Raw genomic sequence first — 56979 nt, 5'->3', positions numbered from 1 at the left:
CTGGTCGCCGCCGGAGTCAGCAAGGGGACCCGGGTGGGGCTCATCATGCCGAACTGTGCCGAGTGGGTGCGGATCGCGGTGGCGCTGACCCGGATCGGCGCCGTGCTGGTTCCACTGAGCACACTGCTGCAACCACCGGAACTGGCCGCGCAACTGCGCACGGCCTCCGTGCAGGTCCTCATCGCCGTCGACGAGTTCCGCGGGCACCGGTACCTCGACGCGGTGGCCCCCGAACGCTCGAATCTTCCCGCGCTGCGTCAGGTGTGGCGGGCCGACCGGCTCCCCGTCGGCGGGAACAGCAGCGCGGCCGACGCGATGACCGCCGCCGTGACGCCGAGCGACACGCTCGCGATCATGTTCACCTCCGGAAGCAGCGGCCCTCCCAAGGGCGTCACCCATTCCCACGGCAACGCGCTGGGCGCGGTGCGGGCCGGCCTCGACGCTCGCTGTATCGACGCCGACACGCGCCTGTACCTTCCGATGCCGTTCTTCTGGGTCGGCGGCCTCGGCAGCGGCGTTCTGTCGGCGCTGCTCGCCGGCGCCACCCTGGTCACCGAACAGATACCCCGCCCGGAGACGACCCTGCGTCTGCTGGAGCGCGAACGGGTCACGCTGTTTCGCGGCTGGCCCGACCAGGCCGAAGCCTTGGCGCGCGAATCCGCCTCCGTCGGTGCCGATCTGTCGTCGCTGCGGGTCGGCAGCCTGGAGGCCCTCTTGCCCGGCGACCTGCGCTCACCACCCGGCGCACGGGCGAAGCTGTTCGGGATGACGGAATCCTTCGGGCCGTACTGCGGTTATCGCGCGGACACCGACATGCCGCGGTCGGCGTGGGGTAGTTGCGGGAAGCCGTTCGACGGCATGGACGTTCGGATCGTCGACCCCGACACCGGCATGCCGGTCGGGGCCGGCACCATCGGCGAGATCCAGATCCGGGGACCGCACGTGATGCGCGGGATCTGCAGGCGCAGCCGCGAGGACGTGTTCACCCCCGAGTGCTACTACCCCACCGGCGACCTCGGCCATCTCGACGGGGACGGCTTCATGTTCTACCACGGCCGCTCCGACGACATGTTCAAGGTGAGCGGTGCGACCGTCTACCCCAGCGAGGTCGAACAGGCGTTGCGGTCGATCGACGGCGTGCAGGCGGCCTTCGTCACCGACGTCGAGCGGGCGGTCGGCGCCGTGGTGATCACCGAGCGCTCCGTGGCCGACGTGCACACCGCCGCCCGGGAACGATTGAGCGCGTTCAAGGTGCCGACCGTATGGCTGACCGTCGACTCCGACGACGACATCCCGCGCAAGGCGACGGGCAAGGTCGACGTGCCCCGGCTGCGCGAAATGCTGCACGGCGCGCGTCGAACGTAACCTCATGGCGCGATTTCGCGCGGATCACCGCCCTGGCGTCACATTCGACGAAACGACGACGCCACGATCGGTGAGGTGGTCGATCAGCGGCACCGCACCCTCGGCGAGGTGCTCCGACATCGCAGTGCGACAGAGGTTCTCGTCGCGTTGCTCCAGCGCCGTCAACAGCCGCCGGTGATGAGCGTTCGACTTCTCCGGCCAGCCCGCGATGATCGGGAACACCGACTCGGGCGCGTAGCGGGTGATCTGCGACATCAACTGCGCCAACTTGGGCGAGTCCGCTGCCATGTTGATCGCCCGGTGGAACTCGTGATTGAGCCGCACCGCCCGCTCGTCGTCGGCGGAGTCGTAGGCGTCCTCCAGGTCGGACTGGATCCGCTGCAACTCCCGCAGCTGTTCGTCGGTGATGTTGGCCGCGGCGCGCGCGGCGAGCTCACCGCCGATGTAGGCCTGCACGTTCGACACATCGGTCAGGTCGCGGCCGGTCACGGGCAGCACGACGAAGCCCCGTCGCGGCTGCTGGGCAAGCAGCCCTTCGGCTTTCAGCTCGAACAGCGCCTCCCGCACCGGCGTCACGCTGATGCCCAGCTCGACTGCCAACTGATCCAGTCGTACGTATTCGCCTGCGGCATAGGTGCCGTCGAAGATGCGCTTGCGGACATAGCGCGCGACATCCTCGGCCAGCTGGGGCCGGAAGGCGAAATCCGGGGCGGTCACGGTCAGATCTGGTAGTCGGCGAGCAGACGCTTGCTGATGATGTTCTTCTGGATCTCGCTGGTGCCCTCGCCGATCAGCAGGAACGGTGCATCGCGCATCAGCCGCTCGATCTCGTACTCCTTGGAGTAGCCGTAGCCGCCGTGGATCCGGAAGCTCTGCTGAGTGACCTCGGAGCACAGCTCGCTGGCCAGATACTTCGCCATTCCCGCGGCCACGTCGTTGCGTTCACCGGAGTCCTTCAGCCGGGCGGCGTTGACCATCATCAGGTGCGCGGCCTCGACTTTGGTTGCCATCTCGGCCAGTTGGAACGCGATGGCCTGGTGCTCGGCGATCGGCTTGCCGAACGTATGCCGCTGCTGGGCATACCGCACGGCCAGTTCGAACGCACGCAGCCCCACCCCGCAGGCCCGGGCCGACACGTTGACGCGGCCGACCTCGATGCCGTCCATCATCTGGAAGAAGCCCTGTCCGGGCGCCTCGCCGAGGATGTCGTCGGCCTGGGCCAGATAGCCGTCGAAGATCAGCTCGGTGGTGTCGATGCCCTTGTAGCCCAGCTTGTCGAGCTTGCCGGGGATCGTCAGCCCGGGCACGACCTCGCCGAAACCGACCGGCTTCTCGACCAGGAACGCGGTGAGGTTGCGGTGTGGTTTGTCAGCGCCCTCGTCGGTGCGCACCAGCACGGCGATCAGCGTCGAGCTGCCGCCGTTGGTCAGCCACATCTTCTGTCCGTTGATCGTGTACGCGCCGTCGTCACCGCGCGTGGCGCGGGTGCGGATCGCGGCGACGTCGGAGCCGAGTTCGGGTTCGGACATCGAGAATGCGCCGCGGGTCTCGCCGGTCGCCATCCGCGGCAGATACCGTTGCTTCTGGGAATCGGTGCCGTGCTGGCGCAGCATGTAGGCGACGATGAAGTGGGTGTTGAGCACCCCGGAGATGCTCATCCAGCCGCGCGCCAGCTCCTCGACGCACAGCGCATACGTCAGCAGCGACTCGCCGAGACCGCCGTACTCCTCCGGGATCATCAGCCCGAACAGGCCCATCTCGCGCATCTGATCGACGATGGGCTGCGGATAGGTGTCGGTCTTCTCGAACTCGGGCGCGTTCGGGATGATCTCCTTGTCGACGAACTGCCGTACCGTCGCGAGGATCTCCGTCTGCACCTCGGTCAGGCCGTGTGTCTGCGCGAGTCGTGTCATGCGCGATCCCGGTTCGCTTCTCGCTTGGTCATGCGCGATCCCGCTTCGCTTCTCGCTTGGTCATGCGCCAACCCTCTCGAACACCGCGGCCAAACCTTGGCCGCCCCCGATGCACATCGTCTCCAGGCCGTAGCGCGCGCCGCGCCGGTTCAGTTCGCGCGCCAGCGTCGCCAGCATGCGGCCGCCCGTGGCACCGACGGGATGTCCGAGCGAGATGCCCGAGCCGTGCACGTTCGTGCGCTCGTGGTCGGCCGCGCCGAACTTCCACTCCCGCATCACCGCGAGGGCCTGAGCCGCGAAGGCCTCGTTGAGCTCGATCAGGTCGATGTCGGCGAGCGTCAGCCCGGCCTTGTCCAGCGCCGCCGCGGTGGCGGGCACCGGTCCGATGCCCATGATGTGCGGCGCGACGCCGGCCGAGCCCCACGACACCAGTCGCACCAGCGGGGTCAAGCCGAGCTCGTCGGCCTTCTCGGCGGTTGTCACGATGCACATCGACGCGGCGTCGTTCTGGCCGCTGGCGTTGCCCGCGGTGACCGTCGCCTCCGGATCGCTCTTGAGCAGAACGGGTTTGAGCTTGGCCAGCGACTCGACGGAGGTGTCCGCGCGGGGGTGCTCGTCGGTGTCGATCACCTCCTCGCCCTGTCGGTTGGGCACCGTGACGGGCACGATCTCCTCGGCGAGGATGCCGTCCTTCTGCGCGGCGACCGCCCGCTGGTGCGACCTCACGGCGAGCTCATCCTGCTCGAGGCGCGAGATGCCGTATTCGCGCCGCAGGTTCTCCGCGGTCTCCAGCATGCCGCCGGGCACCGGGTAGTGACGCCCGCCGGCGGTGGTGCGGCCGCGGGCCAGTCCGTCGTGTACGACCACGCCGCAGCGGGCCCCACCCCACCGCATGTCGGTCGAGTAGAACGCGACGTTGCTCATGCTCTCGGCGCCGCCCGCGACGACAACGTCGTTGTCGCCGTTGGCAACCTGCAGACAGGCCTGGATGACCGCCTGCAGCCCGGACCCGCAGCGCCGGTCGACCTGCATGCCCGGAACGGTCACCGGAAGGCCGGCGTCCAGCGCGACGACGCGGCCGATGGCTGGTGCCTCACTACTGGGATAGCAGTGCCCGAGGATCACGTCTTCGATTGCGGCAGGATCGATTCCGGCCCGGTCGAGCAGGCCCTTGAGCGCGGTGACCCCGAGATCGACGGCGGTCAGCGACGTGAACATCCCCCCGTAGCGGCCGATCGGCGTGCGCACCGGTTCGCAGATGACGGCCTCGCGGATGCTCATATGTGCCTGCCGCCCGTGACCTCGAGGACCGTGCCGGTCATGTACGACGACAGATCGCTGGCCAGGAACAGTGCGACCTTGGCGACCTCGTCGGGCTCCCCGGCGCGGCCCATCGGCACCTCGGCCAGCTTCTGGTCCCAGATGTGTTGCGGCATCGCCTCGGTCATCGCCGAGCGGATGAGGCCCGGCTGGATGGCGTTGACCCGCACGCCGAGGTGGGCCAGTTCCTTCGCGGCGGCTTTCGTCATGCCCACGATGCCCGCCTTGGCCGCCGAGTAGTTGGTCTGCCCGACCAGGCCGACCTTGCCGGAGATCGACGACATGTTCACGATCGCTCCGCGCTTGTTCTCGCGCATGATCGCCGCCGCCGCCTTCAACCCGTGCCAGGTGCCCTTGAGGTGCACGGCGATGACCTGATCGAACTGCTCCTCGGTCATCTTGCGCAGCGTCGCGTCGCGGGTGATCCCGGCGTTGTTGACCATCACGTCCAGGCCGCCGAAGCGGTCCACCGCCGTGGTGACCAGTGCGTCGACCTCACCGGCCTTGGTGACATCGGCGCGAACCGCGAGCGCGACGTCGGGTCCCCCGAGTTGCTCGGCCGCCGCCTCGGTCGCGGCGAGGTCGAGGTCGCCGAGCACCACGCGGGCGCCCTCGCCGATGAACTTCGCGGCGATCGCGTAGCCCAGGCCCTGAGCGCCTCCGGTGACGACGGCCGTCTGGCCCGTCAACAGCGACACCTGTTCCCCTCTCTTCGCTGGTCAAGCCCCACGGGGGCCGGTTCAACCGAACATCATATTTCATATATGATCGCTCCCGACCGCGGGGCACCAGCCCGGCGAGCAGACACAGAAACTGCAGTTTCTGTGAGCGTCTTCAGGGCAGTTTTGCGCCTGTCGCGCTGAAAAAAAGAGGAGCAGCAGTCCATGACGACATCCGAAGTCGGCGACGAGGATTTCCGCGAGATCCTCGCCCAGACTCGTCACTTCGTCCGGACCGCCGTGGTCCCGCGCGAGCTGGAGATCCTCACCGACGACCGGGTCCCCGACGATCTGCGCGAGCAGGCCAGGAAGATGGGACTGTTCGGCTACGCGATCCCCCAGGAGTGGGGCGGGCTGGGTTTGGATCTGACGCAGGACGTCGAGTTGGCGATGGAACTCGGCTACACGTCGCTGGCGCTGCGCTCGATGTTCGGCACGAACAACGGCATCGCCGGGCAGGTGCTCGTCGGGTTCGGCACCGACGAGCAGAAGGCGCGCTGGCTCGAGCGGATGGCGGCGGGTGAGGTCGTCGCGTCGTTCGCGCTGACCGAACCCGGCGCCGGCTCCAACCCGTCCGGGCTGCGTACGAAAGCCGTTCGCGACGGCTCGGGAGACGACGCCGATTGGATCATCACCGGGCAGAAGCGGTTCATCACCAACGCACCAACAGCCGACCTGTTCGTCGTCTTCGCACGCACGCGTCCCGCCGACGACGACGGCCCCGGCATCGCGGTGTTCCTGGTGCCCGCCGACACCACGGGCGTCCAGGTCGGCGCCAAGGACGCCAAGATGGGTCAGGAAGGGGCCTGGACCGCCGACGTCGGCTTCGACGACGTCCGCGTGCCTGCCGAAGCGCTCGTCGGCGGCAGCGAGGACATCGGCTATCGCGCCGCGATGATCTCGTTGGCGCGCGGCCGCGTTCACATCGCCGCGCTGGCCGTCGGCGCCGCCCAGCGCGCGCTCGACGAATCCGTCGTCTACGCCGCCACCGCGACCCAGGGTGGCACACCCATCGGCGACTTCCAGTTGGTCCAGGCGATGATCGCCGACCAGCAGACCGGTGTGCTGGCCGGTCGGGCACTGGTCCGCGACACCGCCCGGCAGTGGGTGACCGGTGAGGACCGCCGGGTCGCCCCGTCGGCCGCCAAGCTGTACTGCACCGAAATGGTCGGCAAGGTCGCCGATCTCGCCGTGCAGATCCACGGCGGCAGCGGATACATGCGCGAGGTTCCCGTCGAGCGCATCTACCGCGAGGTACGGCTGCTGCGGCTCTACGAAGGCACCAGCGAGATACAGCGCCTCATCATCGGGTCCAACCTCGTCAAGGCCGCCCAGAAGGGGCTCGCATGAGCGGCAGGCTCGAAGGCAGGGTCGCGTTCATCACCGGCGCCGCCCGGGGTCAGGGTCGCGCGCACGCCGTGCGGATGGCCGCCGAAGGCGCCGACATCATCGCGATCGACATCGCCGGGAAACTTCCCGACTGCGTCCCCTACGACCACGCGACGCCCGAGGACCTCGCCGAGACCGCCCGACTGGTCGAAGCCACGGGCAGGCGGATTCTCACCTCGGTCGTCGACGTCCGCGACGCCGAGGGACTGCGCGACGCGATCGACGTGGCGGTGGCGGCGCTGGGCCGACTCGACGTGATCGTCGCCAACGCAGGCGTCTCCGCGCCGCAGACGTGGGACTCGATCACACCCGAGGACTTCCGCGACGTCATGGACATCAACGTGACCGGCGTGTGGAACACCGTGATGGCGGGGGCGCAGCGGATCGTCGACGGCGGCCGGGGCGGGTCGATCATTCTCATCAGCTCCGCCGCCGGCATCAAGATGCAGCCGTTCATGGTCCACTACACCGCCAGCAAGCATGCCGTCACCGGAATGGCGCGGGCCTTCGCGGCCGAACTCGGCAGGCACTCCGTTCGCGTCAACAGCGTGCACCCGGGCGCGGTGAACACCTTGATGGGCAGCGGCGACATGATCGGATCGCTCGGCCGCGCGATCGAGACCTATCCGCAACTGGCGCACATGATCACGCCGTTCCTGCCGACCTGGGCCGCCGAGCCCGACGACATCGCCGATGCGGTCTGCTGGCTGGCCAGCGACGAATCCAAAAACGTTACCGCGACGGCGATTTCAATCGATCAGGGCATGACGCAGTACTGAGCGCTGTGAATCAGCGGATGTAGCGCACGATCGACTCGGCCACGGCGGCGGGCTTCTGCGAACCGTCGATCTCGACGGTGGTGGTCATGGTCGACTGCACCGCTCCGTCGAGCTGGTCGACCTTCGTCAACTCCGCGCGGGCGCGAATCCTGGCACCCACCTTGACGGGCGTGATGAAACGGACCTTGTTGTACCCGTAGTTGATCGCCATCGTGATGTTCCCGACGGTGTACAGCTCGTGGGAGAACCGCGGCAGCAGCGACAGCGTCAGCAGGCCGTGCGCGATCGTCCCGCCGAACGGGCCGTCGACCGCCTTGTCCGGGTCGACGTGGATCCACTGGTGGTCGTCGGTGGCGTCGGCGAACAGGTTCACCCGGTCCTGCGTGACCTCGAGCCACTCCGTGGGGCCGAGTTGGCTGCCCTCGGCGGCGATGAGCTCGTCGAGGTCGCTGAACTTCTTCACTGCTACTCCTTCGTGCCGACTAGAAGACCACGGTCTGGTTGCCGTACCGGATGATGCGGTCCTCACAGTGCCACAGCACCGCGCGCGACAGTACAAGCCGTTCGACGTCCGAACCCAGGCGCACCAGATCCTCGACAGTGTGCCGGTGGTCCACCCGCACCACGTCCTGCTCGATGATCGGTCCCTCGTCGAGGTCGTCGGTCACATAGTGTGCGGTCGCGCCGACGAGTTTGACGCCGCGCTCCTTGGCGCGGCGGTACGGCGCGGCTCCGATGAACGCGGGCAGGAACGAGTGGTGGATGTTGATCAGCGGACACCCCACCTCGGCGATGAACCGCGGCGTGAGGATCTGCATGTAGCGCGCCAGCACGACGAGGTCGACGTTGCCGCGCAACAGGCTGAGCTGACGCGTCTCGGCCTCCTCACGGATCTCCTTGCTGGCGGGCACGTGGATGAACGGGACGGCGAACGGCCGCACCTGGTCGGCGAGGTCGGCGTGATTGGCGATCACCATCGCCACGGACATGTCGAGTTCACCGCGCCGGTTGCGCCAGAGCAGATCCAGCAGGCAGTGATCCTCCTTGGACGCCATGATCGCGACGCGCTTCGGTTTGGCCGCCTCGGTGAGGCGAAAGTCCATGCCGAACGGGCCGGCCACTTGCGAGGCGAAGGTGCGCTCGAGATCGTCCCGCGCAGCGGTCAACCCCGGCAAGTGAAAGATGGTGCGCTGCATGAACGTGCCGCCGGACTGCTCGGTCGAGTGCTGGTCCAGCGAAACGATGTTCGCTCCGGCCTCGGCCAGAAAAGCGCTCACCGCCGCGACGAGGCCGGGTCTGTCCGCGCAGCGCAGCAACAGCCTGCCCACATCCTTGACGGGCAAGGGTCCTCCTACCCCGCTCGGATACTCTCCCACCACCCGTAACAGGGTGTCACCTGGCCGCGAGGAGCGCAGTAAAACATCGGATCGCACCGGCGCCACGGAGTCGCCGCGCGGCACAATTGACGCAATTGACCAATGCATCTGAAGCACACCGCAATTCCGTCGGGGATTACCGGATGCGAAAGATGCGTCATATCGCGGTGCGGCATTCGGCGGCCAAGAGGTACAAAGACGCGGCCTGCCGCGCGACCTTCCGGACACCCGATCGGCCCGTCCAGAACCACGCCCGACCGCCTTCTGCATCGCTTGCCAAAACCCGGCCGTCGGCGTGCGCGGAATCGCTGGACCGGCGATTCACGTCCCGTCGGCAATGCGCTGGGGCGCCTGCGGTACCGCCGGTACGGTGTTGCTGGTCAGACGGCCTAAAACTACCCGGCGGTAACGTACCCTCACGGATGTACGCGGGGTGATCGGCCGCCAATGGCCTCGCTGCCGACACGCCGAGCAAAATTCGGACATATTGGCGAAAGAACCGACAGAACATCCGATCGGACCGCGCAATAGTTCGCCACACCGATAACGAAATCCAGCAACCAGGGGCAATACAAAAACCGAAAGTTGCCATAACACATGATTCGGCGACTGGAACCCTTGATGAATCGGTGAGAATGGCCTGGATACAGGATAAGTTTCGGTCGCTAGCTGGTAATAAATCGACGCGCAGCGAGATACTCAAACCTGTGTGCGGGGCAAACCACACGCTAATCCGCAGCGACCACTCGTTGGCGGCTGCCAGACGATCGGACGAGCATGACTGTTCCCCATCTCGATTCCGCTGCCCACGCCGTTGCCAGACTGCGGCACAGCCCTAGTTGCTGGGATCCGGAAACCGAGTGCTCGATCGTGTTCGCTCATCCGGCGGTGGAGCGGGATCTGTGGCGCGATTTCGTCGACGGCGCGACGCGCAGCTACACCAGCCGGGGCGTCGAGAAAGCGCTCGACATGGCGGCGCTGCACTCCGGCGACGACACGATCCTGTTCGCCGCCTGCGTGAACCGGGACGGCAGGGTCGTCGGCGGGCTGCGCGCCAAGGGCCCGTACCGGTCCGCCGACGAAGCCCACGCGCTGCAGGAGTGGAATGGACAGCCCGGCTACGACGCGGTGCGAAAAATGATCACCGACCGACTACCATTCGGCGTCGTGGAGATGAAAACCGCTTGGGTGACTGACGATCCCGATCGCAGCCGTCAGCTCACCAGCGCCATTTCCCGCACTCCGCTGCACGCGATGGGGCTGCTGGACATCCAGTTCATCGTTGCGACGGCCGCCTCGTATGTCCTCAAGCGCTGGCTGTCGTCTGGCGGCATCCTGGCGTCGAAGATTCCGCCGACGCCGTATCCCGACGCCCGCTACGAGACACGGCTGGCGTGGTGGGACCGTCGAACCTTCGCCAATCACGCTGATCCCAAGCAGCTTTCGCTGTACTTCGCCGAACAGCGAAGGATGGTGCCCCGGCTCGACGAGGCGGCCGCAAGGGCCGCCACCGGGACGGTGCGGTGACCGCTGGCACCGGAGATCAGCAGTGGTGCAACGCAATTGTCCTACAGAGCGACGATCCACGGCTCGATGAGCTGCGGGCCGAACCGGGCATCGACGTCATCGATCGCGCGGATCGACAGCGAGACACGCTCCGGGATCTGCTTCCCTCGCCTTCCGATGAGCTGCTCGGCGAGCCGGTCCGGTGGGCCTACTATCCGTGGCGGCGCACCGTCGTCAGCATTCTGGGCCCGCGCGCTTTCCGCCGGGTCCGGCTGGACCGCAACAGGAATCTGATCACCACGGCGGAACTGCGGGTCCTGAGCAGGCTGCACATCGGGGTCGTCGGGCTCAGCGTGGGCCACGCCATCGCCCATGCCCTTGCGACCCAGGGCCTCTGCGGCGCCTTGCGCCTGACCGATTTCGACGACCTGGAACTGTCCAATCTCAACCGGGTCCCGGCCTCGGTGTTCGACCTGGGCGTGAACAAGGCGGTGGTGTGCGCCAGGAGGATCGCCGAGCTGGACCCCTATCTGCCGGTGTCGGTGCGGACGGCGGGAATCACCACCGAGACGGTCGAGGAGTTCGTCGACGGCGTGGACATCCTGATCGAGGAATGCGACTCGCTGGACGCCAAGGTGCTGCTCCGCGAGGTCGCCCGCGCTCGGCGCGTCCCGGTGCTGATGGCCACCAGTGACCGCGGCCTGCTCGACGTCGAGCGGTTCGACGTCGAACCGTCGCGTCCTCTGCTGCATGGGCTGATCGGTGACGTCGACGCCGCCCAGCTGCGCGACCTGCAGCGCACCGACAAGGTGCCGTACTCCCTGCGGCTCGTCGACGCGACGCAGGTGTCCGGTCGGATGGCGGCGTCCTTGATCGAGGTCGGCAAGTCACTGTCCACCTGGCCGCAGCTGTCGTCCGAGGTGGCTCTCAACACGGCCGCCGTCGCCGAAGCGGTCCGCCGGATCGGGCTGCACGAAGAGTTGCCCTCGGGACGGGCGCGCATCGACATCGCCGAGCTCTTCGACAGGCTCGGCGAGCCGGCCGGCCCGCGCGAAGAACCGGTCGGCGAGGAGCCCGCACCGACGGAGCCACCGGGCGATGCCCTGGACGCGGTCCTGCTCGCCGCCGGTCGCGCCCCCTCGGGCGGCAACGCCCAGCCCTGGCGGATCGGGGTCACCGGCGATTCGGTGACCATCGCGCTGGCCCCTGAGTACGCGACGACGATGGACGTCGGCTTTCGCGCCAGCGCCGTCGCCGTCGGCGCCGCCGCCTTCAACGCGCGGGTCGCCGCCGCGGCGCACCACTTGCTGGCAGACGTCGCGTTCCGGGATGGCGACGAAGGCTCGCCGCTCACCGCGACCGTGCGCCTCTCGCCGGGCGAGGACCCCGCGCTCGCCGCGCTGTACGAGCCGATGATGCGGCGGGAGACGAATCGACGCCGCGGTGAGCGGGTTGCGCTGCGACCCGAGGCGCTCGAGGCGATGGCTGCGGCGGCCGCCGCCGAGGGCGCCCACCTTCGCCTCCTCAGCACACCGGATGAGCTCGCCTCCGCGGCAGCGATCCTGGCCGCGGCCGACCGCATCCGCTACCTGACCCCGCGTCTACACGCCGAGATGTTCGCCGAGCTTCGCCGGCCCGGTGACGACTCGCTCGACGCCGGTCTCGATATCCGCAGCCTGGAACTGCCACGAGCCGACCTGGTGATGCTCGACGTCCTCGGCCGCTCCGATGTGATGAACCATCTTTCCGCTTGGGGCGGTGGATCGGCGCTCGGTGACGACACGGAGCGGCGGGTGCGCGAGAGCTCCGCGGTCGGCGTCATCACCGTGGCGGGTCGCACCCTTACCGACTACGCCCGCGCGGGTTCGGCCGTCGAATCGGTGTGGGTGCAGGCGCAGAAGCATGGCGTTGCCGTGCAACCGGTTTCACCGGCATTCCTCTATGCGGTCGACTCCGACGACCTGCACCGGCTCTCCGCGCCCTTCGCCGAGTTCCTCGCCGATCTGCAATACAATTTCCGCACGCTGGCAGGCACTGGGCCCACGGAATCCCAGGCGTTGGTTCTGCGGTTCGGTTACGCACCGCCGCCATCGGTGCTCAGCCGGCGGCGTGCCCGCGTGCGCCACCATGGTGCGGACGGCTTGGAGGACTAGTGCCCAGCAGCTTGGAAGACCTCGTCACATCGGTCGCCACCCGGCTGATGGGCGTGAACGCGGCCTCCCACGTGGAGGTCAGCCGGCGGGTGCTCGCCGATCTCGTCGAGTTCCTCGGCGTCGACGTCAGCTTCCTGCGTCACAACGATCACCGCATCCACGCCTCCGTGCTGGTGGCCGAGTGGCCGACGCGTCCCGGCATTCCGGATCCGGATCCGCTGGCGGTCGTGTACTTCGCCGACGCCGATCCGGTATTCGCGCTCGCCGAGCACCAGAAGGAGCCTCTCATCTTTCGCCCGGAGCCGGCGACCGACGAGTATCAACAGACCATCCACGAGGGCAGGCAGATCCCGTCGACGTCGATGGCGTGCGTTCCGCTGCTGTCGGGGGATGTCACCACCGGGGTGCTCGGGTTCGTCAAGTTCGGCGATCGCGACTGGACGACGGAGGAGATGAACGCCCTGAAGGCGATCGCCTCGCTGTTCGCTCAGGTCCAGGCGCGGATCGCCGCCGAGGACCAACTGCGTTACCTCGCCGAGCACGACGATCTGACGGGGCTGTGCAACCGCCGCGCGCTGTGGGCGCATCTCGACGCGCGGCTGCAGCAGGGTCAACCGGGCCCGGTTTCCGTGCTGTTCTTCGATCTCGACCGACTGAAGGCGATCAACGACTACCTGGGGCACACGGCGGGCGACTGGTTCATCCGCGTTCTCGCCGAGCGACTCCGCGAAAGCTCCGACGGATCGAACCTGATCGCACGCCTCGGGGGCGACGAGTTCGTCGTCGTGCCTGCGGCGCCGATGGGCACCGACGAAGCCGAGGCGCTGGCTCACCGCCTGCAGTCGACGCTTCACAAACGGGTGGCCATCGACGGCGAGATGCTGACCCGCACGGTGAGTATCGGTGTCGCCCTTGGTATCCCGGGCAGCGACACGACATCGGACCTGCTCCGGCGCGCCGATCAGGCCGTGCTGACCGCGAAGAACTCCGGCGGAAAAAAGGTCGCGGTCTTCTCCGACGAAATGTCACTGGAGAACGCCTTCCGCAACGACATCGAGCTGCACCTGCAGAGCGTCATCGAGAACGGTGCCCTGCTGCTGCACTATCAGCCCGAAGTGAACATGCGGACCGGCGAGATACTCGCCGCAGAGGCACTGGTCCGCTGGCAGCATCCGACACGTGGCCTGCTCTCGCCCAGCGCATTCATCGGCGTGGCCGAATCCATCAACCTCGCGGGGGAATTGGGACGCTGGGTGATGCGGGCTGCGTGCACCGAGTTCGCCCGGTGGCGCGCCAACGGCGTGGGCCACGACGCGGTGTTGCGGATCAACGTCTCGCCGGTTCAACTGGTCACCGATGGCTTCGTCGAGTCCGTGGCCAGCATCATCGACGAGTTCGGCCTCGACGGCGGCTCGGTCTGTCTGGAGATCACCGAAAGCGTGGTGGTCCAGGACATCGAGACCACTCGAATCACGCTCGCGGGCCTGAAGGAGGTCGGCGTCCAGGTCGCGATCGACGACTTCGGCACCGGCTACAGCGTGCTCTCCCACCTCAAATCGCTCCCGGTCGACACGCTCAAGATCGACAAGGGCTTCGTGCGTGAACTCGGCGCCAATCCCGGAGACCTCGCGATCGTGCGCGCGATCATCGCACTCGCCGAGGCCTTCGGGCTGGAACTGGTCGCCGAGGGCGTCGAGACGGAGGCAGCCGCGGTGACGCTGCTACAGCACGGATGCCATCGGGCGCAGGGATTCCTGCTATCGCGGCCGGTCCCCGGCGACGAGATGGAGTCGCTACTGGCCCGGGGCCGGGTGCCCGTGCACTTTCCCGCAACGCCACACGTGTGACTCGTCGTGCGACTCGTGCAGGCTGACCCATAATCGGCGGTTGCCCGCTCGGCACGTCGGCGACACCGGCGAGGCGAGCGGTTCCGACGTCAGCAGCTCCAGGCGCCCGAACCGGCTGGCCCGCTGCCCGGTCAGGCAGACCCGCACCGCGGCACCGGCCGGCAGCCCACCCGTCGAGGGCACAGTGACCCGCGACGCCCCGGCGGCCACCGTCACCCCGTGACGCGCGCGGACGGCCAGCGGTCCGTCGGGAGTGGTGAACACGGCGCCCACCGCCGTCCCCTCCTCGAACACGATCCGCTCCAGGGTGGTGTCCGGGTTCAGCTCGATGTCGCGCTCGCATGCCTGGGCGGTCAGCCAGTCGAGGATGGAACCGCCGACATCGTCGGCATCGGGCGTCATGGTGCCGATATCGGCGACCTCGACGAGCTCTCCGTCGGCGGTGTGCACCGTGGCCGAATGCCAATCCGGGATCCGGGTGTAGAGATAGCCGTACGGGGTCGACAGGCAGCGCGCTGCCCAGTCGCGCAACCGCGAACCGACGAACGGCGCGACGGTGCGGCCCGAGTCGGCCGGCGGGTGCTGATGGACTGCGCGGACCGGCACCGCCAGGTCGTACGACGAACGCCGCAGCGGACCCAGGTCGGACGCCAGCGCCGCGAAGTACTCGTTGGTCTCGGGATCCGACACACCGGCGCCGAGCCAGGGCCGCACGGCGGCGGCATCGCTCGCCGAGGGCTCGGCGACGAACACCGATCCGCCCAGCTCGACGACGGCGATGGCGCTGCCGAGCCCCGCGGCTCCCGAGCCGGTACACACCACGTCGACTTCGTCGTCCCACTTCACCACCGCTGATTGCTCCACCATTGCTAAACGACCCACCTCACGTTCCGAACCCGCGCAGTCCCGGACGGATTGCAACGGTAGAAATGGGTTATTGACGGCTTACTAAGAGTTGCCATAGTCCGCGAAGGGATTCGAGGGGGTTTGCCAGCACGGACCATGGCAACGGCACAGGAGCATCGCCGCACACTGCATGGCGATACCGGGGACACCGAGGATGCAGGCTCGGCGCCGTCACGGGGCGCGCACGGCGTTTTCCCCGACGGCGACGAACTGCAAGTCATCACAATTCGTACCTTACATACTTTTTCGCTGTTATGTCGGCGGAAATATGACTTAGAGTTTGCGGCAATCAGCGGTGAGTTCAATTCATCGATTCAGCCATTGACCGAGGTCGCGAGCCACATTGCCGACGTACAGCGGGTTAGCTTCCAGCGGTGTCGCCTGGTGCCCGCTGCGGATGACAGAATCGTCGGGCTGACGGAAATACGGCAAACCTGAATTCCCCACGAAACGGCGCTCCCCCTCAGTGACCGAACACATCGACCGGCGATCGGACGCCACGCGGCTGCAGATCTTGCGTGCCGCGTCGCGCCTGTTCGCCCACAGCCCCTACAGCCGGGTGAGCCTCGACGACATCCTCGCCGACGCCGAGGTCACCAAGGGAGCGATGTACTTCCATTTCCGGTCCAAGCACGCATTGGCCTGCGCGATCGTCGAACTCCGGGTCAGCGAGGCGAGCGCCGCGGTCGAGGACGTGCTGGCACGAAGGTTGTCCGGAATGGAGACCCTCATCGACCTCTCGTATCTGATCGCCGCCGACGACCTCGGCGACGAGACGGCCAGGGCCGGAATGAATCTGCTGGAGTCCATCGGCCGCACCGATGGCCTGCAGTCCGAGGTCCTGGGGCAGTGGATCACGGCCTTCACGCAGATCGTCGGCAAGGCCATTCGCGAAGGCGACATCGCGAAGCGAAACGATGCCCAAGCCGTCGCCCGCTTGCTGGTGTCGATGTACATGGGCTTGCGGCAGACCAGCGATCTGGCCGACCCCGAGCGCTTCCTGGGTGATCTGCAGTCCGCCTGGACGGTGATACTGCCGGGTTTCACCACCGAGGACAGGGTGGGATACCTGTCCGAGTTCCTCAAGCGTCGCACCGCCGTCGCGATCAGGAAGGCGACTCCGCTTCAGACGCGATGACCTATGATCCCGTCCAGGCCACGCCATCCGGTACGGCCGACGGATGACCCGGAGGTACCCGACGGTGGTGCGCCAAGCACGATCTGAGGCGACCCGGCGGCGGATCATGACGGCGGCCGTGCAGCTCTTCAACGAGATCGGCTATTCCGCTACGGGTTTGGGTGACATCATCGAACGCGCCCAGATGACCAAGGGCGCGTTGTACTACCACTTCGAGTCCAAGGAGGCGCTGGCCACCGCGATCATCGAAGAAGGCAACGCGAACCTGTTCGAGGCCTTCCACAAGATCCGCGATTCGTCGGCCCCGGCGCTGGAGCGCATCATCCACGGCCTCTTCCTCATCGCCGAACTGATCGGCACGAACGAAATGGCACACAGCGCGGTGCAACTTCTGCGGGCCTTCGGCGAGTTCAACGGCGCGGCCGCCGACACCTACACCCTCTGGCTCGACGAGATGGCGCAGCGCGTCGGCGAAGCGATGGATGAAGGCGACCTGCGTGCCGACCTCGATCCACACGCGGTCGGCGAGACCATCGTGGGCGCGATGCTGGGCGCCGAACTGCTGTCCAGCGCCACCTCGTCGGGCACCGATGTGCTGCAGCGCCTCACCAGGATGTGGCAGGTGCTGTTGCCCGCGGTCGTGGCCGACGAATCACTGGGCTACTTCCGCGAGTACCTCGCGCGCGAGTCGATGCGTCGCTCGGCTCACACCGCTTGAATCGCTCTAGATCTCGTCGACCCAGAGCCGCTCGGTCAGATCCTGAAACGTGGCGAGCGCCACCGGATCGTTTCCCCGCTGCAGCGCCGACTTGCTCATCCTGGCGCGGACGACGGATCCGTCCTCGTGGAGCAGTTCGACGATGAGGTTCGCGTGCGCGTGCATCACCGAAACCGCGGACTCGTCAGGCGGCATGGTGTGGAAGATCTTCCGGAACTCGAGATCCTTGACCCCGTCGGGCGGGTAGCCCAGCATGTCGGCGAACGCCGCGTTGGCGAAGACGATCGCGCCGTCCTCCGCAATGGCGAGCACCGGCACCGGGAGCCGGTCCAGCACGACGAGCGCGGGCAGTTCCCTCAGGACCGCCATCGGTGATTTGGGGATCTGGCGTCGCCGCTCCACGGAATTGATTATGCAACCGCGTCAGCGGTGCTCGATTCACCAATCTGTCAACCGGGGCGCCGAAAACTGCGTTCCGGAAGTTCTGCACTCGCACTCGCTCTGCGGGAATACCGTTTGGCGAGGGGGCCCGCTTATGAACGACGGTTAACTTGACCCCGGTAGGCGCCACTTAACTAACTAGGTTTACCGTCTGCGTATCGCTCTGCAGAGAGGGGATCGACAATGGACCTGACGTGGTCGGATGCCGACACGGCCTTCCGCGACGAGGTGCGCGACTTCCTCGACGAGCGGTTGACGCCGGAGTTGCGCCGCGCAGGCCGCCTCATGACCAGCGTTTACGCCGATCACGAGGCCAGCATGGAGTGGCAGCGGATACTCCACGAGCGGGGGTGGGCGGCGCCGGCGTGGCCGGTCGAGTACGGCGGCTGCGACTGGACCCTGACCCAGCACTACATCTTCAGCCGGGAGTCGACCCTGGCGGGTGCCCCGTCCTTGTCACCGATGGGCATCCGGATGGTGGCCCATGCGCTGATCAAGTTCGGCACGGACGCGCAGAAGGATTACTTCCTGCCCCGCATCCTCACCGGTGAGGTCTTCTTCTGCCAGGGCTACTCCGAGCCCGAAGCCGGCTCCGATCTGGCCGCGCTGAGCATGGCGGCCGTCGACGACGGCGACGATCTGGTGTGCACGGGCAGCAAGATCTGGACCACCCACGCCCGCGAAGCCAACTGGATGTTCGCGCTGGTGCGCACGTCGAGGACACAGAAGAAGCAGCAGGGCATCACGTTCGTGCTCATCGACATGGGCTCCCCGGGCATTCAGATCCGGCCGTTGGTGATGACGTCCGGCGAGGAGGTGCAGAACCAGGTCTTCTTCGACGAGGTGCGGGTGCCGAAGGCCAACGTGCTCGGCACGATCGACGACGGCTGGACGGTCGCCAAGTACCTGCTGGAGTTCGAGCGCGGCGGTGGCGCCTCCTCGCCGGCACTGCAGGTGATGGCGCAGGACATCGCCGCGGTCGCGGCCGAACAGCCCGGCCCCGGCGGCGGCCGGCTGATCGACGATCCCGCCTTCTCCCGCAAGCTGGCCGACGCGCGGATCCGCACCGAGGTGCTCGAGATCCTCGAGTATCGGGTGCTCGCCACCGTCGCCGAGGGCAAGAACCCCGGCGTCGCCTCGTCGATGCTCAAGGTGCTGGCCACCGAGTTGAGCCAGGCGATCACCGAACTGGCCATGCAGGCGGCCGGTCCGCGCGCACGGGTCTACCAGCCGCACGCCACGTGCCCGGGCGGGCCGATCTCGGAATTCGAGCCGCCGGTGGACGGCTATCTGAGCGGCGAGCCGTGGCAGGCCGTCGCTCCGCTGCGCTACTTCAACGACCGGGCCGGCTCGATCTACGCCGGCAGCAACGAGATTCAGCGGAACATCCTGGCGAAGGCGGCTCTGGGACTGTGATGAAGGGCTTGCGATGAACTTCAACCTGAGCAAGGAACAGGAACTGCTGCGCGACGGCCTGGCCAAGTTCCTCTCGACCCGATACGACCTGGAGAAGAGCCGGGCGGCGGCCAAGACGGGCGCCGGCTGGCAGCCCGACATCTGGGCCGGCTTCGCCAACGAACTCGGCATCCTCGGCGCCGCGCTGCCGGAGGAGGTCGGCGGCATCGGCGGCGGACCGGTGGAGATCATGGTCATCGCCGAGGCACTGGGCTATGCGCTGGCGATCGAACCCTATGTGGACACGGTGGTGGTGGCGGGCGGACTGCTGCGCCGCGCCGGCGGTGAGCTGGCCACCTCCCTGCTCGAGCGCATCGTCGACGGCACGGCCATCGTGGCGCTGGCGGCCACCGAGGCGGCGTCCGGGGACAACTGGGCGCAGGTAACGACCACCGCCGAGCGCGACGGCGAGCAGTGGGTGCTGCGGGGTGCCAAGATCGTCGCGGCCAGTGCGCCGCTGGCAACTCACCTGCTGGTCACCGCGCGCACCGACACCGGGGTCTCGCTGTTCGTGGTCGAAGTCGGTTCGGCGGCAACCGGACTCGAAGCTCACCACTACCGCACAGTGGACGACCGCAGGGCCTCCGATCTCGTCTTCGACGGTCTACGGCTGCCGGTCGCCTCGCTCCTCGGCGAGGAGGGCAAGGCGTGGCCCTCGCTGGCACGAGCCCGCGACGAAGGGGCGACCGCCGTCTGTTGCGAGGCGGTCGGATGCATGCGCAAGGCGGTGGCCGACACGGTCGACTACGCCAGGCAGCGGCATCAGTTCGGCGCGCCCATCGGCAGCTTCCAGGCGCTGCAGCACCGGATGGTCGACATGTACACCGAACTCGAGCAGTCGGTTGCCGCGGCGTACCTCGCGGTGCTCAACCTGCAGGCGGAGCCCGACGTCCGGGCCAGGGCCGTTTCGGCGGCGAAGGCGACGATCGGGCGCGCCGCGCGGTTGATCGGGCAGGAGGCTGTGCAGCTGCACGGCGGCATGGGCATGACCGAGGAACTGGCGATCGGGCACTATTTCAAACGCCTCACGGCCCTGCAGTACGAGTTCGGCACCACCGACTACCACGTCGCTCGCTATGCGGAGCTGACAAGGGCCTGACCGGTCAGTCGCGGTGCGCCTGCTCGATGTAGGCGGTGATCACATCGGTCAGCGCGCGCAGTTCCCGGGTGACGTCGACGGGTCCCGGCACCGACATCTTCGCCACCATCGTGCCCATCAACGTCGTCCAGATGAGGTTGCCCACGGCGTCGGCGCGCTCTGGTTCGATCCCTTCGGCGAGATAGCGCCCCAGGTCGGTGAGGGTGGCGAACAGATCGAGCAGGTGGCGCTGGTCGACGTCGGCGCGACTGGACCGGGTGGCGATCAGGATCTCCAGTGCGGCAATCGATGTCGGGCTCAGGAACGCCTCGGCGACGGCATCGACCATCAATTCGGTGCGGGCGCGTCCCGACCGTGACCTCAGCTCCGGTTCCACGTTTCGCAGGCTCGTCAGCAGGTCGACGAAACCCTGGTCGACGACGGCCATCAACAGCCCGTCGCGATCACCGAAGTGGTACTGGATCACTCCCCAGGTCACACCCGCACGCTCGGTGATGTGCTTGGCGCTGGCCGCACCGAAACCCTCTTCGATGACACAGCGCACGGTCTCGTCGACGACCATCGCCCTGGTCCGGTCCGCACGGATCTGCCTGCCGTTCACGGGACGGCGCGGGCTCACATTGGCGGTCATGGTCGACGACCCCCGAAGGCGGGCAGCACGAAGCGGTCGATGACCTGCCGCTCGGCCGCGGGGTCGTCGGCGGGCCAGTACAACATCGACATCACCACCCGCACGATCCACTGAACCGCCTCGGTATCGCCGTCGGTCAGACCGTTGAGGTCGACGGCGAATCCGACCACGATCGGCGATCCGGTGAGCCACGTCATTTCCTGTCCGCTGCGAAGCGAGTTGACCAGGTGCCTGCCCAGCGGATGACATCGAATCTGCTCGAGCGCGACGGCAATCGCCTCCCCGATCCGTTCCGCGCCGCTGAGGCCGTCGACGGCTCGCCTCACGGCATCGACGATGCCGGCCGCAGCCCGCACCAGCACGGCGTCGCGGATCTCGGCCTTGCCGCCGACATGGCGGTAGACCGTAGCGCGCGAGCAGTGAACTTGTGCGGCCAGCTCGTCGATGTCGATGTCGAGGGCGTCCAGTCCCCCGCGCGCGATGAGGTCAGTTGCCGCGACGTAGATGCGTTCGGCGGCGGCGGTACGGCGGTCACCGCCCACGAGCCAGTCGTCGTGAACCACCATAGGGAAATCTCCACCGGTCGACAGCGTGTTCCCAGATGATCTCACGGTGAGACGGATTTCAGTATTGTTCTCATCTCCCCCGCAGGTCTGCGGCTTACCGTGAGACGAGTAGCCGAACCGCGGCCGACCTGCGGGTTTCAACTTCCGTCCGCCGCATTGACGCGGTCGGCGGGTCGCGGTCAGCCTTGACGAATGACGGTGCGAGAGGACGAGCTCGGTCTTGCGTTGTTCGACGACGCGTTCGTTCAGGATCCGTATCCCCTGTACGAGCGGATGCTCGCCACCGGACCCGTACACGCCATTGCCGATTCGGGCTTTCACGCGGTGTGCAGCTGGGAAGCGGTCAACGACGTCATCGCCAGACCGGAGGATTTCTCGTCGAACCTCACCGCGACGATGACCTATCGGGACGGCAAGGTCGGCGCCTTCACGATGGGCGAGCTCGGTGGCGATATGCAAGCGCTCGCAACGGCGGACGACCCCGCCCACGCGGCGCACCGGAAGTTGTTGGTGCCGCACCTGGCGGTCCGGCGAATCAAGGCCCTGGAGCCGTTCATCGCCGAGACTGCGGACCGCCTGTGCAACCAGGCGACACACGGCGGCACCATCGAATGGATGTCGGCGGTCGCCAACCGGTTGCCGATGATGATCGTCGCGCGCTTGATCGGAGTGCCCGATGTCGACATCGACCAACTCGTGCGGTGGGGCTATGCGAGTACCAAAGTCGTCGAAGGCCTCGTCGGACCCGACGAACTCACCGCCGCCGGCATCGCGGTGATGGAACTGTCGGGCTACGTCAACGAACACTTCCAGCGTGCCGCGGTCGATCCCAGAGACGATCTGCTGGGTGACCTCGCGACCGCCCGCGCCGCGAACGAACTGAGCGACGTGGCCGCGCTGGCCATGATGATCACGCTGTTCAGTGCCGGCGGCGAGTCGACCGCGTCGTTGATCGGCTCGGCGGCGCACATCCTCGCAACCCGGCCGGATGTTCAGCAGCAGGTGCGTGAGAACCCGGACCTGCTCGGTGCCTTCCTCGAAGAGGTGCTGCGTTACGAACCCCCGTTCCGGGGCCACTACCGGCACGTCGTAAGGGATACGACGCTGTGCGGCGTCGACCTCACCGAAGGATCTCGCCTGGTGCTGCTGTGGGGTGCCGCCAACCGGGATCCGATGCACTTCCAGAGCCCGCACGAATTCCGCCTCGACCGGGCAAAGGCCAACGGCCACATCAGCTTCGGCAAGGGCGCGCACTTCTGCGTCGGGGCAGCGCTCGCGCGCCTCGAGGCCAACATCGTCATCGGCGAACTGCTGGAGCGAACGTCACATGTCGCGGCGGCGAGCACCGGCAGATGGTTGCCGAGCCTGCTCGTCCGGCGACTGGAGCGGCTCGAACTTCAGGTGGCTTGAGCACGGTCAGAGCTTGAAGCGGCCGGCGAAGCCCCGCAGCGGCAGGTCGGCACTGGTGACGATGCCCGGCGGCGCGGCCACCACCGACCGGATCGCGTGCAGCGCCGGCATTCCGGTCACAGTCATGCCGATGGAGGCGAACGACTCCGGGTTCGACAGGTCCACCCCGGGTTTCGGGAAGATCATGTGCTTGTTGTAGATGCACGGGTCGCCCTGGATCTGGGTGATGTAGCAGCCCTTGATGTCCCAGTGCGGGTCGGTGTGGGGCGTCATCTGCCACTCGAGATGGGTCTCCACCCTGGCGACGCCGTCGACCATGCCCTGGTACTTGATGTAATTGCCGCCCAGCGAGCCCTTCGGCAGCGTGTACCAACCGAGGTCGACGTCCTTGGTGCAGGCGCCCAGTTCGTAGGAGAACTTGACCTCGTCGAGTTGCAGGTCGAAACAGTCGGCCATCATCAGCACGCTGTCGGCGAAGACGCGCGTGTACTTCTCCAACTTGCCCGGGATCTCGGGGTCGTCGACGGGCAGACCGTAACCGACCTCGATCCAGGTGTCCTTCGAATGGTGACATGACACGTCGACCGACTCGATGGTCGTGACGTTCTCGATCTCGGCGACGTCGGCCGAACACACCACGCCCAGAATCTGATTCAGGCCCGGGTTCATCCCGGTGCCGTAGAACGAGGCGCCGCCCTTCTGACAAGCCTCCTCCAACAGCTCAGACACCGCCCGACCGGAGGGATGCGGGTGGTTGGTGTCGCGGTGCCATCCGGTGATCCAGTCCGCGGTCGTCACGATGTTGATGCCGGCCTCGAGGACCTTGACGTAGAGGTCCTCGTCGGGGAACACCCCGTGGAAGGTGAGCACGTCGGGCTTGGCCGCGATGATCTCGTCCACCGTTCCGGTGGCGGTCACCCCGACCGCGTCGATGCCGACGATCTCACCGGCGTCGCGCCCGACCTTGTCCGCCGTGTAGCAGTGCAACCCGACCAGCCGGAGATCGGGATGCGCGCCGATCCGCTTGATCATCTCGGTGCCGAGGTTTCCGGTGGCGACCTGGAAGACGCGGAGCGGTCGGGTGGGCTGTTCGGTCATTGAAATCGGGCCTTTCTCGAGGCGTCGTCGTCAGCGGGAAGCGAGATCCGCGGCGCTGCCGCCGCGGCCGTCGGGATAGAACTGGGTGGCCCACTTGCGCAGCGCCGTGAAGCCCTCGTACTCGGCGGTCGCCAGCGCGGGTGGGTCCGAATAGCGTTGGTGCGACCAGATGTGCACGTCCTGAGCGAACTGGCGGATGACCTCGGCGCCGAACTCCTCGGCCTTGCGTTCGGCCCGCTGGTCGTCGCGTCCGGGAGTGCGGCCGATGTAGACGGTGAACCGCACGTCCGAGGTGCTGTCGTCCACCGGCGTGATCGCGGAGATGGTCCGGTTGTCCACCATGCCCCAGCTCTTGGTCACCGCGATGCCGAGCCCGCCGTTGATGGCCTCGACACCGCTTCGGACGTCGTCGATGGACTGCCTGTCGTCACCTTCGAACGTGATGGTGAAGTCGACGTAGGACCACGGTTCGGCGAAGTCGTGCCGGGTGAACACCGGCACGATGGGCGTCTTGTGCACGAACTTGAAATGCGCGAAGTCCACGCCGTTCTCGAGCACGTACTGCGGATGAAGTTCGAGTCCCTCGCGGTACAGGGTCATGGGCGGGTAGTAGTCGGCCGCGCTGCCGCCGTCACCGAAGCTCACGAACACGTCCGGCGCGTCGAAGTACGGCGCCCGCCCCTCGGCGTCGTGCCAGAGGTAGATCGAGTGATTGCGCTCGGCGACCGGATAGCTGCGGATGCGCCGTCCGCGGTTGGGCCGGTCCTGATACGGGATGCAGACGTTGCGGCCTTCGGTGTTCCACTGCCAGCCGTGAAACGGGCACTCGATGACCTCACCCTCCACGTGGCCGCCGTAGCCCAGATGCGCGCCGAGGTGCTCGCAATAGGCGTCCATCACGACGGGTTCACCGGAAGCCGTTCGCCAGCAAATCATTTCGCGGTCGAAATACTTCATCCGCCGCACCTGTCCCGGTGCGACATCGGCGGACCATGCGACCTGGAACCATCCGGTCGGCTTCATCGACAAGGGCGGCTTGGCCATCACTGTCCTCTCGGGCTGCGGTGCCTCTCGCGCCACAAATCATAGAGCACTCAATGTAAATCTCGCCAGGGCCTTCTCCGCCGTACGCTCGCGCATCTGCCGCACTCGCGAGACGTACACCAGGGCTGCGGTGCCACGGCGAATCGCGACCCTGGTGTAACTCTCGCGAACGCAAACCGGGGTGGTGTGTCCAGAATGGTCCGTGCGCAACCGGATCCAGGCCCTCCTCGGCGTCGACTTCCCCGTCGTTCAGGCACCGATGACCTACATCGCCAGGGCCGAGCTGGCCGCGGCCGTCTCCGAGGCGGGCGGCCTGGGCATGATCGAGACGCTGACCGTCGAAGGCCGCGAGGATCTGCTGCGGGTCCGCCGGCTGACCGACCGGCCGGTGGCCGCCAACCTGATGATCCAGGGCTGGAAATCCGATCCGTCGATCGTCGACACGTTGGCGGCGGCCGGGGTGAACCACGTCTTCACCTCCGCGGGCGACCCCGCTCTGTTCACCGCGCGCCTTCATGACGCCGGTATGACCGTTGTTCACGTCGTGGGCTCGCTCAAGGGCGCGCTCAAGGCCGAGGCCGCCGGTGTCGACGCGTTGGTGGTCGAGGGAGTGGAGGGCGGTGGCTTCAAGTCGCTGCTCGGAGCGTCGACGATGGTGCTGCTGCCCCTGGTCGCCGAGCATGTCGAGGTGCCCATCATCGCGGCGGGTGGGATGTGCGCGCCCGGTCGGCGGCGGCGGCCCTGGTGTTGGGCGCCGAGGGTGTGCAGATGGGCACGCGGATGCTCGCGAGCGTGGAGTCCGCAGTGCACGCCAACTTCAAGAACGCAATCGTCTCCGCCACCGACTCGGGCACGGTGCTGCTGGACATCCCGGGCAACCCGACGATGCGGGTGTTGCGCACGGGTCTGGCCGCGCGCGTGGCCGCACACGATCCGCGAGCTCAGCTGTTGGGCAAGGTCACAGAGCTGTACTTCAACGGCGACATGGAGGCCAGCGTCGCGAACACCGGCCAGGTGTCGTCGCGGATCGGCGAGCTGTTGCCGGTCGCGCACATCGTTCGCGACACCTGGCTCGAGATCGAATCGGTGTTGGACGCGGCGCGGTCGCGGGCCTGTCGGCCCTGACCCGTCGGCCGCCCCTGCTAGGCGACCGGCTCCAGCGCCCGCGCCTGACGAGACGCCTCCGGGCACACCGCGCGGGCGGTGCGCGGACCCCTGGCGCGCTGGCGCAACGCGACCAGCGACCCGGTCCGGACGACCCCGAGGGGTCCCGGTCCGGCGAAGCGTGCGATGCCGGACGCACGCAGGGCCAGACCGGCCTTGGCCTGGCGGTAGCCCAACCGCATGCCCGCCGCGGCCACCACGAGCAGTCCCCCGATGCCCGACAGCGCCACGGCCGCGAGCGCGGTCAGCGAGGCGGGTACCAGAACGGCTTCGATGACGTGCTCGAAGAGGGACCGGGCGCCGGTCGTCGTCCCGACCTTCAGCGGCACCGTCCCCGAGACGGCCAGCGGCGCGGTGAAGCCGGCCGGTGCCGCCGTGCCCAGCGCAGGCCGGGGCGTCATCGTGCCGAACAGTGACCCGTCGGTGAGCGACGGCGCCGTTGAGGGCACCTGCCCCGCCAGCGGCCCGAACAACGGCGCATCGGCGGGCGGGGTCGCCACGGTAGGCCCTATCCCCGCCGGGCCGGCACCGATCAGCGGTGGCGGCGTGGCTGCCGCCACACCCAGCAACGCGTACAGATCACCGGGCACCTGCATCAGCGGACCGACGGTGTTGACCACCGAGGTGAGCATCGTCTGAACGGACTCGATCGCGTCGGCGATAGGCGTGGGCGAGGTCTGCAGCGCCGCGACCGTGCCGGGCACCGAGCCGATGACACCGGCCCAGGTGTTGAGGGCGTTCGACACCGGCTGCAGCGCCGACGTGACCGGGTTCACCGGCTGCACGGCGGGCTGGGGCGCCGGCGGGGTGGCCGACTCGGTCGGTGCCGCCGACGAGTCCGACGACGTCGTGGTGCTCTCGGCCGGAACGGTGGACGCAGGCGTCGTCACGGTAGTGTCGGTCTCGACGGCGCCGGACTCGGGCGCCGTGGTCTCGGCCTCGCTAGCGACGGTCTCGTCGTCGTCCGTGGTGCCGCTGTCGTCGGCGTCCAGAGCCGTGGTGGTGGAGTCGTCGGCCGAGTTCTGCTGCCCGGGCGAATCGGCGGGGCCGGCGCCCTGGCCGGCGCCCTCGGCACCCTCGCTGGGGCTCGACGAGCTGCTCGGATCGGAGTCCGCGCCGGCGATCGCGCCGCCGCCCGCGCCGAACAGCAGTCCGGCGGCCACTGCACAGATGCCCGCGGTGATACGCAAATGTGACGTAGGGATGGTCGCCTCCGTCCAAAAAGAACCCCTCGTCCGAGAGAGTTTTCAAAGATGATTGTTGCATATGTAGCGCCCAGCGAACCCCCATTATCGCCATTAACCTGCCGATGGACCGTTGCTGGGCAACATCGCATCCAGGCGTTTGGATTCAGAGCGGGTTTGACGCCGACGTAAAGAATCTCCGACGGCAAATGCCGCCCGCAAATCCGGGCCGATTAAGCAGAAAGTCTAAACAGCACGGACGCGGCGGCGCGCTGACAGACTGAGGCAAAGCCGAGGACGACCGGCGCATCCGTGCACGACGGATGCGCGAAAGGCGGGAGATGACGGTCAGCGCGGACAACAACATCACCGACGTCGCGGACGACGGCGACATCCGACACGACCCGTATGACGTCGAACTCAATACCGATCCGCATCCGGTGTTCGCGCGCATTCGCGAGAACGCGCCGCTGTACTACAACGCCGAGCACGACTTTTACGCGCTCTCCCGATTCGCCGATGTCGATGCCGCGCTGCTCGACCACGAGACCTTCAGTTCCGCCCGCGGTGCGGTGCTCGAGATCATCAAATCCGGAATGGACATTCCGCCGGGGATCCTGATCTTCGAGGATCCGCCGATCCATAACATCCATCGCAAGCTGCTCTCGCGGATCTTCACGCCGCGCAAGGTCGCCGCCCTGGAACCGAAGGTGCGGGAATTCACCGCCCGCTGCCTGGATCCGCTGGTGGGCACCGGCCGCTTCGACTTCGTCAGGGACCTAGGCGCGCAGATGCCGATGCGGGTCATCGGCATGCTGCTGGGTATTCCCGAAGCCGATCAGCAGCACGTCATCGACCACGGCGACTCCACGGTGCGCACCGAACGCGGGGGCAAGATGACCGAGAACCCCCACGGGGCGATCGCCACCGGAGAGGTGTTCGCCGAGTTCATCGACTGGCGCGCCAAGCACCCGAGCGACGACATCATGACCGAACTGCTCACCGCGGAGTTCGCCGACGAGTCCGGTGCGCGCCGGCGGTTGGGCCGCGACGAGCTGCTGTTGTACCTGCAGGTGATCGCCACCGCCGGCAGTGAGACCACGACGCGGTTGATCGGCTGGGCGGGCAAGCTGCTGGCCGAACACCCCGACCAGCGCCGGGATCTGGTGGCGAACCGCACGCTGCTGCCCGGGGCCGTCGAGGAGATCGTGCGCTTCGAGCCACCCGCCCCTCACATCAGCCGCTACGTGACGCGCGACGTCACCTACTACGGCCGAACGGTATCCGCCGGCAACGCCGTGATGATGATCGTCGGCGCCGCCAACCGCGACCCGCGCTGGTTCGGTGACGACAGCGAGCGCTTCAACGTTCACCGCGAACCCCGTCAACACCTCGGCTTCGGGATCGGGACCCACTTCTGCCTCGGCAATGCACTGGCGCGCCTGGAGGGACGCGTCGCGCTCGACGAGATCCTCGACCGGTTCCCCGAATGGGACGTCGACCTCACCGGCGCCGAGCTGAGCCCGACCTCCACGGTGCGCGGCTGGGAGTCTATGCCGGCCGTCATCGGTTGAGCACACCTTCCGCCTTCGACCGGACAGCGCGGTCCGCAGGCGATCAACCGTCCGCCCCGCGGACCCGGAATTCCAATAGGACGACACAGAGGAGATGAGCATGCCGGAGTACGACTACGAAGAGATGAAAAAGGAAGCCGCGCAGTACATCAAGTTCGAGAAGGACAAGAAGAACCGGATCGCCTACATCACCTTCGACCGCCCCGAGGCGCAGAATTCGACGACGCTGGGCATGCGCCAGCTGTACGCCGATCTGATCCACAAGTGCAACGTCGACGACGACGTCAAGGTCGTCGTCATCCGTGGCGAGGGTGAGGATTTCGGTAGCGGCGGGGACCTTCCCGAGCAGCGCGGCATGCTGGAGAACCCCGGCATGCCGCTGTTGCACGAACTGGCGATCAACGACGACGACGTGAAGTACCCGCCCGGCGGCTCCTACCGCTACCTGTCGACCGTGACCGACTTCTACGCCAAGGCGCGGGCGGGCAACCGGCCGCTGCAGGAGCTGCGCAAGATCAGCATCATCGAGGCCAAGGGCTACTGCTACGGCTGGCACTTCTACCAGGCCGGCGACGCCGATCTGGTGGTCTCCTCCGACGACGCGCTGTTCGGCCACCCGGCGTTCCGTTACGTCGGCTGGGGTCCGCGGCTGTGGTGGTGGGCGGAGACGATGGGCCTGCGCAAGTTCTCCGAGATGCTGTTCACCGGACGGCCGTTCAGCGCCAAGGAGATGTACGAGTGCGGCTTCCTCAACAGCGTGGTGTCGCGCGACAAGCTCGAGGCCGAGACCGAGAAGTACGCGCTGGCGTGCTCGAAGTCCCGCCCGACCGACACCGTCGCCGTGCAGAAGACCTTCCTCGAGCTCTACAAGCAGCACAAGGGCGAGTACTTCGGCAGCCTGCTGACCGGCATGGTGGAGGGGATGCTGCCAATGATCCAGAACGATCAGCAGAACGAGGTCGACCTGACCGAGGGGACGTTCGAGAAGGGCCTCAACAACGTCGTCAAGGACAACGACATGAATTTCCCGCCGGAATGGCGGCTGAGCCGGTCGGGCCGTAGCAAGCCCTGACATGTCGGCGCTGACCGGCTTCCGGATCGTCGAGTTGGCCGAGTCCGTCGCGGGCGAGTACTGCGGCAAGCTGCTCGCCGATCTCGGTGCCGACGTCATCAAGGTCGAGCGGCCCGGGCGGGGCAGTCCCACTCGGGCCCTCGCACCGCGGCTGGCCGACGGCGGGCCCGACAGCGGCGTGGTGTTCGCCTACCTCAACACCAACAAGCGCTCGGCCGAACTCGACGTGCCGTGCGATGCCGCGACGCTGCACGAGCTGATCGGCAGCGCCGACGCCGTGGTCGACGACCACGACACCGCATGGGCCGACGCCGTCGGCGTGACGGAAGCCGCGATGACGGCCCGCCATCCCGGCACGGTGTTCTGCTCGGTGACGCCGTTCGGCCAGGGCGCACCGGCCGATCGGCGCAATGCCCGCAGCCTCAACGTGTTTCACAGCAGCGGATGGGGATACCACACGCCCAGCCACGCCGACCCCTCCCAACCGCCGCTGAAGGGGCCGGGCAGCCGGCTGGCCGACTACGAAGCCGGACTCGACGCCGCGCTCTGCGTTGCCGCCACGCTCTTCGGACGCATGCATACCGGGACCGGCGAGTTCATCGACGTCTCCCAGCAGGCCGTGCTCGTGTCGCGGGCCGACTGCATCCTCGGGCGCTTCATCAGCGGAGAGATCGCGCCGCGGGACACCCGCGACGACTACGACCAGGCGGGTCCGGCCTCGTTCTTTGAATGCCGCGACGGCTACGTCTACCTGTAAATGACCAGCCGCGCACACTGGACCGCACTGAAGACGCTGATGAGCCATGCCGACTGGCTCGACGGATTCGACGACGACTGGCTCGAATTCGGTGTCACCCCCGAGCGAGTCGACGCTTTCCGCCGCGGCTTCGCGGAGTGGGTGCGCGACCGTCCCCGGGACTCCACTGCTGAGGAGGCGCAACGCCACGGTGTGCCCCTGGTCGCGGTCAACGGCGCCGTGGAGCTGACCCGCTCACCGCAGTACCGCCACCGCGGCTTCTTCCATGACCTCACGCATCCGGTCCTCGGCCGCGCGGCCTACCCCACCGTCGGCTACCGGATGAGCGCGTCGCCGGTGCGCCTCTGCACGGCCGCGCCACAGCTCGGCCGCGACACCGGCGAGGTCCTGCGAGAACTCACCGCCCCGCGCACCGCACCCGCAGTGCTGCGCCACCAGCTCACGACGCCGAGGACGCCGCGCGGTGGGCCGCTGCAGGGCGTCCGCGTGCTAGAGCTCACCAAGGTGTGGGCCGGCCCGTACGCCGGCAAGCTGCTCGGCTTCCTCGGCGCCGAGGTGATCAAGGTGGAATGCGCCGACAGGCCCGAGGAGATGCGCGCCTACGGCGGCACCGACATCAACCACGCACCGTACTTCCTGAGCATCAACCCCGAGATACTCAGCGTCGACCTGGACATCAAGACGAGGCGAGACCGGTTGCGAGAGTTGATTTCCCGCTGTGACATCGTACTCAACAACCTGCGGCCCGGGGCGATGGAGCGCAACGGTCTGGGCTACGGCGACCTCGCCGCCATCAAGCCCAACATCATCTCGGTGTCGATCAAGATGTGGGGCAACGACGGACCTCTGGGCTACCAGACCGGCTACGCGCCCTGTTTCGCCGCGCTCGCGGGCGTCGCCTCTCTGGTCGGCTACCCGGACGGGGTGCCCCGTGGTGCCAGCATGCGCTACGGCGACTCGACCGTCGGTGCGGCGGCGGCGTTCTCGGCCGTTGCGGCGCTTCTGCACCGGGAGCGCACCGGAGAAGGACAGTTCGTCGACGTCTCGGCCGTCGAGGTGCTGTCGTCGATGGTCGGCGACCGGCTGCTCGAGCAGAACCTCACCGGCACATCACTGAGACCGGACGGCAACCGCCATCCCGACATGGCGCCGCACGGCTGCTTTCCCTGTGCCGGTGGGCAATGGATCAGCATCGCCGTCGCCGACGACGCGGAGTGGACGCGGCTGTGCGACGTGCTGGGCGCTACCGCGCTGGCGTCCGACTCGCGGTTCACCACTTCCTCCGACCGGCACCGGCACGTCGACGCGCTCGACGCCGAACTCGCCACGCTCACCCGCTCGCACGCAGCCGAGACGCTCGCCGGACGGTTGCGCGACGCGGGGGTCGGCGCCGCCAAGAGCGCGACGGCAACCGACGTCATCGGCGACGAGATGCTCTGGGAGCGTGGCGCATACCTGTTCGTGTCCGACCGCGTCGAGGGGCAGCGCCCGGTGCTCGGGCCGTCCTGGCGGATGACCCGCAACGCCGCCCGCATCGAGCGCGGCGCACCCGACCTGGGGCAGGACAACGACTACGTGCTCGGCGACGTCCTCGAACAGCCCCGCGTGGTCAACACGTGACCGGGGTACTGTCCGGCACCGTCGCGCTGGTAACCGGCGCCAGCAGCGGAATCGGCGCAGCGACGGCGCGGGCGCTGGCCGCGCAGGGCGCCGCCGTCGCGTTGGTCGCCCGCCGCGTCGACCGGTTGCGGGCCCTCGCCGACGACATCGAGTCCACCGGTGGGACAGCGCTTCCCGTCCCCGCCGACGTCACCGACGCCGGACGGGCCGGGGCCGCCGTCTCGACCGCCGTCGACACGTTCGGCCGACTCGACACACTGGTCAACAACGCCGGACTGCTGCGGATGGGCCCGGCCGCCGAAGCGCCGCTGTCGGATTGGAACGAGCTGGTGGCCGTCAATGTGTCCGGCGTCCTGCAGATCACGCACGCCGCGCTGCGCCACCTGATCGCCGCCGCTGCCGACTCACCGCGCGGCGTCGCCGACATCGTCACCATCAGCTCGACCGGTGGCCGCGTGGCCCGGCCGGGCACCGCGGTCTACTCCCTGACCAAGTTCGGGGTCAACGCGTTCTCCGAGGGCATCCGGCAGGAGCTGATCGCTTCGCGCGTCCGCGTGGGGATCGTCGGCCCCGGCACCGTCGACACCGAGATCAACGACCACCTGCCCGATGCGGCGCGGGCAGCCTTCGACGGCAACACCGCGGGCATGACCAAGCTGCTTCCCGACGACGTCGCCGACGCGGTCGTGTACATGGTCACCCGTGACCGGCGGGTGGCGGTCAACGAGATCCTGGTCCGTGCGGCCCAGCAGACCTGGTGAGCACCGACTGGGTCCGTGGCGATGCGACCGGTCTGTCGATCCCCGCGCACGCCGCTGCCCTGCGGGACGGCGGAACGGCGTTTCTCACCAAGGCATTTCGCGCTTACGGCGTGCTGGACGACGGCAACAGGGTGGTCGCGATCGACCGCTTCGAGGAGGTCAGCGGCGGCAGCACGGGGCGCAAGGCCGCGCTGCGCGTGCGCTACGCCAGTCCGGGGCCGCACACCGACTTGTTCGTCAAGTTCTCCCGCGACCTCGACGACCCGGTCCGCGACGTCGGCCGCACCCAGATGGAATCGGAGGTCCGGTTCGCCAGGCTGGCACGGACGCCTGGTTTCCCCATCGCGGTGCCCGCAACCCAGTTCGCCGACTACCACCGCGAGTCCGGTACCGGGCTGCTCGTCAGCGAGCGAATACCATTCGGGCGAAACGGAATCGAGCGTCAGTACCATAAGTGCCTGGACTACGCGATGCCGTCGCCACGCGAGCACTACCGTGCCCTCCTGACCGCGGTGGCGCGCCTTGCCGGAACCGAACGCGCGGCCCGGCTGCCGGCCGGCCTCGTCGCCGAGTTCCCGGTGGACCTACGGGCGGCCACGGTCGGAGAGCGCCCGCCGATGACACCCGACCGGCTCGACCGCCGACTGGGCCGGCTCGCCGAGTTCGTCGAGCACCATCCCGGGCTCTTCGCCGGAAATTTGCGCTCGCCGCGGTTTCTCGCCCGCCTGACCGCCGAGGCGCCGGTCGTCCTGCGACGCGAGGACGACATCTGGCGACATCTCACCGAGGCTGGCGACTACCTCGCCCTGAGCCACTGGAACGCCAATGTCGACAACGCATGGTTCTGGCGCGCCGCCGACGGCCAGCTGCGCTGCGGGTTGATGGACTGGGGCTGCGTCAGCCGGATGAACCTGGCCATGGCCATCTGGGGCTCGCTGTCGGGAGCCGAGACCACGCTGTGGGACGACGATCTCGATGACCTGCTGGTGATGATCTGCCGGGAGGTGGCTGCCACCGGCGGCCCGACGCTCGATCCGGCCGAGCTCGAGCGGCAACTGTCGATGTATGCGGCGCTCATGGGGGTCACGTGGCTGCTCGATGTGCCGGCGTTGGTCGCCAAGCGGATTGGTGATGCCGGACCACACACGGCCCGCACCGACCGGCGCATCAGCGCCGACGAGGGCGTGCGGGCGCCGCTGCAGATGCTGACGAACGTCCTGAACCTCTGGGAGACGCGCGGTTTGGCCTCAGCGCTCGACTGTCTCTAGGAGCCTGACGCGCGTTCTAGTCGACGTAAGCCACACCCGTGAGCTCTTCGGACAGTTCCCACACCTCGCGGCGATCAGCGCCGCAGTGCACCGACGGGGGCACCTTCGCGAAAGTCACTCCCCCACCGGTCGTTTCGTATAGTCCGCGCGGGCCGTAGTAGGCGCCACCCTCGGCGTCCGCGGATACCGCAGCGTACAACGTGGGTTTGATGCCTTCCTCTACCTCGAGCCACATGAACGGCAGCAACCGCCAGGTCGCCTGGGTCAGACGAGCCCCGAGCGTCGGCCTGTCGCGACCGTAGGAGGCGCCGCTGAGCAGGTTCGTCTTCGTCAACCCGGGATGGGCCGCATTGGAGATCAGGCCCCAGGCATGCCGGCGGCTGAGTTGGTCGAGTTCCTTGGCGAACATCAGCTGCGCCAGCTTCGCCACGCCGTAGCTGCGCATCGGCCGGTAGTCGCGTTCGGCGTTGGCGTCGTCGAACCGCAGCCCGCGCTGAGTGGCGGCGATGCTGCCGACGGTGACGACCCGCGCCCCCGCGGACGCCCGCAGCAGCGGCAAGAGGTGTCCGGTCAGCGCGAAGTGCCCGAGATGGTTGGCGCCGAACTGCAATTCGAAGCCGTCCTCGGTCGCCTCACGCTGCGGCGGCGTCATCACCCCCGCGTTGTTGATGAGGAGGTCGATGGGCCTACCCTCGCCGACCAACTCTTCGCCCAGCGCGGCAACGCTTTTCAACGACGCCAGGTCGAGCTCTTTGATGGTGAGCCTGGCGTCCGGGACGGTCTCACGGATCTGTGCCATCGCCGCATCACCTCTGGTGCGGTTCCGGACGGCCATGACGACGTCGGCACCCGCAGCGCCGAGCGCCCGCGCCAGGCCGAGCCCGAGGCCGCTGTTGGCGCCGGTGACGACGGCGAGACGGCCCGACAGGTCGGACACCCGCAGTGGGAGGCCGCCCCTCACCACGTGACCGGCAGCTCGTAGAGACCGTAGGCCAGCGCGTCGTGCTTGAACGGGAGCTCGTCGATGGGCACCGCCAGCCGCATGGTCGGGATCCGGCGCAGCGGGGTGGGCAGCACGATCTGCAGCTCCATGCGCGCCAGCTGCTGGCCGACGCATTGATGTCTGCCGTAGCCGAAGCCGACGTGCGGCCCGTCGTCGCGGGTCAGGTCCAGCCGGTCGGGCTCGGGGAACTGGCGCGTGTCCCAATTCGCCGGTGCGACATCGAGGATGATGCCGTCGCCGGCGCGGATGAGCTCGCCGCCGACCTCGATGTCCTCGACGGCGATCCGGCGCTGTCCGGTCTGGATGATGCTGACGTAGCGCAACAGTTCCTCGATCGCCCTGGCGATCACCTCGGGGTCGTGGGCCTCACGCAGCAGGGCCGCCTGCCCGGGGTGGTCGAGCAGCGCGACGATGCTGACGCCCAGCTGCCCGGCGGTGGTCTCGTGCCCGGCGATCAGCACGCCGGTGGCCAACTGCGCGGCTTCGCGGACGCTGATCTCCTCTGACTTCACCCGCTCGGCAAGGTCGGAGACCAGGTCTTCGCTCGGGTCGTCGATCTTGGCGCGGACCAGGTTGGCCAGGTACTTGGCCAGCGCGCCTGCGCCCTGCGCCGCGTCCTCGGCGCTCGCGTACCGGCTCATCCCGCGGTTAGCCTGCTGCTGGAAGAACTCGGCGTCTTCGTAGGGCACTCCGAGCATTTCGCTGATTACCAGGGATGGGATCGCCAGTGCCAGGCTCTCGACGAGGTCGGCCGGTTTCGGCCCGGCGAGGATCGCGTCGATGTGCTCGTCGGTGATCCGCTGTACGGCGGGCCGCAGCGCCTCCACCCGTTTGAACGTGAACGGCCGCGACAGCATCCGGCGGAACCGGGTGTGTTCCTCGGCGTCCGCGGTGAACACCGATCGCGGCCGCTTGTGCACCGTGGCGAGCATGCCCTCGTTCCAGTGCGGGTAATCCGGCTTGCGGTCGTCGACGCTGGCCCGCCCGTCGGCGAACAACGACCGGATCGCCTCGTACCCGGTCACCAGCCACGGTGTGCTGCCGTCCCAGATCCGCACGCGGCTCAGCTGGCTGATTTCGTTGAGCTGCAATGCTTTCGGCGGCGGGGCGAACGGGCAGCCGTCCGCCCGGGCCATCGGGAAGTCGGGAATGCCGGGCGCCTGCCCGCTCGCGCCGCCTGCCAGCGTGTCGGTCATGGTGCGCTCCTTCGCGTCGCCGTGTGTCAGCTGCTGCGGACCGGCGCCTGCCACAGGCCGGTGATCGCGTCGGTGAGACCTTCGGCGGCCTGCGGCCACGGCGACCGGGCCAGGAGACCGTGCTGCGCCAACGCGCCTTCGTGCTCGGCACAGGTGTGCATGAGCAGATTTCGCGCCATCACGATCCGCTCGAAGCGCACCCGTTTGGGCAGGTCGGCCGAGCAGCGGTTGATGCCGTTCATCACCTGCACCAGTTGCGGCGATGACAACGCGTCCTTGGTGACCACCTCGCGATAGGCGGGGTCGGCCATGGCCTGCGCCGCGAACCGCGCATACCAGCTCGGGTTGCCCAGCTGCTCGAGGTGCTCGGTCAGCGGCCGAACCAGGCAGTGCACCCAGTCCCTCGGCTCGGCGGACTCACCGATATCGGTGAGCATCCCCGCACGCAGATGTTCGATGGACCGGCGATGCTTGCCCTCGATCGCGCGCAGCAGGTCGGTCCTGGTGCCGAAGTGGTAGCAGACCGCAGCGTTGTTGCCCTGCGACGCGGCCTCGCTGATCTGCCGGTTCGACACCGCGTGCATGCCGCGCTCGGCGAACAGACGCTCGGCGGCGGACAGGAGCACCTCGCGGGTGCCCTCGGATCGGTCGCCGCTCAGCGGGCGGGCTGCGGTCACCGCCTCAGTAGACACCCGTCGCCTGGTTAAATCAAGCGATTGATTTAAGCCGAGTGTGGACTTGAGGCACGGTGAGACGGCCCAACCGTGCCTCATCTCCACACTCGCCGCTTGTATCCATGCCGACCGGGCCGACGCGGTCGACGTCACGGTCGTCAGCGCGCAGCCCTATCACGACATCCGGGTGCGCAACTACGAAGCCGACCTGACGCTATGCCGAATCCCGTTGCCGCAGTTGCTCGATCCGGTCGGCGTCGAACACGTCACCGCCAGGGTGACCGGGATCGACCCGACCGGTGCCACGGTCCGCACGGAGGACGGCGCGACGCTGGGTTACGACCGCCTCGTGCTGGCCGACCGACCGGCGGGCGCCGCCACCACGACCGCGGTGGTCGCCGGCGCTGGGCGCCACACCGCGCGTCGTGCTCGTCGACCGCAACCCGCAGGTCGGGTCGGACATGGCCGCGTCGGCCCGCCCGTCATCGAGGAGGCGTTGGCGCAGAACGGGATCGACGCTGTCACCGGCGTCGGCGTGACGGCGGTCGGGGCGGAAAGCGCGACGTTGTCGTCCGGTGAGGTGATACCTGCGGCGACCGTGGTCTGGTGCGCGGGCATGCGAGCCAACCCGTTGACGGCGTAGTTCGGCGTGCTCCCTGGACCGGCTGGGCCGGCTGCCGGCCGACGACTATCTGCGCGTCGAGGGCGTCTAGGGCGTGTTCGCCGCGGGTGACGTGGCGGCGGCGCGGATGGACGACACGCACCTGTCGGTGATGTCGTGTCAGCACGGCCGGCCGATGGGCCGCTTTGCGGGCTACAACGTCGTCAGCGACCTGTGCGGCGAGCCGATGATGGCGCTGCGGATCCCCTGGTACGTCACGGTTCTCGACCTCGGTCGCGCGGGTGCGGTGTACACCGAGGGCTGGGACCGCCGCGTCGTCAGCACCGGTGCGACGGCCAAGAAGACCAGGCGCGTCATCAACGGTGAGCGGATCTATCCCCCGCTGACCGGTCACCGCGCCGAACTACAAACAGTGAGCTACTTGCCGGTGCGCTCGCGGTGCGCGCAGCCCGGCCAGCAGCACGGCCGCCGTTTGCCCTCCTCGAGTTCCTCCTGGGTGCGACGGATCCGCCGCTCCCGGGTCTTCTCCTGCTTGGCGTCCTCGACCCAACAGATGAACTCGTTGCGCGCCAGCGGCGTGATGTCGTTCCATGCGGCCAGCGCGGTGTCGTTGCCGATCAACGCGGTGCGCAGGTCTGCAGGAAGCTTGTGCACCACACCACCGGATACGCGAAGGCCGCCCATAGGGCGTCACGATAGACGAGCAGTCCCAGCACCGGTAAGCCACACGACGTTGCGCTGACTTATCGTCGAGGAGTGGGCCGGTCGTCGCCGGTGGAATGGATCGGTCGAGTGGCCGACAGGCCGTACACAACCCCGCCCGTTTCGCATCCAGTAGGCAGCACCCGGACACATCACACACGACTCGGCGCTGCGTGCAGCCGCGTGCCGAATCAGCCACGCCGACAGGCGATTGAGACGCACTCAAACGCCTTGCGCGGGTTCGGCATCCTTAGGACGACGGTCGCGCCGCTGAAATGCGAGCCGGGTCGCGCGCGGTCAGGGCAATGGCATGTTCGACGGATTCGGTTGCTGGTTACAGCGGCTCAGGAAATCGTCTGCGGGTTTCTTGATGCCCTGGAGGTCGGTCCGAACCTGCGGGTTGGCGTCCAAGTACGCCTGTACCTGAGGTTGCATCTGTTCCCTGGTTTGGCCCTTGAGCGTCGCGAAGAAATCGTTCACGGGGGGGTGGGTGAACAGATAGGCCGAGACGGCAGCGGCAACGCCCGCCCTGACGCCGGCCCAGTCCGCGGGCGAGCAATTCGGCGGCGCAGGTGGCGGCGGCGTTGGGGGCTGGGCATTTGCGGCCCCCGCGCCGCCGAGGAACATTGCACCAGCCAGTGCGACAGCGCCGACGGCTCCTACCGCTACTCGCTGCCCACGAAGTCCTGACGGCACCATCATCGCTGCTTCTCCTTCATTGAATGACTGGCGGCTCTATCGGGCTGCTGGTGGACCTGCCTCCATCTGGTGTCCCCCGCGTCATCGCGCGGCTGTCCCCGCGATCTCGGTGGTAGGGCAATCTGCGCCCTATGAGGGCTTACGATAGGTCCACTGACCGCAGCGCGTAACCATATTCGCCACTGAAGGGTCGGTCCGGCCCCTCACAGTTCGGCGCCCTCAGAAGCGCAGCAGATCGCCGTGAGTCGGCGGAAAGTGCTGCAGACCGTCATGACCACGGTCCGCCACCGCGGCTGCGCTGAATCGAGCCCCTCGAGAGGGCGCGAATCTTAGACTCCACGCAGAGGGCAACCGAGAGAAGATGTCCAATGAAGCCTTGGCTACAACGCAGCGCCGCGTCTGCCGTCGTGTTGGTATTTCTGCCGCTGATCGAACTCGCGTCACCAGCGGTGAGCCGCGCCCAACCGCCGCCCCCGCCTTGCCCGCCGGGCATGTACTGGAACTTCGTCACGTTGATCTGCGAATTTCCCCCACCTCCCGTGTACGTCGATCCGTGGTTGCCGGTTTATGTTCCGGATGTCATCGATATAGACCTCGATATCCCGATTCCTCCTCCACCGCCGCCTCCCAGGCCTCCTGGACCGGGTATTAGGCCTCCTGGACCAGGGGGACCAGGTATCGGAGCCCCTGGACCGAGACCCGCCCCGCGTCCCGCGCCAAGGCCCGGCGGTAGGGGGCGACGCTAGGTCACCGCACTGAATCACCGCCCCAAGCCAATAGCGGAGGGGCCGAGCGAATCCGTTTCACTCCACGCGAGTTGCGGCCACTGGACTTGTGACAAGCGGGCAAACCGGATACCGATCGAGGTCTGGCGTCGTATCGCGTCATACGGCTCCGCGCTGGGTACTCGAAGCGCAACATCAACGGCATCGCGCCACGCGATGATCTAAGAAATTCCGACCAGGAGACGGCGATGTCGACTGACACCAACCAGAAACCCACCACCATGTCGCCGGCGAACGTGGCCGCCATGTTCTTCGACCGGGTCCGGAGATCCGGCGACCGCGAGGCATTCCGTAAACGCGACGGGGACCGGTGGGTATCGGTCACCTGGCAGGAGGCCGCTGATCAGGTAGAGGAGCTGGCGGCCGGGCTGTTGGCGCTGGGCATCCAGTCTGAGGACCGCGTCGGGATCGCCTCGAGCACCAGATACGAATGGATCCTCGCGGATCTGGCCATCATGTGTGCCGGAGCCGCCACCACAACGGTGTACCCGACGACCAACCCGACCGACACCGCCTATATCTTGAGCGACTCGGAATCCCGGGTCGTGTTCGCCGAGGACGAGGCACAGCTGGAGAAGCTCAAAGAGCGCCGCGACGACCTGCCGAAACTCGAGAAGGTGGTGCTTTTCGACGGAGCGGGCGACGGTGACCGGGTCATCTCGCTCACCGAGCTTGCCGAGCTCGGGAGGACGTACATGGTCGACCACCCGGCGTGCGTGCAGTCAGCGGCGGAAGCGATCACCCCCGACAAGTTGGCGACGCTGATCTACACATCGGGCACGACCGGCAAACCCAAAGGTGTGCGGTTGTCGCACCGGGCGTGGGTCTATGAAGGAACCACGGTCGCCGACTTCGGCATTCTGCACGAGGATGACCTGCAGCTGTTATGGCTGCCGCTGGCCCACGCGTTCGGCAAGGTGTTGATCACGGCCCAGCTGGCGTGCGGCTTCGCCAGCGCGATCGACGGCCGGGTGGACAAAATCGTCCCGAACATGGCCGAGGTCAAGCCGACGTTCATGGGCGCTGCTCCGCGCATCTTCGAGAAGGCGCACGCGCGCGTCGTCACCTCTCAGGAGGGTGTCAAGGAGAAGCTGTTCACTGCCGCCTTCGCCGTGGGACGTCAGGCCGACCGTTACCGGCTCGCAGGCAAGGGAATTCCGCTACCGCTCAAGGCCGCGCAGGGCGTATTCGACCGCCTGGTCTTCAGCAAGGTGCGCGACGTGTTCGGCGGACGCATCAAGTTCTTCATCTCCGGCTCCGCGCCGCTGAACCGCGATATCGCGGAATGGTTCCACGCCGCCGGGCTGCTGATCCTGGAGGGCTACGGGCTGACCGAAAGCGCTGCCGGCGCATTCATCAATCAGCCCGACAACTACAAGCTGGGCACCGTCGGGAGGGTCTTCGAGGGCACCTCCGTACGTATCGCGGACGACGGCGAAGTGCAAGTACATGGCCCGTGCGTGATGGACGGCTACCACAACCTGCCCGACAAGACGGCGGAGACGCTCACCGACGACGGCTGGCTGCGCACCGGCGACAAGGGCCAGTTGGACGACGACGGCTTCCTGACCATCACCGGTCGGCTCAAGGAGTTGTTCAAGACCTCGGGCGGGAAGTACGTCGCGCCGCCGGCGATCGAAGGCAAGTTCATGGCGTTGTGCCCGTACGCGAGCCACATCCTGGTCTTCGGCGAATCCCGCAACTTCTGCGTCGCGTTGATCACGCTGGATCCCGACGCGCTGTCGGACTGGGCCAAGCAGCACGGCCACGGCGGTAAGCCCTACGCCGACCTGGTGAAGTCGGATGCAGTGCGCGACATGGTCGGCGAGTATGTGGCCGAGCTCAATTCGCAGCTGAACCGGTGGGAGACCATCAAGAAGTGGGAGCTGCTCGATCACGAGCTGTCCATCGAAGGCGGTGAGCTGACACCCTCGCTGAAGGTGAAACGGTCGGTCGTCGAGAAGCAGAACCAGGAACTGCTCGACTCGTTCTACTCCTGAGGGCGGGAGAGCGCGCGGTCGGCCAGCGCCACCAGTGCCGGCGCAAGCGCGCGGGAGTATTCGAGCGTCAGGTGACCCGCGTCGACGTAGACCAGGGTGTTGCCGACGACGACGGGGCAGCGGTCCTCGGTGCAGAACAGCTCGGTGAGGTCGGCGTAGTGTCCGCCGCCGGCTCTAGTGGCGGCGGCCTCGGCTTCGATGCCAGGTCGGTTGAACGCGAACGACATTGGCGGCGAGCACGCCGTCGCGTCATCGAGTTGCTCGGACAGGCAGCCGGGCACCGAGGTGGTCAGACGCGGAAGCGGTCCGAGCACGAGCACCTCGGCGCCGGTTTCGCGCAGTTGACGCACCAGGCGGGTCAGGCCGTCGATCCACGCCGGGTCGTACGACGTGAAACCGGACAGGAAGCCGTTGCTCTAGCTGGCCGTGTACCCCCGGAACACGCTGACCATGATCAGCTTCGGGCGCTCGGCGCGTAACCGGTCGATGATCTGCCCGCGCCATTGCTCGCAGCGTTGGATGTACTCGACCAGCGGCCGGACGAAGCGGTTCGCGATGGCCACGTCCATCATCGGGCAGGACATCTTGGTCAGGGTTTCCAGTCGCCAGGGGCGCTGGGTGGCGATCTGCTGAAACGCCGGGATCCACATCCCGGCGTGGGAGTCGCCGATAAGGGCCACCGTCGTCGGTGAGGCGGTGTCGCCCGTCGCGCATTCGGGCTGTCCGCCCTGTAGCGGCGTGCGCTGGCAGCCGTCGAACAACATGGCCTGAAGTTCGGCCGCCGCCTCGGCGAGCAGCGGGTCGAGGTTCGACGGTACCGACCTCAATTCGGCAGACGCCGCGACTGCCTCCTGCACCTGCGCGAACACATGCCGCACCGCCGCGTCGTCGGCCGCCACGTTGTTGCCCATCAGCCTGGGCGTCGCGGTGATCGTCAGCGCCGCCGCCTGTGCGCCGCGCCCCACCGGTAGGGGCAGCGGTATCGACTGCACCCACAGCAGCAGCACCACGCAGACAGCGGCGCCAGCGCCGAGGAGAGACCGCCGAACGCCAGGCTCTTCCCAGGTGATTTACGCAGGAATTCGGCGTAGCGCAACGGGTTTTCGATCAGTCGCAGGGTGAGCACCGCCAGGACGCCGGAGAAGAGGAGCGCCATCACGTTGCCGGCCAGCCCGAGCTGATGGCCCAGCATGCGCGGGGCAGGGCTTCCGCGTCCGCCACGACACATCGACGGATTCGGCACGCTGACCCTGCGCTACGTCAGCCGCGTCCACCACCACAGCTACTGGCGCACTAACAGCAATCCAGGCCGATGGCCGGGATTGCTCTGTCACCAATGACGCGACTCAGGTGTAACCCATGACTCGACTCATCACATTTGTGGAGCTAAGGGGACTCGAACCCCTGACCCCCACACTGCCAGTGTGGTGCGCTACCAGCTGCGCCATAGCCCCTTGAGTTGTGCCCATCGAAGTTACACCAACTGCGGGAAGCCCTCAAAATCGCTGGTCATGGGACTTCCCCGCCGACCTCGGGCCCCATCGGCCGCATCGGCGTGTGCCCGGCGGGCGGGGCGCCGCGAGTCTCCGGTGCGAACACCCAGAACACCGCCGCGATCAGCAGAATGACGCCGCTGACCACGAACGCCCACCCGTACGAGGTGCGCTCGGCGATCTGGCCCACCGCCAGCGAGCCGATGATCGAGCCGAAGTCGGCCATCATCTGGAACGTCGCGACCGCGGTCCCGCCGCGCGCCTTGTTGCCGACGATGTCGGCGACCGCGGCCTGTTGCGGCGAGACGAAGACGCCCGTCGCCGCGCCGGTCAGGTATGCCGCGGCCAGGAAGAGCGGCAACGAGGTCGTGAACCCGACCAGCACCGTGAAGACGGCCGACACCGCGAGACCGACGATGAGCAGCTTGCGGCGGCCGACCCGGTCGGACAAGTAACCGCTGGGAATAACCGCGGACACGTTGCCGATCGCGAACGTCGCCAGTGCCAGTCCCGCCACGCCGGCGCTGTAGCCGAGGCCCTCGACGACGAACAGCGGCACCAGTGCGATGCGCAGGCCGAACGCCGCCCAGCCCGTCGAGAAGTTGGAGAACAGCGCGGCGCGGTAGGCACGCAGGCGCAGCACGTCGCGCACCGAGACGGTGGCGTCGGGGGTTTCGGCGGGCGCCGCGACCGCGCTGCCCCGCAGACTGAAGAACACGACCGCCGCGGCGACCAGCAGCGCGGCGCCGTAGATCGCGAACGGCGCCGCCAATCCCAGGCCGGCGGTGAGGCTGCCCAGCACCGGGCCACCGACCGAGCCGACGAGAAAGCCCGTCGAGAACAACCCCGCGACGCGCCCACGCGCGTTCTCCGGTGAGATGCGAATCATCAGGCCCAGCGACGACACCGTGAACATCGCCGAGCCGAGCCCGCCGAGCGAGCGGAACAACAGCAACTGCCAATAGGTCTGCGCGAACGCGCACGCCGCCGTCGACAGCGCGACGATGATCAGGCCGCTGATGTAGACCCGCCGCTCGCCCAACCGCTGCACCAGCAGACCGGCGGGCGGCGCCGCCACCAACCGCATGATCGCGAACGCGGTGATGACGAACGTCGCGGCGCTGATGCTCACCCCGAAATGGCGGGCGTACTGCGGTAGGACGGGCGCCACCACGCCGTAGCCCAGCGCCACCACCACGTTGGCCGACACCAGCAGCCAGACCTCGCGCGGCAGCCTCGGCTTACCGGTGTCGGGCCGGCACTGGGCTTCAGAGCTCACGTAATGACTTTATTGACCACTTCTCGGGCCGCGTCCTGGACCTCCGCCAGATGCTCCGGACCCTTGAACGACTCCGCGTAGATCTTGTACACGTCCTCGGTGCCCGACGGGCGCGCCGCGAACCACGCGTTCTCCGTCGTCACCTTCAGCCCGCCCAGCGGTGCGCCGTTGCCGGGCGCGGTGGTCAGCTTCGCGGTGATCGGCTCGCCCGCCAACTCGGTGGCCGTCACCTGATCGGGCGACAGCTTGGCCAGCCGCGCCTTCTGCTCACGGTCGGCGGGCGCGTCGATGCGGGCGTACACCGGAGCTCCTGTCGCACCGTACCTCTCGGCCAACGCCTGGTACCGCTGCGACGGCGTCTGCCCGGTGACCGCCAGGATCTCCGAAGCGAGCAGCGCCAGGATGATGCCGTCCTTGTCGGTGGTCCACACGGTGCCGTCGCGCCGCAGGAACGACGCACCCGCGCTCTCCTCGCCGCCGAATCCGATGGTGCCGCCGATCAATCCGTCGACGAACCACTTGAAGCCGACCGGCACCTCGACCAGCTTGCGGCCCAGACCCGCCACCACCCGGTCGATGATCGACGAGCTGACCGCCGTCTTGCCCACCGCGGTCGACGCCGGCCACTCGGGCCGGTGCGTATAGAGGTAGTCGATCGCGACGGCGAGGTAGTGGTTCGGATTGAGCAGACCGGCGTCCGGCGTGACGATGCCGTGCCGGTCGGAGTCCGCGTCGTTGCCGGTGGCGATCTGGTAGCGGTCGGGGTTGGCGCTGATCGCCCGCAACAACCCAGCCATCGCGTTCGGCGAACTGCAGTCCATCCGGATCTTGCCGTCGGTGTCGAGTGTCATGAACCGCCACGTCGCATCGACGAGCGGGTTGACGACGGTGAGTTCGAGGTTGTGCCGTTCGGCGATCGCACCCCAGTAGTCGACGCTCGCCCCGCCGAGCGGGTCGGCGCCGATGCGGATCTTCTCGGCGGCGATCGCGTGCAGGTCGACGACGTCGGGTAGGTCGGCGACGTACGCGTCGAGGTAGTCGTGGCGCCGGGTGCTCGGCAACGCCCGCGCCAGCGGCACCCGCTTGACGTCGCGCAGCCCGTCGCGCAGCAATTCGTTGGCGCGCTTGGCGATCGCGCCGGTGGCGTCGGCGTCGGCCGGTCCCCCGTTCGGCGGGTTGTACTTGAAGCCGCCGTCGCGCGGCGGATTGTGCGACGGCGTGACCACGATCCCATCAGCACGCGCGTCGGTCCTCCCGTCCCGCCGGCCGCGGTTGAACGTCAGGATCGCATGGCTGACCGCCGGTGTCGGCGTGTAGCGGCCAGCCGAATCAACCATGGCGACAACGTCATTGGCGGCGAGCACCTCCAATGCGGACACCCACGCGGGTTCGGACAGCGCATGCGTGTCGCGGCCGATGAACAGCGGTCCGGTCGTGCCCTGCGCGGCGCGGTACTCGACGATCGCCTGCGTGGTAGCGAGGATGTGCGCCTCGTTGAACGCGCCGTCGAGGCTGGACCCCCGGTGCCCGGACGTGCCGAACATCACCTGCTGGTCGACGTTGTCCGGGTCGGGTTCGACGGTGTAGTACGCCGTCACCACCTGCGCCACATCGATGAGATCTTCGGGCTGCGCCGGCCGACCGGCGCGGGGATTGGCCGCCATGAATTCGATTCTGCTCCTCGGCGGCAGCCAGCGTGCGGTGGTACAGCCATACTTTGCGTTGTGTTCGGTAATGACACCCGCGAACTGCTCGCGGTGTTCGTCGGCGGCGCAGTCGGCACCGTTGCGCGCGCCGCGGTCGAGACAATCGTCGCGCCGGAGCCCGGCCACTGGCCGTGGCCGACGTTCGCCGTCAACATCGTCGGCGCGTTCCTGCTGGGCTACTTCACCACCCGACTGCTGGAGCGTCTCCCCGTCTCCAGCTACCGGCGGCCGCTGCTCGGCACCGGCATCTGTGGTGGCCTGACCACGTTCTCCACCATGCAGGTCGAGACGCTCAAGATGATCGAGCACCGCCACTACGGCCTGGCGGCCGGCTACATCGCCGCGAGCATCGCGGCCGGTCTGGTCGCGGTGTACATCGCGACGGCACTGGTCCGTCGGGTCCGGGTGCGCCGATGACGGCCGCAGTGTGGGCCGGAGTCGTGATCATGGGCGGCGTCGGCGCCGTGCTGCGTTTCCTCGTCGACCGCACGGTGTCGCGCCGGGTCGCCCGGGTGTTCCCGTACGGCACGCTCGTGGTCAATCTCAGCGGCGCGTTCGTGCTCGGGTTTCTGGCGGGCCTGGCGCTGAACCCCCACCTCGCCCTGGTGATCGGCACCGCTCTGGTCGGCTCCTACACGACGTTCTCGACCTGGATGCTCGAGACCCAGCGGATCGGCGAGGAACGCCAATTCTGGCCCGCCGCGGCCAACATCGTGGTGAGCGTCCTGCTCGGGTTGGCCGCGGCCGGACTGGGACTGTGGACCGGGGCCGAACTGTGACCGACGAATACCTCAAGCTCACCGCCTACTTCGGCGAGCGCCTGCGCGACGGCGACCGGTTCCTCGCCGATGCGCTGCTCGACCTCTACGCCGACGCCGGGTTGGCCACCAGCGTGGTGCTCCGGGGCATCGCCAGCTTCGGTCCCCGCCATGTGCTGCGCAGCGACCAGTCGTTGAGCTTGTCGGAGGATCCGCCGATCGCCGTGACGGCGGTCGACAGCGCCGCCAAGATCGCCCCCCTGGCCGACTCTGTGGCGGCGATGACCTCGCGCGGGCTGGTGACCCTCGAGCGGGCACGGCTCTTCGGCCGCTCCGATGCGACGGTGCCCGACACCGCCAAACTCACCATCTATCTCGGTCGCCAGGACCGCGTCGCAGGGCAACCGGCGTACCGGGGCGTCTGCGAGGCGCTGTACCGGCACGGGTTCGCCGGCGCCGCGGTGTTTCTCGGCGTCGACGGCACCCGATACGGACAGCGCCGGCGCGCTCGCTTCCTGAGCCGCAATACCGATGTGCCGCAGATGATCACCGCGGTCGGCGGCGCCGCCCAGGTAACCCTGGTGCTCGCCGAACTCGCGACGATGATCGACGATCCGCTGTGCACCGTGGAACGGGTCCAGATGTGCAAGCGCGACGGGCGGTTCCTTGCTCCGCCGCCCCCACTGCCGGGCACCGACAGCGACGGGCGGCGGCTGTGGCAGAAGCTGGCGGTGCACACCTCGGAGGCGACGCTGCACGACGGCGCCCCGATACACCGCGCCCTCGTACGCCGGTTGCACGACGCAGACCTGGTCTCCGGCGCGACCGTGCTGCGCGGCATCTGGGGTTTTCACGGCGCGCACCGGCCCCACGGCGACAGGCTCTTTCAGCTGACCCGGCAGGTGCCGGTGACGACGATCATCGTCGACACCCCGCAGCGCATCGCCGACGCCTTCCCGGTCATCGACGACCTGACCGCGGAGCACGGACTGGTCACCAGCGAGATGGTGCCCGCCATGGTGTCGATCGACGGCGGCGATCAGATCGGCGGCAGCGGGCTGGCCTTCTTCGACTACTGACCTCCGACGCATCACCCGCGAGTCCCGACTGATCGACGACGTCGGCCTCGACTCCGTCGCGTTCGCGGTCGGGATGGTCGCCATCGAGGACGCGACCATCTTCGCCAAAGCGCCAGCCGCCCAGAGCAACTCGTGACCGAACCGGCCACGGCGCTCTCGGCAGCGATGACGACGGCGCCGACCAAGCTGGCGGTACTGGACACCGACACCGGCCACCGTCGTCGGCGTGATCGGTGCGCCCACAGTGGAGTTCATCGCCACGATCCCCGGCGCCGTCTTCGCCGGCGCCGCGCTGTCCATCCATCCTTGCCCCGCACGGCGGGCAAGCTGCGCCGGTTGGAGGTCAAACGAAACCTGGTGTCCTGACCGCGTACTCAGCCGACCGCGGGCGGGGCGTCCTGCGGGGTGCGCGGCAACGCGTACAACGCCATCCGCCGGTTGGACATGTCGTGCTCACCGAGGAAGACACAGCCCGCGTATTCGCATACTGCGCGGGCTCCGGCGTTGCGGTAGTCGGGATCGAACATGATGCGCCGGCAGCGCGGTTCGAGGTCGAATATGCTGGCGACCAAGTGCGGCAACAGGATCGGCGCGACGCCGCGGTTGACGAAGCGCAGGTCGGCGATGGCGGCATGCAGACCGATGTCGTGCGGGTCGGCCTCATAGCGCGGGCCGATCGAGTCCTTGGCGGCACGGTACAACTCGATGTACGCGAACGGCTGGCCGCGGAAATGGCCGATGAAGGGCCGCGAGTAGTCACCCACGAGTTGCGCGCGCAGGTGGTTGCGCCACCGTGCCGGCGGCCAGTCGTACTCCCAGGCTTCGACCAGATGCGGGCGGTTCATCCACTCGGAGATCATCTCGGCATCGGCATCGGCGTCGGCCAGCCGGATCTCGTACGGCTCGACCAGAGTCGGTGTCGGCGGTGCGGCCACCCGCCGCACGGCGTCGGTGATGTCGGTCAGCTCGCGCGGCAGGACGGCGGACGGCGCGTCGTCGATGTCGGTCACCGCGGGGAGCTTACCGGACCGAAGTAAGGGTAGGTTTACCTTCCGTGTGCGCGAGGGCGCGCACGGTCCCTCAATCGAAGAGTTCGTCGAGCGCCCGCTGCTCCAACTCGATCCAGCGGTTCACGCTGCGTCGATACCGTGACATCGCTTCCTCGTCGAGGTGCTGTGCGCCGTCGGGCGTGATCCGACAGATGTCCATCGGCCCGCCGACGCTCGGCGATGACTGGTCGAGGGCGTCGAGCACCCGCAGCGCGGCGACGACGCCGTGGTCGACACCGCGTTCGGACATCCGGAAGTGAGCCAGCAGGGCGTGGGCCTGCTGAGCCATGGGTGCCCCGCTGCCCACCGCCTGGAACCCGGTCACCTCGTGGTGGCCGATCAGCCCGTGGGGATCGATGTCGACGATGAACGGTTGCCCACCGGCGTACCCGGCCGCCAGCACATAGGTCGACGGCGTGGCGCCCTTACCACCGCCCGGCACGTCGCTGATGAAGGTCGAGTAGTGATGCTCGAGGATGGGCAGCACCCGCTCCTGCAGCGCGCGGCCGACGTCCGGGGCTTCCACGATCGCGTCGGCCTCGGCGCCGAACACCTGCTCGAGATCGTGCAGCACGGCGCGCGATCCGCTGCCACCCCACGCCGCGTGGTCGCCGAGTGGATGCAGCTTCTGCGCCGGGTAGCTCAATTGCCGGACCGGGTCGGTGATTTGGGAGTCCGACGCCATCACCAGCCCGTCGGCACACCGAATCGCCAGCACGACCGTCATGAGTCCACCCGCATCGGGTGATCGTCTCACGGCGCCGGTGGCCCGGGTGCTTGGCCGGAAATATCGGCGATGAGAAGGTGGGACCATGCCCGTCGACCGGATCGCCGAACTGCAACGGTGGCAGGACTCCGGCGCCATCTGGGAGGTCCTCGCCCGGCGCGCGGACAGCGTCACCGTCGCGCTGATGCGTTGTGACGGCGGGGAAGAAGTCGAGCGGTTCACCTCCGACGATCCCGGCCTGCTGGCGTTCATCGGCGACCGCAGCAGCAGCCTCGACTGAGCCGGCGGCGTCACCGCAGGGTCATGACGAAACCCCGGCCTTACGAACGAGTTCGGCGAATGCCGCGGCCGCCGCGTCGACACCGTCGATGTCACCGGTGGCAACGAGATCGAGCAGGAGACCGCGCGCGACGGCCAGTCCCAGCCGCGTCATCGCCGGATCCAGCGTCGGTTCGGTGCCCGCGCCGAGCCATGCGTCGACGGCCTCGGGCAGCATGCGGGCGAAGGGCTGCTCGCCTTGCGCACCGCGGGCGTAGCACTCGAAGAAGAGCCGTTCGAACGGGCGCAGCTCGGGCCGGCGGAGATCGGCCCACATCGCCGCGATCGCCGCAGCGGGGTCCGACGGCAGCTCCGCAAGCAGCGCCATCTGCCGACGCTCCACCTGTTCGACGATGGCGAGCAGGAGTTCGTCGCGCGAGCCGAAATGGTGCAGCAGCATGCGGTGGCTGGTGCCGACGACCGCGGCGATGTCGCGCAGCGAGCGGTCTCCGATCCCGCCGTTCGCGAACTCGGCCACGACCGCGTCGAGCAGTTCGCGTCGCCGCTGCAGATCAGGACTTCGGGCCATCGGATTGGTGCAGGTGCTCGCTGCGCGCCTTCAGGCCTGCCGCCTCGAGGTCGAGATAACGCCTGGTGGTTGGACGGATGAACAGTGCGACCACTGATCCGACGGGACCTCGCTGCTCGAGCCGCTGACCTACCCGGGTGCGGGCGTTCGACACCGCGACGACCTCATGGCGCGCCACGGTCAACCCACCCGGCGAGCGCTGTACCCACGTCCACGACGCCCCGGGCGAGAATTCGGTGACCTCCCACACCAGCTTCGGCAGCCGGGGTTGTTTGATCGCGAATCTCTTGCCGACCGCCAGACCTGCGCCGTCGAGGGCGACGATGCGGGTGACCGACGCGGTCCAGTCGGGCCACCGTTCCACATCGGTGAACACGTCCCAGACGACTCCGGCGGGCGCGTCGATCTCGACGCCGCATTCCATGATCATGTACCAGATGGTACATCTTTGGCGCGGCGGCTAGAAGACCATCCATTCGTCTCGTTCGGCCCGGAGTTCCCTGATCGCACGCATCAACTCCCGATCCCGAACGGCGTTGGCCAGTTCGGCCGGGGTGGGCAACCGCAATTCCGTACCGTCGAACACCGACAGCCCGCTACATCGGGCGCACACCGAGATGTCCCCGTCGTGCGGGGTGTTCTCCGGGTTGCGGCGGTCGACGAAAGCGTTGACGGCGTGCTTGCAGAACGGGCATTGCCGAAGCACCACGGCTCGCAGGGCCATTTCTTCACGCTAGCCGCCCGTCCCGGTTCGCGAAATGCACTGCGCGAACGGATAATCGGTAGTTTGCCTAGGAAAATATCTCGCCGGGCGACCAATGCCGCTGCTGAACCACACGATTGACTTCCGATCGGACCGTCCGTGCGTGTCCGCGCCGTGAACTATCCATAAAGCGAAGCCCGGCGTCGCGAACGCGCGTCAAGCGCGCTGCGGCACGGACGGCCCCGGTTCGAGGATCTTGAGGACCGTCTCGCCGACCGACCGGGCGAAGGTGCGGTCGTCGAGATCCTCCAACCCTGTCGATGCGCGCAGGAAGCCGCCGAACAGGCACCACCCCATCTGCAGCGCGATTGTGTGCGCGGCCGCCAGGCGGGCATCCTGTTCGCTGGGATGCCGGGCCTTCACGGCCTCGACGAGGATCTCCATCGTCGGGAACCGCCGCTGCAGTTCGCCGATCTGATAGCCGTCGAGCGATACCCGGGCGATGACCCGAAGCTGGCGGTCGACCGCGGCGCTGATGCGGCCGCCGTCGGAGTCCTCGGCGATGAGATCGGCGAGATGGCGGGCCAGGTGGTCGAGCACCGCGCCGACCAGTTGGTCCTTGGTCCCGAAGTGGCGGTGGATCAGCCCGTGGTTCACCCGCGAGTGCGCGGCGATGTCCCGGATGGATGTTGCCGACGGCCCGCGGTCGGCGAACAGGTCCGCCGCAGACGTCAGCACCGCAGTGACTACTTCCTGCCTGCCCAGCGGGGTGCCGGCCGGCCGCGAAGTGCCCCTTGCCGAAGCCGTAGTCATGTGACTACGGTACCGGCAAGGAGTCTGCGGTCAACCGATGACTTGCGGTTCTCTCGGAAGGACACCTGCTGTGGCAACGACGCCGGGCACGTACGCACGCTTCATCGGCAGGGTCGGCGCGCTGGCCGTCGCGCTGGGCATCGGCACGGCCGTTGCGACCACTCCCGGCGTGGCCGCCGCGCAGGACGGCACCTCCTCGGACGCCGCGGCCAGTTCCTCGACGGAATCCTCCGATACCTCGGCCTCGGCGGGCACCGCACCGTCGGCCGGGCAGGTTGGCGGGGACGACGGCGAGGACGAACCCGCGGGCGACGACGCGGCCGACGAGGAGGACTTCGACGACGACGAGTCGCTCAGCGAGGACGACGAGGCCCCCGCCGGGGACGACGACCCCGTCGAGGACGACGAGGACTCCGACGCCGATTATCCTTTCCCGAGCCCGCCGAGCGGCGCAGGCGACGGAGGCAAGACGGATTCGGGTGTTGCCGCCGAGCCGCTCGGGGAGGGTCCCTCGAGTGCGGTCCCGTCGACCGGCCCTGTCCAGGTCGCCGACGAGCCGACCGGTTCCGGCAACGAGCCCGAGGCGGCGGAACCGCCCGAAGCGCCGCAACCGTCGGCCGCCGTCGAGACCGCGTCGACGAGCACGACCACGCTGACGCGGTCGACGGCGGTGCCCGAGCCGGCGCCGACGACCGTGACCACGGGTATCACCGACTTCGTCGCTTCGGTGTTGTCGGCGTTCGGATTCGGGCCGAGGGCCGCCTCCGGTCCCGTCGCGCCGGCGGAACCGCCACTGCTGTGGGCGCTGCTGGGCTGGGTGCGCCGCGAGGTCGGACATCTGACGTCATCGGTGGCCTCTGTCGCCGGCGTGCCCGTCGCGGCATCGGTGGCCGAGAACGTGGCGGCCCCGGCGGTGAGCCCGCTCGCGACACCGGAACAGTTGGCCGCGGAGCGGATAGCCACTCAGACGGCGAACACGCTGCCGGTCGCGCTGATGAAAATCCTGCTGCGCCACCAGTTCCTGGCCGCGGGTCGCGCCCTGTACGGCCACGTCGACGCCGACAACATGGCGGCGCTCGATCGGGCCGTCGACGAATACGCCATGGCGGCGGCCTTCCAGCAGCAGCTACTCGACTCGATGAACCCGAAGATCGTCACCCAGGTCGCCCCGCCGCACATCTGGTTCGGACAGAACGTGCCGGGGTCGCGCATCCTCTACGACAACCCGGACACCATCTATCGCTTCATGGGCGTCAACGGGGCGTCGGAGTACGTGATCACGGGCCGGTTCCACGACACCACCGAGGACGGCGTGCCCGCCGACGTGACGTTCAGCGTGCTGGAGGGGCTGGCCGGGACGACGTCGTCGCTGCTGACCTACGACGACCTGGAGATCAACGAGGACGGCACCTTCACCATCACCGTCAGCCGGGAACCCGCCAACGGACGCAAGAACCACCTGCAGTTGACCAACGGGTCCACCATCATCGCGGCGCGGGATACGTTGGGCGACTGGAACACTGAAGTGCCGATGAGCCTATCGATCGAACGGGTCGGCGGCCCACCGGACAGCCTGTTCGCGCAGATCGGCGGCTTCGCGTTTCTGGGGCAGTTCATCAGCGGCAACCCCCTTCTGACGTCGCTGGTGTCGTTGGTGCCGCCGCTGCCGTGCATGCCGCCGCTACTGCGCGGGATCTTCACCGCGGCGATCCTGGTGGTGCGCGGCGCCAACGAGCAGGCCAAGTACATGGCGCTGGCCACCACCGATCCCCAGACCGGGGAGCGGCGCCCGGTCAACACGGTGAGCCAGCCCGCGAGCAACGCCGAATTCCTGGCCAACCAGCGGCAGAGCAACGGCCACTTCCAGCTCGCCGACGATCAAGTCCTGGTCCTGACCATCGATCCGGGCGAGGCGAACTACTTCGTCGTTCCCACCTACAACGTCTGGACGATCACCGGCGACTACTGGAACCAGCCGGCCAGCCTGAACAATGAACAGGCCGTACGCAATCCGGACGGCACCTACACCCTGGTGATCTCCCCGACCGATCCCGGCGCGGCGAACTGGGTCTCCACCGGCGGGCTCAACCAGGGCGCGCTCGCCATTCGCTTCCAGGACCTGCCGAACGAGGTCACCGACCCGCCCCTGATCGTCGACCAGCAGGTGATGTCGCACGCCGAACTGCGCGACTACCTGCCGCCCGACGCCTTCGTCACGGCCGAGGAGCGCGCTGCCCAACTCGCGGCGCGCAAGGCCGGCTTCGACAACCGCTGGGCCCCGTATCCGCAGCCGTGACGCCGACCCGCGCTCACGGCTCGACGACCCAGGAACCGCGACACACGACGCCCACCACGGCGAGCGCCGAATCCAGCATCACCAGATCTGCGCTCGATCCCTCAGCGAGGTCCGGCTGCGAAAGACCCAGCGCCCGAGCCGGATTGATCGACGCCTGGCGCACGGCGCCGAGCAGGGCCTCCTCGCGTGCCATGCCGCTGTGCCTCACCGCGAAGCGGAACTGGTGATCCATCGTCGCGGTGCTGCCCGCAATGGTCTGGGTTCCCGCGACGCGGGCGATCCCCTCGACGACCTCGACCGACAGCGGGCCGAGCCGGTAGATACCGTCGGCCATGCCGGCCGCGGAGATCGCGTCGGTCACCAGCGAGACCCGATCGGGACCCACACTTCGGGAGATGTGGCGGTACACCGCCGGATCGACGTGGACGCCGTCGGTGATGAGTTCCACGGTCACCGCGGGGTCTTCGACGAGGGCGATGATCGGCCCGGGCTCGCGACGGTCGATCGGGCGCATCGCGTTGAACAGGTGGGTACCCACCGTCGCCCCGGCGGCGATGGCCGCGCGCGTCTGCGCGTAGGTCGCCTCGGTGTGGCCGACGGCGACGACGACACCGTGCGCGACGAACCGCTCGATGGCCGCCAGAGCGCCGGGGCGTTCCGGTGCGATGGTGACCATCCGGACGGCACCCTGCCCCGCGTCGAGGATCTGATCGATCTCGGCGGGGTCCGGGTCGCGCATCAGCGACGGTGCGTGCGCCCCGCATCGGGTGGTCGCGAGCCACGGCCCTTCCAGATGGATTCCGTCGATCGTGCCGGCTCGCACGTCGCCCGCCAGTTCGGACACCTCGCGCAGCAGCTCGTCGGGCGCCGCGGTCACCAACGAGGCGAGCAGCGCGGTGGTTCCGTGCCCGCGATGGAAGGCCGCCGCGGTGGCCGTGTCGGTGCCCGTCGCGCTGGCGAAGTTCGCTCCCCCGCCCCCGTGCACGTGGGTGTCGACGAATCCCGGTACCATCGTCACAGCGCCGAGGTCGCGGTCCGCGCGGTGCGGTGGCACGCCACCGCCGACCCCCTGGATGACTGCGTTGGAAACCTCAATCCAGCCGGGCCGGAACACTTCTCGGCCCGTCACCAACTCATCGGCGGTCAGCAGCACTCAGATGCCCTGCCATGCCGGCTTGTTGTGGTAGGCCTCACGGTAGTAGTCGACGAGCTGAAGCCGGCCCGCCGCGGCCTCGTCGAGCAGCACGGTCACGTGCGGATGGTGCTGCAGGATCGTCGCCGGCCATAGCGCACTGACGGCGCCTTCCACGAGATGGTGTACCGCCTCGGCCTTGTGGCGGCCGGTCGCGACGAGGATGAGGTGCCGGGCCGCCATGATCGTGGCCAGACCCTGGGTCAGGCAGTGCGTGGGCACCGCATCGAGGTCGTCGCCGAAGAAGCGGGCGTTGTCGAGCCTGGTCTGTCTCGTCAGCGTCTTGATCCGGGTGCGCGATGCCAACGACGATCCCGGTTCGTTGAAGGCGATGTGCCCGTCGGTGCCGATCCCGAGGATCTGCAGGTCCACCCCGCCGGCCCGGCGGATCGCCTCCTCGAAGGCCGCGCACGCCGCCGGGATGTCGCGCGCCGATCCGTCGGGTCCCTGCACCGCGCCGTCGGCGAAGTCGACGCGGGCGACGAAGGCCGCCTCGATGACGTTGCGGTACCGCTGCGGATGGTCGGCGGGCAGGCCGACGTACTCGTCGAGCGTGAACCCGCGGGCTCGGGCGAAGGAGATCCGCCCGGCGTCGCGACGTGCCACGAGTTCGTCGTAGATCGCGATCGGCGACGATCCGGTGGCCAGTCCGAGCACCGCGGCCGGGTTCCGGTCCAGCAGTGCGGTGACGGCGTCGGCCGCCAATGCCCCGATCTGGCCGGCCTCCTGCAGGATGACGACTTCCATCTACGTGTTCGCCGTGAAAAGAGTTGCCCCGCAGAGGATGTCGGCACCTTCGAAGACCGACTCGGATGCGGCTACGTTGCCGGGCTCCCGTTCGCCCATCACGACGACGGGTACCACGGGGCTCAGTCCTTTCGCCGCGACGGCCGGCACGTCGTAGCTGACGACGACCTGTCCCGCGACGACATCGTCCCCCTGGCGGACGTGGGCCGTGAAGCCTTCACCGTTCAACGTGACGGTGTCGAGCCCGAGGTGCACCAGCACGCCGACGTTGTCGGCGGTCATGACGACGTAGGCGTGCGGCATGAGCCGCAGTACCTTGCCGGTGACCGGGGCGAC

Annotated in this window: 51 protein-coding genes, 1 tRNA gene and 5 pseudogenes (2 of these 57 cut by a window edge); 26 read left to right on the top strand and 31 right to left on the bottom strand. The window is 68.0% G+C overall.

What is annotated here, in order from left to right; genetic code table 11:
- A protein-coding gene (locus tag ABGB19_RS01935; RefSeq protein WP_347683416.1) for a class I adenylate-forming enzyme family protein crosses the window boundary here: on the top strand, positions 1-1365 show its 3' portion. It extends 132 nt beyond the left edge of the window; 1365 of the gene's 1497 nt are visible here — the last part of the coding sequence; its start codon lies off the left edge, out of view; it ends in the stop codon at positions 1363-1365.
- A 24-nt stretch (positions 1366-1389) separates the two neighbouring features.
- Here ABGB19_RS01935 and ABGB19_RS01930 read toward each other — a convergent pair whose 3' ends face one another.
- From ABGB19_RS01930 to fabG, 4 genes are read right to left on the bottom strand one after another with little or no spacing between them, the layout of a single operon-like run.
- Positions 1390-2082, bottom strand: coding sequence for a GntR family transcriptional regulator (locus ABGB19_RS01930; protein WP_347683414.1), 693 nt, complete (start codon positions 2080-2082; stop codon positions 1390-1392).
- 2 nt (positions 2083-2084) lie between these two features.
- Entirely contained in the window at positions 2085-3278 is a 1194-nt protein-coding gene (locus tag ABGB19_RS01925) for an acyl-CoA dehydrogenase family protein (RefSeq protein ID WP_347683412.1), read from the bottom strand.
- A 60-nt stretch (positions 3279-3338) separates the two neighbouring features.
- Positions 3339-4559, bottom strand: coding sequence for an acetyl-CoA C-acetyltransferase (locus tag ABGB19_RS01920; protein WP_347683410.1), 1221 nt, complete (start codon positions 4557-4559; stop codon positions 3339-3341).
- A complete protein-coding gene (fabG, locus tag ABGB19_RS01915; RefSeq protein ID WP_347683408.1) occupies positions 4556-5296 on the bottom strand; it encodes a 3-oxoacyl-ACP reductase FabG in 741 nt (246 codons plus the stop codon). The genes ABGB19_RS01920 and fabG overlap by 4 nt, the downstream gene beginning before the upstream one ends.
- A gap of 186 nt (positions 5297-5482) precedes the next feature.
- Here fabG and ABGB19_RS01910 point away from each other — a divergent pair, with 186 nt between their 5' ends.
- Both ABGB19_RS01910 and ABGB19_RS01905 read left to right on the top strand, forming a co-directional pair.
- On the top strand, positions 5483-6667 hold the full coding sequence (locus ABGB19_RS01910; protein WP_347683406.1) for an acyl-CoA dehydrogenase family protein: 1185 nt from the start codon (positions 5483-5485) through the stop codon (positions 6665-6667).
- Positions 6664-7485, top strand: a complete 822-nt coding sequence (locus ABGB19_RS01905) for a mycofactocin-coupled SDR family oxidoreductase (protein WP_347683404.1) — start codon at positions 6664-6666, stop codon at positions 7483-7485. Before ABGB19_RS01910 ends, ABGB19_RS01905 begins: the two co-directional genes overlap by 4 nt.
- A 10-nt stretch (positions 7486-7495) precedes the next feature.
- Here the strand turns inward: ABGB19_RS01905 and ABGB19_RS01900 are convergent, their stop codons facing one another.
- Positions 7496-7948, bottom strand: coding sequence for a MaoC family dehydratase (locus ABGB19_RS01900; RefSeq protein ID WP_347683402.1), 453 nt, complete (start codon positions 7946-7948; stop codon positions 7496-7498).
- Between the two features lie 19 nt (positions 7949-7967).
- Entirely contained in the window at positions 7968-8900 is a 933-nt protein-coding gene (purU, locus tag ABGB19_RS01895) for a formyltetrahydrofolate deformylase (protein WP_347684666.1), read from the bottom strand.
- A gap of 738 nt (positions 8901-9638) precedes the next feature.
- Here purU and ABGB19_RS01890 point away from each other — a divergent pair.
- Genes ABGB19_RS01890 through ABGB19_RS01880 form a run of 3 tightly spaced genes read left to right on the top strand, consistent with a single transcriptional unit; the run spans position 9639 to position 14367 of the window.
- On the top strand, positions 9639-10388 hold the full coding sequence (locus tag ABGB19_RS01890) for a hypothetical protein (RefSeq protein WP_347683400.1): 750 nt from the start codon (positions 9639-9641) through the stop codon (positions 10386-10388).
- Positions 10385-12520, top strand: coding sequence for an Rv1355c family protein (locus ABGB19_RS01885; protein WP_347683398.1), 2136 nt, complete (start codon positions 10385-10387; stop codon positions 12518-12520). Before ABGB19_RS01890 ends, ABGB19_RS01885 begins: the two co-directional genes overlap by 4 nt.
- On the top strand, positions 12520-14367 hold the full coding sequence (locus ABGB19_RS01880) for an EAL domain-containing protein (RefSeq protein WP_347683396.1): 1848 nt from the start codon (positions 12520-12522) through the stop codon (positions 14365-14367). The genes ABGB19_RS01885 and ABGB19_RS01880 overlap by 1 nt, the downstream gene beginning before the upstream one ends.
- Here ABGB19_RS01880 and ABGB19_RS01875 read toward each other — a convergent pair.
- Positions 14314-15234 (bottom strand): hypothetical protein, encoded by a 921-nt coding sequence (locus ABGB19_RS01875; RefSeq protein ID WP_347683394.1) that lies wholly within the window; start codon positions 15232-15234, stop codon positions 14314-14316. The genes ABGB19_RS01880 and ABGB19_RS01875 overlap by 54 nt on opposite strands.
- A 135-nt stretch (positions 15235-15369) precedes the next feature.
- Here ABGB19_RS01875 and ABGB19_RS01870 point away from each other — a divergent pair, with 135 nt between their 5' ends.
- From ABGB19_RS01870 to ABGB19_RS01860, 3 genes are read left to right on the top strand one after another with little or no spacing between them, the layout of a single operon-like run.
- The gene (locus ABGB19_RS01870; RefSeq protein ID WP_347683392.1) at positions 15370-15711 is read left to right on the top strand and encodes a hypothetical protein; all 342 of its coding nucleotides are present in this window, start codon (positions 15370-15372) and stop codon (positions 15709-15711) included.
- Positions 15712-15739: 28 nt separating this feature from the next.
- Positions 15740-16411, top strand: a complete 672-nt coding sequence (locus ABGB19_RS01865) for a TetR/AcrR family transcriptional regulator (protein WP_347683390.1) — start codon at positions 15740-15742, stop codon at positions 16409-16411.
- Positions 16412-16454: 43 nt separating this feature from the next.
- The gene (locus tag ABGB19_RS01860) at positions 16455-17129 is read left to right on the top strand and encodes a ScbR family autoregulator-binding transcription factor (protein WP_347683388.1); all 675 of its coding nucleotides are present in this window, start codon (positions 16455-16457) and stop codon (positions 17127-17129) included.
- Between the two features lie 6 nt (positions 17130-17135).
- Here the strand turns inward: ABGB19_RS01860 and ABGB19_RS01855 are convergent, their stop codons facing one another.
- A complete protein-coding gene (locus ABGB19_RS01855; RefSeq protein ID WP_347683386.1) occupies positions 17136-17531 on the bottom strand; it encodes a PAS domain-containing protein in 396 nt (131 codons plus the stop codon).
- A 222-nt stretch (positions 17532-17753) separates the two neighbouring features.
- On the opposite strand from ABGB19_RS01855, the gene ABGB19_RS01850 reads away from it, so the two are divergent.
- Both ABGB19_RS01850 and ABGB19_RS01845 read left to right on the top strand, forming a co-directional pair.
- Positions 17754-18986, top strand: a complete 1233-nt coding sequence (locus tag ABGB19_RS01850) for an acyl-CoA dehydrogenase family protein (RefSeq protein WP_347683384.1) — start codon at positions 17754-17756, stop codon at positions 18984-18986.
- A 13-nt stretch (positions 18987-18999) separates the two neighbouring features.
- A complete protein-coding gene (locus ABGB19_RS01845; protein ID WP_347683382.1) occupies positions 19000-20124 on the top strand; it encodes an acyl-CoA dehydrogenase family protein in 1125 nt (374 codons plus the stop codon).
- A gap of 4 nt (positions 20125-20128) precedes the next feature.
- Here the strand turns inward: ABGB19_RS01845 and ABGB19_RS01840 are convergent, their stop codons facing one another.
- On the bottom strand, positions 20129-20755 hold the full coding sequence (locus ABGB19_RS01840; protein WP_347683380.1) for a TetR/AcrR family transcriptional regulator: 627 nt from the start codon (positions 20753-20755) through the stop codon (positions 20129-20131).
- A complete protein-coding gene (locus tag ABGB19_RS01835) occupies positions 20752-21318 on the bottom strand; it encodes a helix-turn-helix domain-containing protein (protein ID WP_347684664.1) in 567 nt (188 codons plus the stop codon). The genes ABGB19_RS01840 and ABGB19_RS01835 overlap by 4 nt, the downstream gene beginning before the upstream one ends.
- Before the next feature lie 195 nt (positions 21319-21513).
- On the opposite strand from ABGB19_RS01835, the gene ABGB19_RS01830 reads away from it, so the two are divergent.
- Entirely contained in the window at positions 21514-22731 is a 1218-nt protein-coding gene (locus ABGB19_RS01830) for a cytochrome P450 (protein WP_347683378.1), read from the top strand.
- Between the two features lie 6 nt (positions 22732-22737).
- Here ABGB19_RS01830 and ABGB19_RS01825 read toward each other — a convergent pair whose 3' ends face one another.
- Both ABGB19_RS01825 and ABGB19_RS01820 read right to left on the bottom strand, forming a co-directional pair.
- Positions 22738-23829, bottom strand: a complete 1092-nt coding sequence (locus tag ABGB19_RS01825) for a dihydrodipicolinate reductase (protein ID WP_347683376.1) — start codon at positions 23827-23829, stop codon at positions 22738-22740.
- A gap of 30 nt (positions 23830-23859) precedes the next feature.
- A complete protein-coding gene (locus ABGB19_RS01820; RefSeq protein WP_347683374.1) occupies positions 23860-24873 on the bottom strand; it encodes a Rieske 2Fe-2S domain-containing protein in 1014 nt (337 codons plus the stop codon).
- 202 nt (positions 24874-25075) lie between these two features.
- On the opposite strand from ABGB19_RS01820, the pseudogene ABGB19_RS01815 reads away from it, so the two are divergent.
- Positions 25076-25998: pseudogene (locus tag ABGB19_RS01815) on the top strand (nitronate monooxygenase).
- 17 nt (positions 25999-26015) lie between these two features.
- Here ABGB19_RS01815 and ABGB19_RS01810 read toward each other — a convergent pair.
- Entirely contained in the window at positions 26016-27200 is a 1185-nt protein-coding gene (locus ABGB19_RS01810) for a hypothetical protein (protein WP_347683373.1), read from the bottom strand.
- A 362-nt stretch (positions 27201-27562) separates the two neighbouring features.
- Here ABGB19_RS01810 and ABGB19_RS01805 point away from each other — a divergent pair, with 362 nt between their 5' ends.
- The 5 genes and pseudogenes from ABGB19_RS01805 (at position 27563) to ABGB19_RS01785 (ending at position 34273) form a co-directional block, all read left to right on the top strand.
- Positions 27563-28795, top strand: a complete 1233-nt coding sequence (locus ABGB19_RS01805; protein ID WP_347683372.1) for a cytochrome P450 — start codon at positions 27563-27565, stop codon at positions 28793-28795.
- Positions 28796-28895: 100 nt separating this feature from the next.
- A complete protein-coding gene (locus tag ABGB19_RS01800) occupies positions 28896-29867 on the top strand; it encodes an enoyl-CoA hydratase/isomerase family protein (RefSeq protein WP_347683370.1) in 972 nt (323 codons plus the stop codon).
- Between the two features lies 1 nt (position 29868).
- Positions 29869-32244 (top strand): annotated as a pseudogene (locus tag ABGB19_RS01795) (CoA transferase).
- The gene (locus ABGB19_RS01790) at positions 32241-33005 is read left to right on the top strand and encodes an SDR family NAD(P)-dependent oxidoreductase (RefSeq protein WP_347683368.1); all 765 of its coding nucleotides are present in this window, start codon (positions 32241-32243) and stop codon (positions 33003-33005) included. Before ABGB19_RS01795 ends, ABGB19_RS01790 begins: the two are co-directional and overlap by 4 nt.
- Complete coding sequence (locus ABGB19_RS01785; protein ID WP_347683365.1) at positions 33002-34273, top strand: hypothetical protein; 1272 nt, start codon at positions 33002-33004, stop codon at positions 34271-34273. The genes ABGB19_RS01790 and ABGB19_RS01785 overlap by 4 nt, the downstream gene beginning before the upstream one ends.
- A gap of 16 nt (positions 34274-34289) precedes the next feature.
- Here ABGB19_RS01785 and ABGB19_RS01780 read toward each other — a convergent pair whose 3' ends face one another.
- The 3 genes from ABGB19_RS01780 to ABGB19_RS01770 are packed head-to-tail and all read right to left on the bottom strand — an operon-like array spanning position 34290 to position 37164.
- A complete protein-coding gene (locus ABGB19_RS01780) occupies positions 34290-35237 on the bottom strand; it encodes an SDR family oxidoreductase (RefSeq protein WP_347683361.1) in 948 nt (315 codons plus the stop codon).
- Positions 35231-36472: a cytochrome P450 gene (locus ABGB19_RS01775; RefSeq protein WP_347683359.1), complete on the bottom strand. Its 1242-nt coding sequence runs from the start codon at positions 36470-36472 to the stop codon at positions 35231-35233. Before ABGB19_RS01775 ends, ABGB19_RS01780 begins: the two co-directional genes overlap by 7 nt.
- A 26-nt stretch (positions 36473-36498) precedes the next feature.
- Complete coding sequence (locus tag ABGB19_RS01770) at positions 36499-37164, bottom strand: helix-turn-helix domain-containing protein (protein WP_347683357.1); 666 nt, start codon at positions 37162-37164, stop codon at positions 36499-36501.
- 124 nt (positions 37165-37288) lie between these two features.
- Between ABGB19_RS01770 and ABGB19_RS01765 the strand changes: the two are divergent.
- Positions 37289-38174, top strand: a pseudogene (locus tag ABGB19_RS01765) (FAD-dependent oxidoreductase); the annotation flags it as partial.
- Between the two features lie 11 nt (positions 38175-38185).
- Here the strand turns inward: ABGB19_RS01765 and ABGB19_RS01760 are convergent.
- Together ABGB19_RS01760 and ABGB19_RS01755 are read right to left on the bottom strand one after the other, a co-directional pair.
- Entirely contained in the window at positions 38186-38452 is a 267-nt protein-coding gene (locus ABGB19_RS01760; protein WP_347684662.1) for a YdeI/OmpD-associated family protein, read from the bottom strand.
- Positions 38453-38767: 315 nt separating this feature from the next.
- Positions 38768-39172, bottom strand: coding sequence for a heme-binding protein (locus ABGB19_RS01755; protein WP_347683355.1), 405 nt, complete (start codon positions 39170-39172; stop codon positions 38768-38770).
- A 970-nt stretch (positions 39173-40142) separates the two neighbouring features.
- Here ABGB19_RS01755 and ABGB19_RS01750 point away from each other — a divergent pair.
- Positions 40143-41954, top strand: coding sequence for an AMP-dependent synthetase/ligase (locus ABGB19_RS01750; RefSeq protein ID WP_347683353.1), 1812 nt, complete (start codon positions 40143-40145; stop codon positions 41952-41954).
- Here the strand turns inward: ABGB19_RS01750 and ABGB19_RS01745 are convergent.
- From ABGB19_RS01745 to pgm, 4 genes and pseudogenes are all read right to left on the bottom strand, one after another.
- A pseudogene (locus ABGB19_RS01745) lies at positions 41945-42718 on the bottom strand (SGNH hydrolase domain-containing protein). The gene ABGB19_RS01750 and the pseudogene ABGB19_RS01745 overlap by 10 nt on opposite strands.
- Positions 42719-43335: 617 nt before the next feature.
- Positions 43336-43408: transfer RNA gene (locus ABGB19_RS01740), tRNA-Ala, on the bottom strand.
- Positions 43409-43463: 55 nt separating this feature from the next.
- Positions 43464-44726: an MFS transporter gene (locus ABGB19_RS01735; RefSeq protein ID WP_347683351.1), complete on the bottom strand. Its 1263-nt coding sequence runs from the start codon at positions 44724-44726 to the stop codon at positions 43464-43466.
- On the bottom strand, positions 44723-46390 hold the full coding sequence (gene pgm, locus ABGB19_RS01730) for a phosphoglucomutase (alpha-D-glucose-1,6-bisphosphate-dependent) (protein ID WP_347683349.1): 1668 nt from the start codon (positions 46388-46390) through the stop codon (positions 44723-44725). The genes ABGB19_RS01735 and pgm overlap by 4 nt, the downstream gene beginning before the upstream one ends.
- Before the next feature lie 60 nt (positions 46391-46450).
- Here pgm and crcB (ABGB19_RS01725) point away from each other — a divergent pair, with 60 nt between their 5' ends.
- From crcB (ABGB19_RS01725) to ABGB19_RS01710, 4 genes and pseudogenes are all read left to right on the top strand, one after another.
- Entirely contained in the window at positions 46451-46849 is a 399-nt protein-coding gene (gene crcB, locus ABGB19_RS01725) for a fluoride efflux transporter CrcB (RefSeq protein ID WP_347683347.1), read from the top strand.
- Positions 46846-47211 (top strand): fluoride efflux transporter CrcB, encoded by a 366-nt coding sequence (gene crcB, locus ABGB19_RS01720; RefSeq protein ID WP_347683345.1) that lies wholly within the window; start codon positions 46846-46848, stop codon positions 47209-47211. The genes crcB (ABGB19_RS01725) and crcB (ABGB19_RS01720) overlap by 4 nt, the downstream gene beginning before the upstream one ends.
- Complete coding sequence (locus tag ABGB19_RS01715; protein WP_347683343.1) at positions 47208-48269, top strand: DUF190 domain-containing protein; 1062 nt, start codon at positions 47208-47210, stop codon at positions 48267-48269. The genes crcB (ABGB19_RS01720) and ABGB19_RS01715 overlap by 4 nt, the downstream gene beginning before the upstream one ends.
- Positions 48268-48405 (top strand): annotated as a pseudogene (locus tag ABGB19_RS01710) (acyl carrier protein); the annotation flags it as partial. The gene ABGB19_RS01715 and the pseudogene ABGB19_RS01710, both read left to right, overlap by 2 nt.
- A gap of 238 nt (positions 48406-48643) precedes the next feature.
- Here the strand turns inward: ABGB19_RS01710 and ABGB19_RS01705 are convergent.
- Together ABGB19_RS01705 and ABGB19_RS01700 are read right to left on the bottom strand one after the other, a co-directional pair.
- Positions 48644-49279, bottom strand: a complete 636-nt coding sequence (locus ABGB19_RS01705) for a GNAT family N-acetyltransferase (RefSeq protein WP_347683341.1) — start codon at positions 49277-49279, stop codon at positions 48644-48646.
- A 70-nt stretch (positions 49280-49349) separates the two neighbouring features.
- Positions 49350-50045 (bottom strand): proteasome protein, encoded by a 696-nt coding sequence (locus ABGB19_RS01700; RefSeq protein WP_347683339.1) that lies wholly within the window; start codon positions 50043-50045, stop codon positions 49350-49352.
- An 85-nt stretch (positions 50046-50130) separates the two neighbouring features.
- On the opposite strand from ABGB19_RS01700, the gene ABGB19_RS01695 reads away from it, so the two are divergent.
- Positions 50131-50325: a hypothetical protein gene (locus ABGB19_RS01695; RefSeq protein WP_347683337.1), complete on the top strand. Its 195-nt coding sequence runs from the start codon at positions 50131-50133 to the stop codon at positions 50323-50325.
- 21 nt (positions 50326-50346) lie between these two features.
- On the opposite strand, the gene ABGB19_RS01690 is transcribed toward ABGB19_RS01695, so the two are convergent.
- The 4 genes from ABGB19_RS01690 to ABGB19_RS01675 all read right to left on the bottom strand — a co-directional run bounded on the left by ABGB19_RS01690 (position 50347) and on the right by ABGB19_RS01675 (position 52408).
- Complete coding sequence (locus tag ABGB19_RS01690; protein ID WP_347683335.1) at positions 50347-50892, bottom strand: TetR/AcrR family transcriptional regulator; 546 nt, start codon at positions 50890-50892, stop codon at positions 50347-50349.
- On the bottom strand, positions 50876-51322 hold the full coding sequence (locus ABGB19_RS01685) for an SRPBCC family protein (protein ID WP_347683333.1): 447 nt from the start codon (positions 51320-51322) through the stop codon (positions 50876-50878). Before ABGB19_RS01685 ends, ABGB19_RS01690 begins: the two co-directional genes overlap by 17 nt.
- A gap of 30 nt (positions 51323-51352) precedes the next feature.
- The gene (locus ABGB19_RS01680) at positions 51353-51616 is read right to left on the bottom strand and encodes a hypothetical protein (protein WP_347683331.1); all 264 of its coding nucleotides are present in this window, start codon (positions 51614-51616) and stop codon (positions 51353-51355) included.
- A gap of 195 nt (positions 51617-51811) precedes the next feature.
- Positions 51812-52408 (bottom strand): TetR/AcrR family transcriptional regulator, encoded by a 597-nt coding sequence (locus ABGB19_RS01675; RefSeq protein WP_347683329.1) that lies wholly within the window; start codon positions 52406-52408, stop codon positions 51812-51814.
- Positions 52409-52478: 70 nt separating this feature from the next.
- On the opposite strand from ABGB19_RS01675, the gene ABGB19_RS01670 reads away from it, so the two are divergent.
- A complete protein-coding gene (locus tag ABGB19_RS01670) occupies positions 52479-54704 on the top strand; it encodes a DUF1214 domain-containing protein (RefSeq protein WP_347683327.1) in 2226 nt (741 codons plus the stop codon).
- 13 nt (positions 54705-54717) lie between these two features.
- Here the strand turns inward: ABGB19_RS01670 and nagA are convergent, their stop codons facing one another.
- The 3 genes in view from nagA to ABGB19_RS01655 are tightly spaced (each overlapping or abutting the next) and all read right to left on the bottom strand, a layout consistent with a single transcriptional unit that may run on beyond the window.
- Positions 54718-55857 carry an N-acetylglucosamine-6-phosphate deacetylase gene (gene nagA, locus ABGB19_RS01665; RefSeq protein ID WP_347683325.1) on the bottom strand — a complete coding sequence of 380 codons (1140 nt, stop codon included), beginning with the start codon at positions 55855-55857 and terminating at the stop codon, positions 54718-54720.
- Positions 55858-56643, bottom strand: a complete 786-nt coding sequence (gene nagB / locus ABGB19_RS01660; protein ID WP_347683323.1) for a glucosamine-6-phosphate deaminase — start codon at positions 56641-56643, stop codon at positions 55858-55860. It abuts the gene before it with no gap.
- A protein-coding gene (locus tag ABGB19_RS01655; protein WP_347683321.1) for a PTS glucose transporter subunit IIA crosses the window boundary here: on the bottom strand, positions 56644-56979 show its 3' portion. Its footprint extends 135 nt past the window's final position; only the last 336 of its 471 coding nucleotides appear in the window; its start codon lies off the right edge, out of view; the stop codon is at positions 56644-56646.

Origin of the sequence: Mycobacterium sp. B14F4 (assembly GCF_039871645.1) — a bacterium.
Lineage (GTDB): Bacteria > Actinomycetota > Actinomycetes > Mycobacteriales > Mycobacteriaceae > Mycobacterium.
The sequence above is the reverse complement of the archived record's forward strand: the minus strand, read 5'-3'. Positions and strand labels throughout refer to the sequence as shown.

What these genes read in the sequence shown, in the direction of transcription:
- pgm (WP_347683349.1), bottom strand. Translation starts at nt 46,390, where the DNA reads ATGGCGGCCAATCCCCGCGCCGGTCGGCCGGCGCAGCCCGAAGATCTC.
- nagB (WP_347683323.1), bottom strand. Translation starts at nt 56,643, where the DNA reads ATGGAAGTCGTCATCCTGCAGGAGGCCGGCCAGATCGGGGCATTGGCG.
- ABGB19_RS01805 (WP_347683372.1), top strand. Translation starts at nt 27,563, where the DNA reads ATGACGGTCAGCGCGGACAACAACATCACCGACGTCGCGGACGACGGC.
- ABGB19_RS01775 (WP_347683359.1), bottom strand. Translation starts at nt 36,472, where the DNA reads ATGACCGACACGCTGGCAGGCGGCGCGAGCGGGCAGGCGCCCGGCATT.
- ABGB19_RS01830 (WP_347683378.1), top strand. Translation starts at nt 21,514, where the DNA reads ATGACGGTGCGAGAGGACGAGCTCGGTCTTGCGTTGTTCGACGACGCG.
- ABGB19_RS01870 (WP_347683392.1), top strand. Translation starts at nt 15,370, where the DNA reads ATGGCAACGGCACAGGAGCATCGCCGCACACTGCATGGCGATACCGGG.
- ABGB19_RS01925 (WP_347683412.1), bottom strand. Translation starts at nt 3,278, where the DNA reads ATGACACGACTCGCGCAGACACACGGCCTGACCGAGGTGCAGACGGAG.
- ABGB19_RS01910 (WP_347683406.1), top strand. Translation starts at nt 5,483, where the DNA reads ATGACGACATCCGAAGTCGGCGACGAGGATTTCCGCGAGATCCTCGCC.
- ABGB19_RS01675 (WP_347683329.1), bottom strand. Translation starts at nt 52,408, where the DNA reads ATGACTACGGCTTCGGCAAGGGGCACTTCGCGGCCGGCCGGCACCCCG.
- ABGB19_RS01850 (WP_347683384.1), top strand. Translation starts at nt 17,754, where the DNA reads ATGGACCTGACGTGGTCGGATGCCGACACGGCCTTCCGCGACGAGGTG.
- ABGB19_RS01700 (WP_347683339.1), bottom strand. Translation starts at nt 50,045, where the DNA reads ATGACGGTCGTGCTGGCGATTCGGTGTGCCGACGGGCTGGTGATGGCG.
- ABGB19_RS01755 (WP_347683355.1), bottom strand. Translation starts at nt 39,172, where the DNA reads ATGATGGTGCCGTCAGGACTTCGTGGGCAGCGAGTAGCGGTAGGAGCC.
- ABGB19_RS01840 (WP_347683380.1), bottom strand. Translation starts at nt 20,755, where the DNA reads ATGACCGCCAATGTGAGCCCGCGCCGTCCCGTGAACGGCAGGCAGATC.
- crcB (WP_347683345.1), top strand. Translation starts at nt 46,846, where the DNA reads ATGACGGCCGCAGTGTGGGCCGGAGTCGTGATCATGGGCGGCGTCGGC.
- ABGB19_RS01860 (WP_347683388.1), top strand. Translation starts at nt 16,455, where the DNA reads ATGACCCGGAGGTACCCGACGGTGGTGCGCCAAGCACGATCTGAGGCG.
- ABGB19_RS01905 (WP_347683404.1), top strand. Translation starts at nt 6,664, where the DNA reads ATGAGCGGCAGGCTCGAAGGCAGGGTCGCGTTCATCACCGGCGCCGCC.
- ABGB19_RS01695 (WP_347683337.1), top strand. Translation starts at nt 50,131, where the DNA reads ATGCCCGTCGACCGGATCGCCGAACTGCAACGGTGGCAGGACTCCGGC.
- ABGB19_RS01690 (WP_347683335.1), bottom strand. Translation starts at nt 50,892, where the DNA reads ATGGCCCGAAGTCCTGATCTGCAGCGGCGACGCGAACTGCTCGACGCG.
- ABGB19_RS01750 (WP_347683353.1), top strand. Translation starts at nt 40,143, where the DNA reads ATGTCGACTGACACCAACCAGAAACCCACCACCATGTCGCCGGCGAAC.
- ABGB19_RS01825 (WP_347683376.1), bottom strand. Translation starts at nt 23,829, where the DNA reads ATGACCGAACAGCCCACCCGACCGCTCCGCGTCTTCCAGGTCGCCACC.
- ABGB19_RS01685 (WP_347683333.1), bottom strand. Translation starts at nt 51,322, where the DNA reads ATGATCATGGAATGCGGCGTCGAGATCGACGCGCCCGCCGGAGTCGTC.
- ABGB19_RS01760 (WP_347684662.1), bottom strand. Translation starts at nt 38,452, where the DNA reads ATGGGCGGCCTTCGCGTATCCGGTGGTGTGGTGCACAAGCTTCCTGCA.
- ABGB19_RS01820 (WP_347683374.1), bottom strand. Translation starts at nt 24,873, where the DNA reads ATGGCCAAGCCGCCCTTGTCGATGAAGCCGACCGGATGGTTCCAGGTC.
- ABGB19_RS01680 (WP_347683331.1), bottom strand. Translation starts at nt 51,616, where the DNA reads ATGGCCCTGCGAGCCGTGGTGCTTCGGCAATGCCCGTTCTGCAAGCAC.
- ABGB19_RS01800 (WP_347683370.1), top strand. Translation starts at nt 28,896, where the DNA reads ATGCCGGAGTACGACTACGAAGAGATGAAAAAGGAAGCCGCGCAGTAC.
- ABGB19_RS01875 (WP_347683394.1), bottom strand. Translation starts at nt 15,234, where the DNA reads ATGGTGGAGCAATCAGCGGTGGTGAAGTGGGACGACGAAGTCGACGTG.
- ABGB19_RS01890 (WP_347683400.1), top strand. Translation starts at nt 9,639, where the DNA reads ATGACTGTTCCCCATCTCGATTCCGCTGCCCACGCCGTTGCCAGACTG.
- ABGB19_RS01845 (WP_347683382.1), top strand. Translation starts at nt 19,000, where the DNA reads ATGAACTTCAACCTGAGCAAGGAACAGGAACTGCTGCGCGACGGCCTG.
- ABGB19_RS01920 (WP_347683410.1), bottom strand. Translation starts at nt 4,559, where the DNA reads ATGAGCATCCGCGAGGCCGTCATCTGCGAACCGGTGCGCACGCCGATC.